The sequence below is a fragment of the Vibrio ziniensis genome (assembly GCF_011064285.1).
Lineage (GTDB): Bacteria > Pseudomonadota > Gammaproteobacteria > Enterobacterales > Vibrionaceae > Vibrio > Vibrio ziniensis.
The window spans coordinates 2,188,222-2,245,892 of sequence record NZ_CP049331.1; the positions used below are offsets into that span (position 1 = coordinate 2,188,222).

Annotated in this window: 58 protein-coding genes and 2 tRNA genes (2 of these 60 only partly in view); 25 read left to right on the forward strand and 35 right to left on the reverse strand. The window is 42.4% G+C overall.

Annotated features, from left to right (window positions below; all coding sequences use genetic code 11):
- The 6 genes from G5S32_RS09970 to G5S32_RS09995 all read right to left on the reverse strand — a co-directional run.
- Positions 1-632: the 5' portion of an alpha/beta fold hydrolase gene (locus tag G5S32_RS09970; RefSeq protein ID WP_165311877.1), read on the reverse strand. The gene continues 229 nt to the left of window position 1, outside the view; the window shows 632 of its 861 coding nt (coding positions 1-632); its start codon is at positions 630-632; its stop codon lies off the left edge, out of view.
- On the reverse strand, positions 629-1,192 hold the full coding sequence (locus G5S32_RS09975) for a Slp family lipoprotein (RefSeq protein ID WP_165311878.1): 564 nt from the start codon (positions 1,190-1,192) through the stop codon (positions 629-631). Before G5S32_RS09975 ends, G5S32_RS09970 begins: the two co-directional genes overlap by 4 nt.
- A 37-nt stretch (positions 1,193-1,229) precedes the next feature.
- The gene (locus tag G5S32_RS09980) at positions 1,230-1,526 is read right to left on the reverse strand and encodes a chromosome partitioning protein ParA (protein WP_165311879.1); all 297 of its coding nucleotides are present in this window, start codon (positions 1,524-1,526) and stop codon (positions 1,230-1,232) included.
- Between the two features lie 102 nt (positions 1,527-1,628).
- On the reverse strand, positions 1,629-2,330 hold the full coding sequence (tsaB, locus tag G5S32_RS09985; RefSeq protein ID WP_165311880.1) for a tRNA (adenosine(37)-N6)-threonylcarbamoyltransferase complex dimerization subunit type 1 TsaB: 702 nt from the start codon (positions 2,328-2,330) through the stop codon (positions 1,629-1,631).
- An 8-nt stretch (positions 2,331-2,338) separates the two neighbouring features.
- Positions 2,339-4,270, reverse strand: a complete 1,932-nt coding sequence (gene yoaA, locus G5S32_RS09990) for a DNA repair helicase YoaA (RefSeq protein ID WP_165312771.1) — start codon at positions 4,268-4,270, stop codon at positions 2,339-2,341.
- Positions 4,271-4,451: 181 nt separating this feature from the next.
- Positions 4,452-4,661 carry a hypothetical protein gene (locus G5S32_RS09995; RefSeq protein ID WP_165311881.1) on the reverse strand — a complete coding sequence of 70 codons (210 nt, stop codon included), beginning with the start codon at positions 4,659-4,661 and terminating at the stop codon, positions 4,452-4,454.
- 216 nt (positions 4,662-4,877) lie between these two features.
- On the opposite strand from G5S32_RS09995, the gene purU reads away from it, so the two are divergent.
- Positions 4,878-5,711, forward strand: a complete 834-nt coding sequence (purU, locus tag G5S32_RS10000) for a formyltetrahydrofolate deformylase (RefSeq protein ID WP_165311882.1) — start codon at positions 4,878-4,880, stop codon at positions 5,709-5,711.
- A gap of 73 nt (positions 5,712-5,784) precedes the next feature.
- On the opposite strand, the gene G5S32_RS10005 is transcribed toward purU, so the two are convergent.
- A complete protein-coding gene (locus tag G5S32_RS10005; RefSeq protein ID WP_165311883.1) occupies positions 5,785-7,788 on the reverse strand; it encodes an NADPH-dependent 2,4-dienoyl-CoA reductase in 2,004 nt (667 codons plus the stop codon).
- 207 nt (positions 7,789-7,995) lie between these two features.
- Between G5S32_RS10005 and sppA the strand changes: the two genes are divergently transcribed.
- Positions 7,996-9,843 (forward strand): signal peptide peptidase SppA, encoded by a 1,848-nt coding sequence (gene sppA, locus G5S32_RS10010; RefSeq protein WP_165311884.1) that lies wholly within the window; start codon positions 7,996-7,998, stop codon positions 9,841-9,843.
- A 120-nt stretch (positions 9,844-9,963) separates the two neighbouring features.
- Positions 9,964-10,977, forward strand: a complete 1,014-nt coding sequence (gene ansA / locus G5S32_RS10015; protein WP_165311885.1) for an asparaginase — start codon at positions 9,964-9,966, stop codon at positions 10,975-10,977.
- 77 nt (positions 10,978-11,054) lie between these two features.
- Here the strand turns inward: ansA and G5S32_RS10020 are convergent, their stop codons facing one another.
- Entirely contained in the window at positions 11,055-11,339 is a 285-nt protein-coding gene (locus tag G5S32_RS10020; RefSeq protein ID WP_165311886.1) for a YeaC family protein, read from the reverse strand.
- A 195-nt stretch (positions 11,340-11,534) separates the two neighbouring features.
- Here G5S32_RS10020 and G5S32_RS10025 point away from each other — a divergent pair, with 195 nt between their 5' ends.
- Positions 11,535-12,356: a DUF2989 domain-containing protein gene (locus tag G5S32_RS10025; RefSeq protein WP_165311887.1), complete on the forward strand. Its 822-nt coding sequence runs from the start codon at positions 11,535-11,537 to the stop codon at positions 12,354-12,356.
- 42 nt (positions 12,357-12,398) lie between these two features.
- Here G5S32_RS10025 and msrB read toward each other — a convergent pair whose 3' ends face one another.
- Complete coding sequence (msrB, locus tag G5S32_RS10030; RefSeq protein WP_165312772.1) at positions 12,399-12,782, reverse strand: peptide-methionine (R)-S-oxide reductase MsrB; 384 nt, start codon at positions 12,780-12,782, stop codon at positions 12,399-12,401.
- Positions 12,783-13,140: 358 nt separating this feature from the next.
- Here msrB and gap point away from each other — a divergent pair, with 358 nt between their 5' ends.
- Both gap and G5S32_RS10040 read left to right on the forward strand, forming a co-directional pair.
- The gene (gene gap, locus G5S32_RS10035) at positions 13,141-14,136 is read left to right on the forward strand and encodes a type I glyceraldehyde-3-phosphate dehydrogenase (RefSeq protein ID WP_165311888.1); all 996 of its coding nucleotides are present in this window, start codon (positions 13,141-13,143) and stop codon (positions 14,134-14,136) included.
- Between the two features lie 130 nt (positions 14,137-14,266).
- Positions 14,267-15,151 carry a D-hexose-6-phosphate mutarotase gene (locus G5S32_RS10040; protein WP_165311889.1) on the forward strand — a complete coding sequence of 295 codons (885 nt, stop codon included), beginning with the start codon at positions 14,267-14,269 and terminating at the stop codon, positions 15,149-15,151.
- Between the two features lie 275 nt (positions 15,152-15,426).
- Here G5S32_RS10040 and G5S32_RS10045 read toward each other — a convergent pair whose 3' ends face one another.
- Entirely contained in the window at positions 15,427-17,310 is a 1,884-nt protein-coding gene (locus G5S32_RS10045; protein WP_165311890.1) for a methyl-accepting chemotaxis protein, read from the reverse strand.
- Positions 17,311-17,526: 216 nt separating this feature from the next.
- Between G5S32_RS10045 and rlmA the strand changes: the two genes are divergently transcribed.
- Complete coding sequence (gene rlmA, locus G5S32_RS10050; protein WP_165311891.1) at positions 17,527-18,345, forward strand: 23S rRNA (guanine(745)-N(1))-methyltransferase; 819 nt, start codon at positions 17,527-17,529, stop codon at positions 18,343-18,345.
- 247 nt (positions 18,346-18,592) lie between these two features.
- Positions 18,593-18,946 (forward strand): hypothetical protein, encoded by a 354-nt coding sequence (locus G5S32_RS10055; protein WP_165311892.1) that lies wholly within the window; start codon positions 18,593-18,595, stop codon positions 18,944-18,946.
- 48 nt (positions 18,947-18,994) lie between these two features.
- Here the strand turns inward: G5S32_RS10055 and G5S32_RS10060 are convergent, their stop codons facing one another.
- On the reverse strand, positions 18,995-19,435 hold the full coding sequence (locus tag G5S32_RS10060; protein ID WP_165311893.1) for a YcgN family cysteine cluster protein: 441 nt from the start codon (positions 19,433-19,435) through the stop codon (positions 18,995-18,997).
- A gap of 159 nt (positions 19,436-19,594) precedes the next feature.
- On the opposite strand from G5S32_RS10060, the gene G5S32_RS10065 reads away from it, so the two are divergent.
- Positions 19,595-19,843 (forward strand): YkgJ family cysteine cluster protein, encoded by a 249-nt coding sequence (locus G5S32_RS10065; protein ID WP_165311894.1) that lies wholly within the window; start codon positions 19,595-19,597, stop codon positions 19,841-19,843.
- 122 nt (positions 19,844-19,965) lie between these two features.
- A complete protein-coding gene (gene aqpZ / locus G5S32_RS10070) occupies positions 19,966-20,664 on the forward strand; it encodes an aquaporin Z (protein WP_165311895.1) in 699 nt (232 codons plus the stop codon).
- Positions 20,665-20,729: 65 nt separating this feature from the next.
- Here the strand turns inward: aqpZ and recR are convergent, their stop codons facing one another.
- The 6 genes from recR to G5S32_RS10100 form a co-directional block, all read right to left on the reverse strand.
- The gene (recR, locus tag G5S32_RS10075; RefSeq protein ID WP_165311896.1) at positions 20,730-21,332 is read right to left on the reverse strand and encodes a recombination mediator RecR; all 603 of its coding nucleotides are present in this window, start codon (positions 21,330-21,332) and stop codon (positions 20,730-20,732) included.
- Positions 21,333-21,346: 14 nt separating this feature from the next.
- The gene (locus tag G5S32_RS10080) at positions 21,347-21,676 is read right to left on the reverse strand and encodes a YbaB/EbfC family nucleoid-associated protein (RefSeq protein WP_165311897.1); all 330 of its coding nucleotides are present in this window, start codon (positions 21,674-21,676) and stop codon (positions 21,347-21,349) included.
- A gap of 79 nt (positions 21,677-21,755) precedes the next feature.
- Complete coding sequence (gene dnaX / locus G5S32_RS10085; RefSeq protein WP_165311898.1) at positions 21,756-23,909, reverse strand: DNA polymerase III subunit gamma/tau; 2,154 nt, start codon at positions 23,907-23,909, stop codon at positions 21,756-21,758.
- Between the two features lie 90 nt (positions 23,910-23,999).
- Positions 24,000-24,545, reverse strand: coding sequence for an adenine phosphoribosyltransferase (gene apt / locus G5S32_RS10090; RefSeq protein WP_165311899.1), 546 nt, complete (start codon positions 24,543-24,545; stop codon positions 24,000-24,002).
- 136 nt (positions 24,546-24,681) lie between these two features.
- Positions 24,682-25,035, reverse strand: coding sequence for a YbaN family protein (locus tag G5S32_RS10095; RefSeq protein WP_425509197.1), 354 nt, complete (start codon positions 25,033-25,035; stop codon positions 24,682-24,684).
- A gap of 395 nt (positions 25,036-25,430) precedes the next feature.
- Entirely contained in the window at positions 25,431-26,534 is a 1,104-nt protein-coding gene (locus G5S32_RS10100; RefSeq protein WP_165311900.1) for a response regulator, read from the reverse strand.
- A gap of 237 nt (positions 26,535-26,771) precedes the next feature.
- Between G5S32_RS10100 and G5S32_RS10105 the strand changes: the two genes are divergently transcribed.
- Positions 26,772-27,650: a LysR family transcriptional regulator gene (locus G5S32_RS10105; protein WP_165311901.1), complete on the forward strand. Its 879-nt coding sequence runs from the start codon at positions 26,772-26,774 to the stop codon at positions 27,648-27,650.
- Between the two features lie 113 nt (positions 27,651-27,763).
- On the opposite strand, the gene yejK is transcribed toward G5S32_RS10105, so the two are convergent.
- Positions 27,764-28,765 (reverse strand): nucleoid-associated protein YejK, encoded by a 1,002-nt coding sequence (gene yejK / locus G5S32_RS10110; protein WP_165311902.1) that lies wholly within the window; start codon positions 28,763-28,765, stop codon positions 27,764-27,766.
- Between the two features lie 84 nt (positions 28,766-28,849).
- On the opposite strand from yejK, the gene G5S32_RS10115 reads away from it, so the two are divergent.
- The 8 genes from G5S32_RS10115 (at position 28,850) to G5S32_RS10150 (ending at position 35,999) form a co-directional block, all read left to right on the forward strand.
- Complete coding sequence (locus G5S32_RS10115) at positions 28,850-29,065, forward strand: YejL family protein (RefSeq protein ID WP_165311903.1); 216 nt, start codon at positions 28,850-28,852, stop codon at positions 29,063-29,065.
- Positions 29,066-29,099: 34 nt separating this feature from the next.
- Positions 29,100-30,905, forward strand: coding sequence for a DUF3413 domain-containing protein (locus tag G5S32_RS10120; protein WP_165311904.1), 1,806 nt, complete (start codon positions 29,100-29,102; stop codon positions 30,903-30,905).
- A 62-nt stretch (positions 30,906-30,967) separates the two neighbouring features.
- Positions 30,968-31,044: transfer RNA gene (locus G5S32_RS10125), tRNA-Pro, on the forward strand.
- Between the two features lie 149 nt (positions 31,045-31,193).
- On the forward strand, positions 31,194-32,999 hold the full coding sequence (locus tag G5S32_RS10130; RefSeq protein WP_246201008.1) for a polysaccharide lyase family 7 protein: 1,806 nt from the start codon (positions 31,194-31,196) through the stop codon (positions 32,997-32,999).
- Positions 33,000-33,255: 256 nt separating this feature from the next.
- Positions 33,256-33,346 (forward strand) — tRNA-Ser (locus tag G5S32_RS10135).
- Positions 33,347-33,430: 84 nt separating this feature from the next.
- Positions 33,431-34,144, forward strand: a complete 714-nt coding sequence (locus G5S32_RS10140) for a DUF6538 domain-containing protein (protein WP_165311905.1) — start codon at positions 33,431-33,433, stop codon at positions 34,142-34,144.
- A 25-nt stretch (positions 34,145-34,169) separates the two neighbouring features.
- Positions 34,170-34,802 (forward strand): hypothetical protein, encoded by a 633-nt coding sequence (locus tag G5S32_RS10145; protein WP_165311906.1) that lies wholly within the window; start codon positions 34,170-34,172, stop codon positions 34,800-34,802.
- 144 nt (positions 34,803-34,946) lie between these two features.
- A complete protein-coding gene (locus tag G5S32_RS10150) occupies positions 34,947-35,999 on the forward strand; it encodes a hypothetical protein (protein ID WP_165311907.1) in 1,053 nt (350 codons plus the stop codon).
- A 249-nt stretch (positions 36,000-36,248) separates the two neighbouring features.
- Here G5S32_RS10150 and tnpA read toward each other — a convergent pair whose 3' ends face one another.
- From tnpA to G5S32_RS10165, 3 genes are all read right to left on the reverse strand, one after another.
- A complete protein-coding gene (gene tnpA, locus G5S32_RS10155) occupies positions 36,249-36,635 on the reverse strand; it encodes an IS200/IS605 family transposase (protein ID WP_246201098.1) in 387 nt (128 codons plus the stop codon).
- A 192-nt stretch (positions 36,636-36,827) separates the two neighbouring features.
- The gene (locus tag G5S32_RS10160; protein WP_165311908.1) at positions 36,828-38,468 is read right to left on the reverse strand and encodes a response regulator; all 1,641 of its coding nucleotides are present in this window, start codon (positions 38,466-38,468) and stop codon (positions 36,828-36,830) included.
- Between the two features lie 295 nt (positions 38,469-38,763).
- Complete coding sequence (locus tag G5S32_RS10165) at positions 38,764-40,221, reverse strand: amino acid permease (RefSeq protein WP_246201009.1); 1,458 nt, start codon at positions 40,219-40,221, stop codon at positions 38,764-38,766.
- Here G5S32_RS10165 and G5S32_RS10170 point away from each other — a divergent pair.
- The 3 genes from G5S32_RS10170 to G5S32_RS10180 all read left to right on the forward strand — a co-directional run bounded on the left by G5S32_RS10170 (position 40,221) and on the right by G5S32_RS10180 (position 42,810).
- Entirely contained in the window at positions 40,221-40,811 is a 591-nt protein-coding gene (locus tag G5S32_RS10170) for an Lrp/AsnC family transcriptional regulator (RefSeq protein WP_246201010.1), read from the forward strand. The two genes, G5S32_RS10165 and G5S32_RS10170, sit on opposite strands and share 1 nt — an antisense overlap.
- 172 nt (positions 40,812-40,983) lie before the next feature.
- Complete coding sequence (locus G5S32_RS10175) at positions 40,984-41,601, forward strand: YitT family protein (protein ID WP_165311909.1); 618 nt, start codon at positions 40,984-40,986, stop codon at positions 41,599-41,601.
- Between the two features lie 15 nt (positions 41,602-41,616).
- The gene (locus G5S32_RS10180; protein ID WP_165311910.1) at positions 41,617-42,810 is read left to right on the forward strand and encodes an amino acid aminotransferase; all 1,194 of its coding nucleotides are present in this window, start codon (positions 41,617-41,619) and stop codon (positions 42,808-42,810) included.
- A gap of 57 nt (positions 42,811-42,867) precedes the next feature.
- Here the strand turns inward: G5S32_RS10180 and G5S32_RS10185 are convergent, their stop codons facing one another.
- From G5S32_RS10185 to G5S32_RS10200, 4 genes are all read right to left on the reverse strand, one after another.
- Entirely contained in the window at positions 42,868-43,788 is a 921-nt protein-coding gene (locus G5S32_RS10185; protein WP_165311911.1) for a histone deacetylase family protein, read from the reverse strand.
- 153 nt (positions 43,789-43,941) lie between these two features.
- On the reverse strand, positions 43,942-45,144 hold the full coding sequence (locus tag G5S32_RS10190) for a conjugal transfer protein TraF (protein ID WP_165311912.1): 1,203 nt from the start codon (positions 45,142-45,144) through the stop codon (positions 43,942-43,944).
- Positions 45,145-45,431: 287 nt separating this feature from the next.
- Positions 45,432-47,384, reverse strand: a complete 1,953-nt coding sequence (locus G5S32_RS10195; RefSeq protein WP_165311913.1) for a DNA topoisomerase III — start codon at positions 47,382-47,384, stop codon at positions 45,432-45,434.
- 87 nt (positions 47,385-47,471) lie between these two features.
- On the reverse strand, positions 47,472-47,807 hold the full coding sequence (locus G5S32_RS10200) for a Grx4 family monothiol glutaredoxin (protein WP_102940789.1): 336 nt from the start codon (positions 47,805-47,807) through the stop codon (positions 47,472-47,474).
- Positions 47,808-48,191: 384 nt separating this feature from the next.
- On the opposite strand from G5S32_RS10200, the gene sodB reads away from it, so the two are divergent.
- The 3 genes from sodB (at position 48,192) to G5S32_RS10215 (ending at position 50,284) form a co-directional block, all read left to right on the forward strand.
- On the forward strand, positions 48,192-48,776 hold the full coding sequence (gene sodB / locus G5S32_RS10205; protein ID WP_165311914.1) for a superoxide dismutase [Fe]: 585 nt from the start codon (positions 48,192-48,194) through the stop codon (positions 48,774-48,776).
- A gap of 141 nt (positions 48,777-48,917) precedes the next feature.
- Positions 48,918-49,421: a VC2046/SO_2500 family protein gene (locus G5S32_RS10210; protein ID WP_165311915.1), complete on the forward strand. Its 504-nt coding sequence runs from the start codon at positions 48,918-48,920 to the stop codon at positions 49,419-49,421.
- 194 nt (positions 49,422-49,615) lie between these two features.
- Positions 49,616-50,284: an SDR family oxidoreductase gene (locus tag G5S32_RS10215; RefSeq protein WP_165311916.1), complete on the forward strand. Its 669-nt coding sequence runs from the start codon at positions 49,616-49,618 to the stop codon at positions 50,282-50,284.
- A gap of 12 nt (positions 50,285-50,296) precedes the next feature.
- On the opposite strand, the gene G5S32_RS10220 is transcribed toward G5S32_RS10215, so the two are convergent.
- From G5S32_RS10220 to ccmA, 10 genes are all read right to left on the reverse strand, one after another.
- Positions 50,297-51,052 (reverse strand): MlaA family lipoprotein, encoded by a 756-nt coding sequence (locus G5S32_RS10220; RefSeq protein WP_165311917.1) that lies wholly within the window; start codon positions 51,050-51,052, stop codon positions 50,297-50,299.
- Positions 51,053-51,123: 71 nt separating this feature from the next.
- The gene (gene ccmI / locus G5S32_RS10225) at positions 51,124-52,341 is read right to left on the reverse strand and encodes a c-type cytochrome biogenesis protein CcmI (RefSeq protein ID WP_165311918.1); all 1,218 of its coding nucleotides are present in this window, start codon (positions 52,339-52,341) and stop codon (positions 51,124-51,126) included.
- Positions 52,338-52,817 (reverse strand): cytochrome c-type biogenesis protein, encoded by a 480-nt coding sequence (locus G5S32_RS10230; RefSeq protein ID WP_165311919.1) that lies wholly within the window; start codon positions 52,815-52,817, stop codon positions 52,338-52,340. The genes ccmI and G5S32_RS10230 overlap by 4 nt, the downstream gene beginning before the upstream one ends.
- A complete protein-coding gene (locus G5S32_RS10235) occupies positions 52,814-53,368 on the reverse strand; it encodes a DsbE family thiol:disulfide interchange protein (RefSeq protein ID WP_165311920.1) in 555 nt (184 codons plus the stop codon). The genes G5S32_RS10230 and G5S32_RS10235 overlap by 4 nt, the downstream gene beginning before the upstream one ends.
- The gene (locus G5S32_RS10240) at positions 53,369-55,324 is read right to left on the reverse strand and encodes a heme lyase CcmF/NrfE family subunit (protein WP_165311921.1); all 1,956 of its coding nucleotides are present in this window, start codon (positions 55,322-55,324) and stop codon (positions 53,369-53,371) included.
- Entirely contained in the window at positions 55,321-55,803 is a 483-nt protein-coding gene (gene ccmE, locus G5S32_RS10245; RefSeq protein ID WP_165311922.1) for a cytochrome c maturation protein CcmE, read from the reverse strand. Before ccmE ends, G5S32_RS10240 begins: the two co-directional genes overlap by 4 nt.
- Positions 55,800-56,006, reverse strand: coding sequence for a heme exporter protein CcmD (gene ccmD, locus G5S32_RS10250; RefSeq protein WP_165311923.1), 207 nt, complete (start codon positions 56,004-56,006; stop codon positions 55,800-55,802). The genes ccmE and ccmD overlap by 4 nt, the downstream gene beginning before the upstream one ends.
- A gap of 2 nt (positions 56,007-56,008) precedes the next feature.
- On the reverse strand, positions 56,009-56,755 hold the full coding sequence (locus tag G5S32_RS10255; RefSeq protein ID WP_165311924.1) for a heme ABC transporter permease: 747 nt from the start codon (positions 56,753-56,755) through the stop codon (positions 56,009-56,011).
- Positions 56,756-56,847: 92 nt separating this feature from the next.
- Complete coding sequence (gene ccmB / locus G5S32_RS10260) at positions 56,848-57,516, reverse strand: heme exporter protein CcmB (RefSeq protein WP_165311925.1); 669 nt, start codon at positions 57,514-57,516, stop codon at positions 56,848-56,850.
- Positions 57,516-57,671, reverse strand: partial view of a cytochrome c biogenesis heme-transporting ATPase CcmA gene (gene ccmA / locus G5S32_RS10265; protein ID WP_165311926.1) — the end only. It continues 465 nt past the right edge of the window; only the last 156 of its 621 coding nucleotides appear in the window; its start codon lies beyond the right edge, outside the window; it ends in the stop codon at positions 57,516-57,518. The genes ccmB and ccmA overlap by 1 nt, the downstream gene beginning before the upstream one ends.

Consider the following 57,671-nt stretch of genomic DNA (forward strand, 5'->3'; position numbering starts at 1 on the left):
TCACTTTTTAACTTCACATCATGGCGCCAATACCACTTGTCACCCACTCGCTTGATACCGCGTTCTACAACAGGGGATATCAATTCAGGTGCAAGATGATTGATCATTGACCTACGTTCTATCGCTTGCGAAACATCGTCATATCCACGCTCCGGCTTTTTACGTAAACGCTGCCGACTCATCACACCCTGACGTATTCTTGCAACACTTTCTGTGACAGGTTCAGCCAAAGGTGCATAACCTTCAATTTGAATTAATCCGGCCACATTTTCAGGAAAGGCGGCACTATAGCAACTTGCAACCAAAGCACCAAGAGAATGACCTACAATCACCCGTTTGTTTGCTGAAAAATTAAGCATCAGCTGACAAAAATCATCGATATAGTCATGAAAAGGGTAAAAATTGCTGCCATTTTTATGCTCCGACAACCCATGCCCAGGTAAATCGATTGCGCAAAGGTGTAACTGCGGCGCAAGCTTTGAGAGTTGTCGCATAACGGAGTGAAAACTCGCTGCGTTATCTAGCCAGCCATGAATAAAAACGACCGATATATCGGCCGCTTTTGAATCTCCAAATTCAACGGCGGCTACGCTACCGCTATGAATTGGGTATTGAGTCTGTTTGAACATCATTTGACTTCTTGTATTACTCTACCTTCGCGGTACATGTCATCTCTATCTCGGCAAAAATAACTTAGGCAGTGGTGATTTAGGTAAGGTCCGCTGTCTTGCATTATGATCCGCTCTTCAACCCGCCACAGGTGATAGCCTTTTACGGTCATTACTGGATACTGATGCTCAAAATCACCGACTTTACCTGTTTCTGGCTCAGCGGTATTTCCTAACAGCGTTACTAATCGACCTTCAGAGAACGTCACTGGATCCAAGAACTCATTCACATACCCGACAAAACGGCCTTGTGGCTCAACTTTTACACTTGGTCGACCCACACTATCAATCGGCACGTTGACCAATTCAATACGGGTTTTATCTTTTAAGTTGGTAATACTGGCAATGACTCCCCCCAATCTCACTTCACTGCCTTGCGCTGTGCTTGGGGCAAGCCATGTTTTGTAATCAGAAATGACAGTTTCTTCCGACGAAGCACTCAGCTCTGTGGGTAATGAGGTACAGGCAGAAAGAAAGATGACAGCCATAAAGGCAAATAAGTGACGTAGAGTGATTGGTTTCATGATGGGCTCTCAGGCTAGGCTTAAAGGTGCAAATGGTTCAAATATAAATATCGACCCCTAACAATTGGGCTAGTTCCTCTCTTTTAGCACGATTCATCACATCCATATAGGCTTCCATTGCTTTTCTGGAGCGACCTTCAGGCAAATCATACTCAACTTGAGCTCGATGGATTTCAGATTCATCAACAGGTCGAATAGAGTATGAGACTGCTTCAGCCACTTTCGTAGCTCTGGTCGCAACCTCATGACCTTTTTTAACTCCGTTGTTTTTCTTTGCCTTAGATGTTCGATTGGTATTAGAAACATTGCCGGGCAAACCATTAATTGAAACCATAAAGTTCCTACTGTAAACGGGTAAGGAGAGAGTCCTTACCCTGTCAATTTACTTTTCATTGCGAGTGGATTTTCAAACAACCCTTTTTCTCAAAATTATCCTTTATTCACGACCCGGAAGCTTTTTCCATGCCACGGTATCGCGCAAATACACAGGGCTTGATTCTTCAACAGGCGTTGTATTGCCTTTTGCCCATTCAAACTGAGCAAGGTAGACTATATCCTGCGAGTCCGGATAAAGCATATCTGTGTCCGTTAAAGTCAGTGACAAATTCGCCAAATCTTCAGCATACGCTTGCCAACCCGTTCCTACTTTTGCCCAAGTGTTGTCATCTTTTTGAACTTCTTCGACTAAAACAGCAGGTGGAATAACACATTCTGCATCGACTTCATTCCAACTGCCATCTTCTTGACGCTCAAAACGTCCCCAATACACTTCGCTCATTCGAGCATCAATGGCACTCGCTACATGAGTAGTACCGTGTAGACGGTAGGCACCTTGGGCCATTGCCGCTAAAGTCGAAACACCGATCATAGGTAAATCTGCACCGAATGCTAAACCTTGTGCAATTCCGATACCAATTCGAACACCAGTAAAGCTGCCGGGACCGCGTCCAAATGCTAAAGCATCTAAGTCGCTAAGCGTTAAGCCTGCTTCTTTTAAAACCTCATCCACCATAGGCAGAATTTTCTTTGTATGGTCGCGAGGAGCAAACTCACTACGGAAGTAAACTTTTTCACCAACCATTAGTGCTACTGAACACTGCTCGGTTGCTGTGTCTAAGGCAAGAATTTTTGCGCTCATGGATATCTCTAATTTATTTCTGTTTCTGATAATTGTGCAAGAAAGCCTTTTACTGCATCCAAATCTCGCGTACGAGGAATGGGAGGCAAACTGGCGAGGAAAATTCCGCCGTAGTCACGGGTCACTAATCGGTTGTCACAGATGATCAATGCACCTTTGTCTTTCTTGTCTCGAATAAGTCGTCCAACACCCTGCTTCAAAGTTATAACCGCTTCTGGCAGCTGTACTTGAGCAAACGGGTCTCCGCCTCGCAAACGGCAATCTTCAATACGCGCTTTTAATAGCGGATCATCTGGAGCGGTAAACGGAAGTTTGTCGATGATAACACAGCTTAATGTGTCACCTCTAACATCAATCCCTTCCCAGAAAGCTCCTGTCGCCACCAGCAACGCATTGCCTAACTCCATAAACTCTGCCAATGTTTTTTGCTTGCTGGTTTCCCCTTGCAGCAACACAGGTAGAGTTAATATCTCTCTAAATTTTTCGCCAAGTTCACGCATCATGCTGTGCGATGTGCACAAGAAGAAACAACGACCTTGGTTTTGTTCAATGACAGGCGCCAACATCCGCACCAACTTATCCGCAAGACCAGGGCTGTTTGGCTCAGGCAAATATCTTGGAACGCACAGTTTCGCTTGGTTTTGATAGTCAAAAGGACTTGGTAATGAAAACTGCTCACTAGGCTGTAAACCTAAACGATGTGTGAAATGACCAAAATCGTCATTCACTGCCAGTGTCGCAGAGGTAAATATCCAAGCACCCTGCTTCATCTCAATTTGTTCATGAAACTTATCCGCGACCGATAACGGCGTGATATGCAAGCTGAAATGGCGTTGCGTAGTATCAAACCAATACGAGTAACCAGTAATAGAGACATCACATACCCTTTCGATGCGACCTTTAATCAGGTTGGCTCGTTCAAATGCCGCATCCAACAACTGGCTACGACCTAACGCTATTTTGAGTACTTCTATCGCGAAGTTGAGGCTCTCTTTAACGCGCTCGATTTCACGGGCGATAGAAGGTGATGCCATCGCTTCTCGCCAGTTGCCTCTGTGACCAGAATCGCCAAGCACAATGCGTAAATCAGCGGAAGACTGTACTAACTTATCACCCACTTTTTGCAGCTGGCGCATATCTTTCGCTTCAGTGCGATAAGCAATTTCAATGTCTTTAGCCAGATCTTGGATCTGCCTACTGGACACTGACTGACCGAAATATTGGCTGGCAATGTCCGGCAGCTGATGAGCTTCATCAAAGATAAACACTTCAGCTTCTGGGATCAGCTCACCAAACCCTGTCTCTTTAATCGCTAAATCGGCCAAGAATAGATGGTGATTGACGACTACGATATCCGCATCCATTGCTTTGCGTCTTGCTTTGTTTACAAAGCACTCGGTATAACTCGGACACTCTTTACCCAGACAGTTGTCATTAGTAGACGTAATCATTGGGATAACCATGCTATCTTCAGGCAACGCATCACACTCGCCTAAGTCACCGCTTTTGGTCTCCGACGACCATGCCCTGACTTTTACAAGCTGAGTGAGCAGTTGCGGGTCTGCTGCGTCATTAGTGTGGCTTTCGACCATCTGTCTACTTAGTCTGTCTAGACACAAGTAGTTAGCACGGCCTTTGAGTAGTGCCACGTTGCCGCGGAAACCTAGAGCATCAACCATTAAAGGAAGATCGCGGTGAAACAGTTGCTCTTGCAGGTTTTTAGAACCCGTACTGATGATGGTTTTCTTTCCGCTCAAAAGTGCCGGAACGAGATACGCAAAGGTTTTGCCTGTTCCTGTTCCGGCTTCAACAACCAATTGTGATTCTCCAGCAATCGCTTTAGCAACTGCTTGGGCCATATCAATTTGAGCTTGTCGAGGCTGAAAGCCCGGAATGGCTTTACCTAAAGCGCCTTGTTGAGAGAAGGTTTTTGGGATCATCCACATCGAAGAAATAATAACTTTGGCGCGATTATGGCAGGTTTTTGAGTCAGGAGCGAATGTAGTGAAATATGAACAATATGATTCAAGAACGTTCTGTTTTAAGAAGACAGTGAACATAAAACAGATTGAGTCAGGCACGAAGCGAGTTCGCACCTGACGAACAAAACTATTAGCGAGTCTATTTCCTGTTCAAATAACGATTGACCCACTTAGACCCCACTTCTAACGAAGTGAGTTGAACTGGAGGCATCATGGCTTTTGCGGCCTCCTCCGGTGATGCTTTGCTCTCCCACATAAACTCTAAAATATCATCATCAATTGTGTGCTCACCCATTAGTGACATAACACGTTCAACATACAATTTACGTGCAAGTAATTCTTTGTCCATACACACCACCTTCACAAAAACAAGTACCAACAGAGGAGACGCTTTATCTAGCCGAGGTTTATTAGAGCCTAGTTATCCTGAGTTCAGGTTTTTTATTTGTTGAAACCAATTGGAGAATAGATTAATTATAGAAGCCATATTGAGGTTTGCCTTACCGTTCAGGCCAATCTACATCTACTAAGAATTAAAAATTTGCACGCCCGGAAGTCGTATTTAATGGAAAGAAAAACTCTCCTAACGCATTGTAGTGATGCACCAGGACTTATCTCGAAAATCACCAACATCTGTTACAAGCATCAGTTAAATATCATTCATAACAATGAGTTTGTTGATAACACCAGTGGTCACTTTTTTATGCGTACAGAGCTTGAAGGTTACTTTAATGACCACACTCTGTTGGCAGATTTAGACCAAGCGTTACCTACGGGAGCGAAGCGTAAATTAGTCGGTTCATCACGTAAGCGTATTGTGATTCTTGTCACCAAAGAAGCCCATTGCTTAGGTGATATTCTGATGAAAAACTACGATGGCAGCTTAGATGTTGATATTGCAGCGGTAGTGGGTAACTACGACAAACTGCAAACCCTAACTGAAAGATTCGATATTCCGTATCACTGTGTTTCTCACGAAGGTCTAGAACGTCAAGAGCACGAAAAAGAGCTTTTGGCTGTGATCGAGCAATATCAACCAGACTTCATCGTTCTTGCTAAATACATGCGTGTTCTAACTCCGGGCTTCGTTGAGAAATTTCACCATAAAATTATCAACATTCACCACAGCTTCTTGCCTGCTTTTATTGGTGCGAAACCTTATCAGCAAGCTTACGACCGTGGTGTAAAGATCATCGGTGCAACCGCCCACTTTGTGACTAACGATTTGGACGAAGGTCCAATCATCAAACAGGATGTTATCCCAGTTGACCATACCTTCAGCGCGCAAGATATGGCTCAAGCCGGACGTGATGTAGAAAAGAATGTGCTAAGTAAGGCTCTGAACAAAGTGATCAATGACCACGTGTTCGTATACGGTAATAAGACCGTTATTCTTTAAGTCTGAGAGAACAAAAAATGGCGCTGATTCAGCGCCATTTTATTTTAAGTAAACAACCGGATGAATAACCTCACTATAGAGATGCCGCCAGTGTCACGCCCTGGCGAATCGCTCGTACCGCATCTAATTCACCTGCATGTTCTGCTCCACCAATGACATGAAGCTTACCAGACAATTCTGCCCACTTATCTTCAAAAGGACGTACAGACACCTGCCCAGCACAGATAATCACTTTATCAACGTCTAACAGCTTTGATTCGCCATCGATATTGATGTGAAAACCTTCGCTATCAATACTTTCATAATGAACGCCACCCAACATATATACACCACGCTTTTCCAACGTTCGCTTATGAACCCAACCCGTGGTTTTGCCTGGGCCTTTACCTACGTTGCCTTTGCGACGCTGCAATAACCACACGTCTTTTTCACTACGCGAATCTGGGTATGGATATAAGCCACCAGGGTAGGCAATCTCTTTATCAATTCCCCACTCGTGCAGCCAGTTATCTAAGTCATTATCTTCAGGCTCTGTGATCATGCTTGCCACATCCACACCGATACCGCCTGCGCCAACGATAGCAACCTTTTGGCCTACGGGTGTCTTTTCGCGAATGAGCGTCTGATAATCCACCACTTTTTCGCTATTTTCTAATCCTGCGATATCGACTTTACGAGGCTCAACGCCTGATGCCATCACGACTTCGTCATACTCTGACAACATGTCAAAATTCACTTCCGCGCCCAAATGCAGATGTACACCAGTCTCATCGATACGGTTAGCAAAATAACGAATGGTTTCACGGAATTCTTCTTTACCAGGAATCTGCATCGCTAAGCGGAACTGACCACCAATACGGTCATAACGCTCGAACAGATCAACTTCATGACCACGTTCGGCTAATGTCGTTGCACAAGACAGTCCCGCAGGACCAGCACCAATAACGGCAACCTTTTTCTTAGTAGTGGCTGGTCGAACAATTAGCTCTGTTTCGTAGCAAGCGCGAGGGTTTACCATGCAAGAAGCGCGTTTGCCATTAAATACGTTGTCTAAGCAAGCTTGGTTACAACCAATGCAAGTATTGATAAACGCCGCTCTGCCTTGTTGGGCTTTGCTTACAAACTCAGGATCAGCCAAAAATGGACGAGCCATTGAAACCATATCCGCTTTACCAGATGCAATAATGCTCTCAGCTTCATCCGGCGTGTTGATACGGTTACAAGTAATCACTGGGATAGACAAATGTGGCTTAATCTTTTCAGTCACCCAGCTAAATGCGGCACGCGGAACTTGCGTGACTATGGTTGGGATTCGCGCCTCATGCCAACCGATACCCGTATTAATAATAGTTGCACCTGCTTTTTCCAGCTCTTTCGCCAGCATTAGCACTTCTTCAAATGTGCTGCCCTGTTCAACCAAATCAAGCATGGAAAGGCGGAAGATAATGATGAACTCGGCCCCTACGGCTTCGCGAATCGCTCTTACAACCTCAAGAGGGAATCGAATTCGATTAAGATAACTACCACCCCAATCGTCATAACGCATATTGGTACGTTTACAGATGAACTGGTTGAGTAAATAGCCTTCTGAACCCATCACTTCTACACCATCATAACCAGCAAGCTGAGCCAGCTCAGCGCTATTAGCGAAAGCTTGGATGGTTTTACGAATTTGACGCGGTGTCATTTCGCTAGGAACAAATTTGCTGATGGGCGATTTGATAGCAGAGGCACTCTGAGAGAAAGGATGCATCGCATAACGACCAGCATGGAGAAGTTGTAGCGCTATTTTACCGCCGTGACGATGTACCGCTTCGGTGACAATCTTATGCTCTTTAGCGTGCTTCACACTGCTGAACTCAGCACCGAATGGATGTAAGCGTCCACGCAGGTTCGGAGAATATCCACCAGTAACAATAAGACCTACGCCGCCCTTTGCTCGTTCTTCATAAAATGCGGCAAGCTTGTGTAAACCTTCTTTCTCGTCTTCTAATCCAGTGTGCATTGACCCCATCAACACTCGGTTTTTCAACTGGGTGAATCCTAGATCCAATGGCTGTAGCAGATGTGGGTACATGGAGAGTTAACCTTTATCGTTATTGTTTTCCAATCACACTATGCCTCACCAACACAAAAATCAAACAAGTGTTTACATTTTTGTAACACCGATCAATCTTGCGGTTGTTTGCATATACTAGATCACGTACGATGCAACTAAATTGATATTTCAAGCTAATGAAATTGAGATATTAACAAGCGTTTCGACGGTTTTTCTGGAGACACAATGAAAACAATATTCCGATTTATTGGGCTGCTTTTTAAAGGGATTTGGAAACTAATCACTTTCATTCGTATCGCTCTTACCAACCTAATTTTCCTACTCAGCATCGCGCTCGTTTATTTCCTATACGCTTATGAAACCCCGGCTCCCGCAGTGGAGAAAAAGTCTGCTTTGGTATTGAACCTCTCAGGTCCGATTGTTGAACAAAGCAGTTATTTGAGCCCGATGGATTCGGTAACGGGTTCGGTATTAGGTAAAGAATTACCAAAAGAGAACGTGCTGTTTGATATTGTGGATACGCTTCGTTACGCAAAAGATGACGACCAAATCACTGGCTTAGTCTTGGCACTGCGTGATATGCCAGAAACAAACCTAACTAAGTTACGCTATATCGCAAAAGCGATTAATGAATTCAAAGCTTCTGGCAAACCAGTTTTTGCCCTGAGCGATATGTACAATCAAAGTCAATATTATCTAGCCAGTTATGCAGACAAGGTATTCATGGCCCCAGACGGCGCAGTGTTATTACATGGCTACAGCGCTTACAACATGTACTATAAAACCCTGCTAGAGAAGCTTGACGTGAATACGCATGTATTCCGCGTAGGTACTTACAAATCAGCTATTGAGCCATTCATCCGCGACGATATGTCAGATGCAGCGCGTGAATCTGCTTCACGTTGGTTAACACAATTATGGGGAGCTTATATCGATGATGTGGCAACCAATAGAGGTATTACAGCTGAAACCTTAACACCGAATATGGATGAGTTTCTTACTCTTCTTGAACAGTCATCTGGAGATCTGGCGAAGCTATCACTTAAAGTTGGTTTAGTCGATGAGTTGGCAACGCGTCAACAAATTCGTCTTGAATTAGCAAAAACATTCGGTAGTGATGGCAAAGATAGCTACAACGCTGTTAGTTACTACAACTATGCTCCAACAGTGACACCAAAAGTCAGTTCTTCCAGCGATGATATCGCGATTGTTATCGCAAGCGGCACGATTATGGATGGAGCTCAACCACGTGGCAGCATTGGAGGTGACAGTACTGCGGCTCTTCTTCGTCAAGCTAGAAATGACAAGAACGTAAAAGCCGTTGTTTTGCGAGTGGATAGCCCGGGAGGTAGTGCATTTGCTTCCGAAGTGATTCGCAATGAAATTGACGCACTTAAAGCAGCCGGTAAACCCGTTGTCGTTTCGATGTCAAGTCTAGCGGCTTCTGGTGGTTACTGGATCTCAATGAGCGCCGATAAAATTGTTGCTCAACCAACAACCTTAACGGGTTCAATTGGTATATTCAGCGTGATTACCACCCTAGAGAAAGGACTCAACAAATTAGGTATTTATACCGATGGTGTTGGCACTACTCCATTCTCTGGAATTGGCATTACAACAGGCTTGAACGAAGGTGCACAAAAAGTGCTACAAATGGGCATTGAACATGGATATCACCGTTTTATCTCACTAGTAAGTGAAAATCGTGGCATGTCTCTAGAAGACGTCGATCAAGTAGCACAAGGCCGCGTTTGGACAGCTCAAGATGCACAAAAACTTGGCTTAGTCGACAAACTGGGAGACTTTGACGATGCTGTTAATCTCGCTGCAGAGCTGGCTAAGTTGGATGATTACAACCTATTTTGGGTAGCCAAGCCATTGAGCCCAGCACAACAGTTCCTACAAGACATCTTTGGTCAAATTAAAGTAAGCTTAGGTTTGGATGTTTCAAGTATGGTTCCAATGGCTCTACAGCCAGCAGCAAACCAACTGATTAACGATGCAAATCTGTTAAGTAGCTTCAACGATCCTAAAGGGCAATACGCTTTCTGCCTGACTTGCCAAGTTCAGTAGCCAGTTACTGTCAAATAAATTTCCGTTTAAGGGGCGCTAATAACAGAGCGCCTCTTTTTATTACAATCGTTTTCGTTATAATCGCCACACTATTTATCACGACCTTTAGTAGTTGTAATCATGGCAAGAAAACATATCTATATCGCCTACACTGGCGGCACTATCGGCATGAAGAAATCGTCACACGGATATGTTCCTGTGGCAGGGTTCATGGAAAAGCAACTGGCAAACATGCCTGAGTTTCATCGTGACGAAATGCCTGAGTTTACGGTTCACGAATACGAACCATTGATTGACTCTTCAGATATGACACCGGAAGACTGGCAAAAAATCGCTGATGACATCAACGACAACTACGAAAAATACGATGGTTTCGTAATTCTTCATGGTACTGATACCATGGCTTATACCGCCTCAGCCCTTTCATTCATGTTGGAAAACTTAGGTAAACCTGTGATTGTAACAGGTTCACAAATTCCTCTTGCTGAACTACGTTCTGACGGTCAGGCTAACTTACTTAACGCACTGCACATAGCGGCAAACTACCCGATTAATGAAGTTAGTTTGTTCTTCAACAATCATTTGATGCGTGGCAACCGCAGTACTAAATCTCACGCGGATGGTTTTAACGCCTTTACTTCGCCAAATATTCCACCGCTGCTTGAAGCTGGTATCAATATCCACGTAAGCAATGGTGTACAAATTGGCAAAGAGCCTGAAGGCAAGTTCCGTGTGCACCATATTACTCCACAGCCTATCGGCGTAATCACTATGTATCCGGGTATCTCACACGAAGTTATTCGCAATACGTTATTACAACCAGTCAATGCAATGATTCTGCTTACTTTTGGGGTTGGCAATGCACCACAAAATCCAGAATTACTTGCACAGTTGAAGGACGCTTCTGAACGCGGCGTGATTGTGGTGAACTTAACCCAATGTTTGGCTGGTAAAGTGAATATGGGGGGCTACGCTACAGGTTGTGCGCTTGCAGATGCGGGAGTGATTAGTGGTTATGATATGACCCCAGAAGCGGCTTTAGCAAAGCTGCACTATCTATTGAGCCAAAATCTTTCTTACGAGGAAGTAAAACAAAAAATGCAGCAAGTTTTACGTGGTGAAATGTCACTATAGTCTTAAGACTGATTGCCGTTTATTGAGTAAGAAAGCCCCGTATTCGCATGCGGGGTTTTCTTTTTCCGCCTTAATCACTACTCGTGATTAGGATTAATACGTACGATATCTTCTTGATTGTCTTGGAAACGTTTTTTTAATTCTGCTTTAGATTTAAAAACCATTTCACCACCAACACCAATACTCATATGGTCAGCGTTATTATTATGTTTTGATTGGTACAACATCACAGCTTGCATACAAGAGTCTCGCTGCTCTTGAGAAAGTAAAGTACCTTCAGGCCACTTACCTGTTTCAACAGCAAACAATAAACGCTCATAGGCTTCAGGTGTAATTGCAGCAACAAGTTGATTTGCGTCCACGGTGCATTCCTAATTTAACGGTTTGCGCCAACATAACTTGCTGGCACATTGAGTCAAGACAAGCTAAATAAATAAGTGTATTCGATCACAAGCTAAACATTTTTCTAACATAATGTGGCATAGACTCTGCATTATTTTAGCCTTAATCGGTACGACAAAAGATTTTCTATTCGTAAGGTCTACAGGCCAATATATATGAACATAACTAAAGCTATTATTGTTTTATCATTGCCTTTCGCATTGTCTGGATGCTTGGAAAGTAAAAAGAATACAGACCAACTTTGTAAAGATAACCCTGCTTTGCAATGTCAAAGACTCAACGTCGATGATGGGCAATGCCGTATTCCGAGAACGGATCTGATCTGGCATCGATTTGAAGTACTTAAAAACCCGACGCCAGTCAACAAAATTGAAGAGTACAACCTAACCAGTACCTACCGAAAATGTTTAGAACTCGCCTCTCAAATTCAGACCATTGATCAAGCGGAACTCAAGCAAAAACGAGTGAATGCGCTGGTCAATGCAGGAGAGGACCTAAAACGTTTAACAACCGAATTACGTAAAGAACGCACACCTGAGTCATTATACTTTTTATGGAGCCAAGAAGGTGACCATAAAGCTCGCCGTGAGTTTTTACAGTTGGAAGGTAAGCCTGAACTCGAAACTGCGGAATTACAGTACGCATTAGCGACGTTTTATACCACTCGGGATCGCGAAAAAACCATTACGTTACTTAATCGTGCGCTGGAACTGAGTAAGCCGGACAAGATCAACATTGAAATATTCAAATCACTTGCCAGTAATTATCACTCAGCCGGGGATAAAGAACATGCCTATATCTGGGCCATGGTGGGTAAAGAGTACAAAGTACCTGTCGCTAGCGAATCTGAACTCGTTTTACTTTATGGTTTCGATGAAGAGAAGTTCGATAAACTGGATGAAATTGCAGAAACAGTCGTTAAATCGATCAAACAGGGACAATACAAAAAGAATATCGTCCCTAACTCTTTGAAATAATGTAGCTATCAAACAAAAGTTGGTGATCTATCACCAACTTTTTTACTTTTTGTTGAAAATTAACGACACCGAGTTAACACAAAAACGTTCGCCTGTGGTCTGTGGACCATCTGGAAATACGTGACCTAAATGGCTGTCACAAGCAGAACAACGAATCTCCGTACGAATCATTCCGTGACTCAGATCTTCCAAATAACGGATAGCTTGGTCATTAATTGGCGCGTCAAAACTTGGCCAACCACAGCCTGAGTCATACTTGTTTTCAGAACTGAACAAAGGTGCATTACAACAAGTACAATGGTAGGCACCTGTCAATTTGTTATGCAGCAATTTACCTGTGAAAGGAGCTTCAGTTCCTCTCTGACGACATACGTAATATTCCTCTTCCGATAACTGGTCTTTCCAGTATTCGTCAGGCTTCTCCATCTTTTGGGCTTTTTCAACCACGCTTTACTTACTCCACTTTTCTAATAATTATTTTTTGACTTTTTTCTCTAAAAACTTGCGTACATATGAATTTGTAGCACATACTTTTTCACCATAGCAAGCAGGGTTATTTGAGCATTTATAACCTCATAGATTGATTATTTTACGTCAATTGGTAGCAATGAAAAGCAGTAGCACGTTTAAAAACTAATCACTTGTAAGTGATTGTGAAAAAAAGCGACAGTTTTTTTTGACTTTAAACAAGTTAAGTCGGATTATCTGTTGCAGATGTTTACTGGATTTTGTAATTTTACTACCAGTTATCTTTAAACAGAAATTAAGTTGTGGAGCAACTATAATGACTATCAAAGTAGGTATTAACGGTTTTGGCCGTATTGGCCGTTTCGTATTCCGTGCAGCACAAGAACGCAATGACATCGAAGTTGTTGGTATCAACGACCTTATCGACGTAGATTACATGGCTTACATGCTTAAGTACGACTCAACTCACGGCCGTTTCAACGGTACTGTTGAAGTTGAAGGTGGTAACCTAATCGTAAACGGTAAGACTGTACGTGTTACTGCAGAGCGTAACCCAGAAGATCTAAAATGGGATGCAATCGGTGTTGACGTTGTTGCTGAAGCAACTGGTCTATTCCTAGATGACGCAACTGCACGTAAGCACATCACTGCTGGTGCGAAAAAAGTTGTTATGACTGGTCCTTCTAAAGACGCAACTCCAATGTTCGTTAACGGCGTAAACTTCGACTCTTACGCTGGTCAAGACATCGTGTCTAACGCTTCTTGTACTACTAACTGTCTAGCGCCTATCGCTAAAGTTCTTAACGACAAGTTCGGTATCGAATCTGGTCTTATGACTACAGTTCACGCTACTACAGCAACTCAAAAAACTGTAGACGGTCCTTCTGCTAAAGACTGGCGCGGTGGTCGTGGTGCTTCTCAAAACATCATCCCATCTTCAACTGGTGCTGCTAAAGCAGTAGGCGTTGTACTTCCAGCAGTTAAAGGTCTTCTAACTGGTATGGCTTTCCGCGTACCAACTGCTAACGTTTCTGTTGTTGACTTGACTGTTAACCTGAAAAACGCTGCTTCTTACGAAGAAATCTGTAAAGCAATGAAAGAAGCTTCTGAAGGCGAAATGGCTGGTGTTCTAGGCTACACTGAAGATGCAGTAGTATCTCAAGACTTCATCGGCGAAAAATGTACTTCAGTATTCGATGCTAAAGCTGGTATCGCTCTAACTGACAAATTCGTTAAAGTTGTATCTTGGTACGACAACGAAATCGGTTACTCAAACAAAGTTCTAGACCTAATCGCTCACATCTCTAAGTAATGTAAGCATTAGCGAAGAAATTCGTTGAGAATGATGAAAAGGCGGCCGATGTGTCGCCTTTTTTAGTTTCTACCGCTTTGATTTTTAAATAACAATAAGTCAAACAGAAGCTGAACGAGGAATGATATTTATGGATTTAAAATCTCTCCCAACACTGACCTACCTTTCCGACAACGTGACCATCGTTGAAAAAGACAACGTAAAAATTGTTCGCGTTATCCACGACAAAGCTATAGCCGGCATCGCTTTACATGGCGCTCATGTCCTTTCCTTTATCCCTGCGGGTAAAGAAGACCTAATTTGGATGAGCAGCAACACACCTTTTGATGGCAAAGCAGCACTTCGTGGTGGTATCCCTGTTTGTTGGCCTTGGTTTGGCAAAATTGCTGAGCCTGGACACGGTTTTGCTCGTATCTGTGAATGGAAACTTGCAGAACACAGAGAAAATGAACATGGCGTTGTTATCGTACTGGAGCTAGAGGAAACCGCCGAGACATTAGCAATTTGGCCTTATAAATTTAAGACCCGCTTGTTCGTGGAAATAGGTGATGAATTGAAAGTCACTTTGGAAGTTAACAACACTGATGAAAAAGCGTGGACGTTCTCGAGTGCGCTTCACACCTATCTGAATGTTGGCGATGTGACTCAAATTTCCACATCGGGTATGGGTACTGAGTACATCGATAAATTGCAAGAGTCAAAGATCTGCCAAGGTGATACATCGCTGGTACTAACAGACACTATTGACAGAATCTATACCATGCCAGAGCAAATTATTAAGGTGTCCGATCCTGTGCTAAAACGAGCGCTATACGTTGAAAACAGTGGTCATAATTCAGCCGTACTTTGGAACCCTTGGTCACAAGGTTCTAAAGCGATGGCCGATATGCCAGATGATGGTTACAAAACCATGTTCTGTGTTGAGTCAACCATCCATTCTCCATGCATTTCAGCAGGTCAAACACTACAACCTGGTGAGCAACACTTACTGACGACAACCATTTCTGCGGACTAACTTCGCTCTAGTGATTTAAGTGAGTATAAATAGAAAAGCCCCGATAAACAGAGTTTTACAAGAAACTAGGTTATCGGGGCTTTTATTTACTCGCCTACAAGGTCTTATACCATTCTGGAAAATTTCCTGATCAGTGAATGGGCGTCGATAAGCAAACCCTCCGAGCCATGAATGGCTCGGCGGAGCTTCAGGGACGAATGAATGCGCGTTTGCGTTTGACGCCCATTCGCTGCTCGCCGATGCTCAATCTGATCATATTTTTATCTAGGATGGTATTAAACTTTAAAACGACGAATCTCAGATTCTAGCTCATGAGAAAGCGAAGACAATCTTGCAGCTTGCTCTGCGGCATCTTGCGCCTCAATTGAGAACTCGTTCGACACATCGCGAATTCCTTGTGTATTACGGGTAATTTCAGACGTTACTGACGCTTGTTCTTCAGCCGCTGTCGCAATATGAGTTGCCATATCACTGATAGCTGACACTACGCCTCTAATCTGTTCGAGTGATTGAGAAGCATTGATAGCATCAGTCACACTGGTTGCAGCGAGTGCACGGCTGTCATTCATGATTGACACCGCTTTACCCGTTGTACTTTGCAGGGTATCGATCATTTGCTGAATTTCTTTGGTTGAAGCATGCGTACGTTGGCTCAACACTCGAACTTCATCAGCTACCACAGCAAAACCTCGACCTTGTTCACCAGCTCGAGCCGCTTCAATAGCAGCGTTCAGTGCGAGAAGGTTCGTCTGCTCTGCGATACCTTGAATTGTCGATAAGATATTACTGATTTGATTGCTGTGACCTTCTAGCTCTGCAATAACGCCCGTTGCTACTTCAACTTCAGTTGCAAGGTTTTCAATCGAAACCTGCGTTTGAGAAACCTGACGAGCACCGGCGTCACAAGCGATAACCGCATCATTTGAATTGCTCGCTGTTTGCTCAGCATTACCGGCGATTTCATGTGTGGCTGCAGACATTTCATTAATGGCTGTAGCGACCATATTGATTTCGTCTTGTTGCTGTTGAATACGCACATTATTTTGATCAGATTGCTTTGCTGCATGCGCTGATTGCTCTAACAACTCAGCAGACACATTGCCCAAATTTGCTACCATTTGTTGCATATTGCCAACGAATTGGTTGAAGTTTTTCGCAAGTAGTCCCACTTCATCATCTGAATGAATAGCCAGACGTTGAGTCAGATCCGCGTCACCTGAAGCTATTTCTTCCAAAGCTTTATTCACTCGAGAAAGGTCTCTAATTAGGAAGTTAACTAGCCATGAAACAGCTATCAACACTAGCAAGGTGATTACGAACGCTGTAGAAATTAGCCCCCACAGCAGAGAGTCAGTTGAAGCAAGCTCGGTCTTCTTATCTAGCTCTACTGCAAAAATCCATTGTGTCCCTGGAACGGCTTTAAAGTAATACCATTTTGCTGCTCCATCCAGTTCGACAGGAATAAAAGTTTTATCTTTGGCAGCTTTGGTAATTGCTTCAATAGTGAATGCGTTAGAGACTGACGAAACAGGCTTTAGAGTTAGCTTCTTGTCAGGATGCGCCAACCAGTTACCGTCTTGAGTATCGATAAGCATGGTTCTTGCGTTATCACCAGCATCTGATGAAAGTACTTCCGAAACGAGTTGCTCAATCAATACATCTGCGCCGACAACACCTGAAAAGCGTCCATTAACTTTCACAGGTTCAGCAATAGTAATAAGCAGAGCATTGGTTACAGCGTCTTGATAAGCCGTTGTTACAATCATTTTTCCAGCTGCCGATGCATCAATGTACCAAGGGCGTTTGCGTGGGTCATAACCCGCTTTGTTTCGTTCCGGATAAGAACGATTCATTACCCCTTCGGTCGTACCATAATAAAGCTCATCGAAGCCACCTGAGGTTCGACCTTGCTGCAAAAATGGAATTGGATCTGAAGCATTCGCATAGTCTTTAAATGCTGACGCTATAGATTTTCTGTCGGCAACCCAATCAGAGATGCCCTTAGCGGTAGCTGTAGTCAAAGTTTCAACACGCTCTGACATAGCTTTTTGTGTTTGATCGTAGATACGGTCGATAGACAACCATGTTAATACACCAGCCATAACAACAACTGCGGTAAGGCTAGCCCCAATTAACTTTTGCTTAAGCGAAAATGACATTGTTCAACTGCTCTCAATATTATTGTTTTACGCGAGAGATACTAACCTCATACCCACACCCCGTACACTAAAAAGTAATTATTCCTACAATAAAAATGTCATTTTCTTACACAGCAAGACACAGTACGTTGATCGAAGTACTGAAAGAGCGAGTCCCTTTTTATTTCACTAACTTACCGCTACACTTACGCTTCCATTTACTACATTGAGAACACCATGGCTTATCAGTGCCCGCTTTGCCAGCTTCCCCTCACTCTTAATCAACGTACTTATTCTTGCGCAAACAATCATCAATTTGATTTGGCAAAAGAAGGTTATGTAAATTTGATGCCCGCTCACCATAAGCGTTCTAAAGATCCTGGTGACAATAAAGAGATGATGCAGGCAAGACGTCGTTTTCTCGATGGCGGTCATTACAATCCGATGCGTAAAAAAGTAGCCGAACTATGTAAGCGTTTCTTAGCAAACACAGACCATCAGCTTTTAGACATTGGCTGCGGTGAGGGCTACTACACCACTTACATTGCTGATTGCTTGAAAGAACAATACTCCGGCTCTAATACCTTTGGTCTGGATATATCCAAAGTCGCTATTCGGTATGCCGCAAAGCGCTACTCAAATTGTGAGTTTACCGTGGCCTCCAGCCACCGCTTACCTTTTGCAGACAACAAACTCGATGGCATCTTACGTATTTATGCCCCTTGCAAAGCTGATGAACTGAATCGTTGTGTTAAATCAGGTGGCGTGGTTATCACCGTTACACCAGCGGCAAGGCATTTGTTCGAGTTCAAACAAGGCATTTATAAGGATGTACGTTTGCATGAAGAGCAGCCAGAAGAGATTGAGAACTTTACCTTAGAACACGAAGAAAAAGTGAACTACTTGATGGCTTTAACTGGTAGTGAAGCATTTGATTTATTGCAAATGACACCTTTCGCATGGCGCGCTAGCGAAGCTTATAAGGCGGAGCTACAGCAATCAGCGAACGTGCAATGTGAAGCGGATTTTATGATTCGCGTGTATAAAAAGGCTTAATTGCAGTAGCTATCTCATCGTTAATCGTCAAAGGAGTTATAGATAAACTCTCACTGTTTCTATAACTCCAGCAACAGCACCTAAATAATTATAACTCGCCTAATCTGCCAAAAACGGTAATGCATGATCATCTTATGGAAAGATGCTCACTACTCAGTACTCTCCCACAAACAAAATGCTCAAAAATAACGCAAGTTTGACATAATTCAGTCGATACAGTGTTTGGTGTAGGAATTTGGAGAGCAGCATGAATCCCGTAGGTATTAACCCAATGAGCAATCCTACCTCTATAGTATTGATAAGTAGAGGAACTGCATCATTAGATTCAGAGTCACCAGCACCTTTGAAAGTAGAACAAAACACAGTAACCCTGTCCGATGAAGGGAAAAAATTACTCGCAGCCCTAAAAGACCTAGAACACGAGGGAACGAATAATACAAAAGATAAAACCGTCAGCGACAAGCTTGAAGCCTTTACCTATGGTGCACTAGGTATGGAGCATCCAGATAAGATTAAGCAAGAAGTAGACGCATCATATTCTGCAGGTCAATATCTCGCTGCTGCAGCCAGTGTGGGTAGCATGCTACTGCTGTTTGTTTAAGGTTCTAAAAAGATTCCAGACAGATATTTCCAGAACACTAGCTAGATTTTAGTTTCGATTTGGATGATTGATAATGTGATCTTCCCAATCGACCACATCGATTTCATACACCACTTTATTGCGAACACTCTCACCGGCTGCATGCATGGCGGCTTTTGAACCTGTAATGAGCGGGTGCCATTGTGGCAGAGAGTCTTCTTGCGACAGTAGACGATACGCGCAAGTATCTGGAAGCCAGTGAAACTCATCAATCTTATCGCGAGTCAGTTTTAGGCATTCTTCACCCGATTCAAAACGGTTTGGATAATCTTTACAAGCGCAGGTTTTACTATTTAGCCAGCTACAAGCCACGTTGGTGTAATACACTTCATCACTGTCTTCATCCATCAACTTATGCAGACAACACTTCCCACAGCCATCACACAGTGATTCCCACTCTGTTTCTGTCATTTGCTCTAGTGTTTTGCTTTCCCAAAATGGAGTAGTCATTGGTGGATTCTTTCTGTCAGTAACTGGGGGACGTGTTATACCCCCCCACTACACAAATTTCAAGGGTAAATATGCTGAAAAAATCAGCGCAAAAAGTCTGCAGAGGCTAATCTTTTCTGTTAACATCTGCGCCCTTCTTTTTGCTTTCGGTAGATCACGATGAATTGTCGACTTGGATGTGGTGCATGTTGTATCGCACCTAGCATATCTTCTCCAATTCCTGGCATGCCCAACGGTAAACCTGCAGGTATTCGATGCATTCAATTGAATGACGATAACTTATGTAAGTTATTTGGCAAACCAGAAAGACCAAACGTCTGTCATGACTTCAAACCCTGCCCTATCGTCTGCGGCTCAACCAATCAAGAAGCACTTCAAAATCTTACTGAACTCGAACAGTTGACCTAATTTCTACTGTTTTTGAACCCAAGTACCACTTTTGAAACAGATTAATTGTTCGATCTGCTAAGTGATTTGTCTTTTTCAACTACGCTTCTGATATGTCTTTCGTTACATATAGGAATGTGACAATGAAGAAATATCTTGCTGAAGTCGTAGGTACATTTTGGTTAGTTCTCGGTGGCTGTGGTAGTGCAGTGTTAGCCGCTGCATTTCCTGACGTTGGCATTGGTTTACTTGGAGTATCATTGGCGTTTGGTTTAACTGTTGTTACGATGGCATTTGCCATTGGTCATATATCAGGTTGTCATTTGAATCCCGCGGTGACTTTTGGCTTGTGGGCCGGAGGTCGATTTGAAAGCAAAGATATCCTTCCCTACGTACTCGCTCAGGTGATTGGTGGAGTCATCGCCGGTGGTGTTTTGTATGTCATCGCGACAGGTCAGGCAGGCTTTGATGTCGTTGCGTCAGGGTTTGCGAGTAACGGTTATGGAGAGCATTCACCAGGCGGATACTCGTTCATGGCAGCCTTAGTCTGTGAACTGGTTATGACCGCTGTATTCTTATTCGTCATTATGGGTGCCACCGACTCAAGAGCACCACAAGGTTTTGCTCCCATCGCTATTGGCCTATGTTTGACCTTAATCCACTTAATCAGTATTCCCGTGACTAATACTTCGGTTAACCCTGCACGAAGTACAGGTGTGGCAGTGTTTGTTGGTGACTGGGCCATTTCGCAGTTGTGGCTATTTTGGGTTGCACCTATTGTGGGGGGAATGATCGGGGCAATTATCTATAAAATTGTTGATGGCGAAATAAAAGAAATTTAGTTCTTTTATTGAAGATAAAACAAAGCCGCTGTGATAAGCAGCGGCTCTGGGTACTGAATCGTATTTTAGGAAAGTTTTTGGCGACCGAGTAGAGAGTGGGATAGCGTCGTGCCATCAACCAGTTCTAACTCACCACCAACTGGCACACCATGAGCAATACGGCTTGCTGAAACTTGGTGCTCTCTGCACAACTCAGCAATATAGTGAGCAGTAGCTTCGCCTTCCACAGTTGGGTTAGTCGCTAAAATGACTTCACTGATCCCGCCTCTTTGCAGACGAAAATCCAGAACATCTAAACCTATATCGCTCGGTCCTATACCATCCAATGGAGACAAGTGCCCCATCAGTACAAAGTAACGGCCTGAAAATTGTCCTGTAGCTTCTAAGGCAGCGATATCTGCTGGGCTTTCAACTACACACAGCTGGCCATTTTCTTGACGTTTAGGATTTTTACAGATGTGGCAGGTTTCTTCTTCGGTAAATGTTCGACATTCACTGCAATGACCAATATCGACCATCGCCTGACCAAGCGCCTCAGCGAGCAGCAACCCACCTTTTCTGTCGCGCTGTAACAAATGAAAGGCCATACGCTGAGCCGACTTGGGGCCAACCCCAGGTAGACAACGTAAGGCCTCCATCAAATGCTCCAGCATATGACTGGTACGCATCAATCACCTACTTTTTAGAAAGGCATCTTCATGCCTGGTGGTAATTGCATACCGCCAGTTACTGTAGCCATTTTCTCTTTTGAAGCTTCTTCGATACGACGTGCAGCATCGTTAAATGCAGCAGCAATCAAATCTTCTAGCATCTCTTTGTCGTCTTCCATCAAGCTTTCATCGATGTCAACGCGACGAACACTGTGGCTGCCAGTGATAGTAACTTTTACCAAACCTGCACCAGATTCACCGGTGATTTCCATGTTTGCGATTTCTTCTTGCATCTTCTGCATGCGATCTTGCATTTGTTGGGCTTGCTTCATTAAGTTGCCCATTCCGCCTTTACCAAACATCTTTATCTCTCTGGTTTATCTTTGATTGTTTCACATACAGTGGGGTTAAAATTCTGAAATCTCAACCCCTCCGTTTCGCTTAAATTGGTCTCACGCTATCTTTATCAAGTTCAGCGCTAAAGCGACGCTCAATAAATTGTACATTAGGATCCGACGATAGTTGGCTCATTGCATGAGAAAGTTTCTCTTGGTACAGCCTTTCACGCAGTTCAAGTGGCGTTTCACCATCCTCACCTAATGAGACAGAAAGCACACACTCTTCACCTAATTTTGTATTGATTGCCTGTAGTAGTTCGCTTTGAGCTTTATCGGTATTAAGGTGAGCGTGGCTAGAGCGTAATAAAAGCTCAACCACATTACCCTGTTTTTTATAGACCGAATTTAATGCCAACTGCTCTACGAGTTTTGCCGTTTCTAAACTTTGAATCAGATTTGCCCATTCACTTAGAGCACACGCTTCATCAATAAGTTTCGATGTCATCTCTGGTGTCTTTTCATGTTCCAAAGACTTTTTAATTTGAGTCGGTGTCAGTTCTTTTTTTACTTCAACGTCAGCAACCGGCTGAGTTGGACGCCATTGATAGGCTTCTTGTTCTTCAGGCTCATTGGTATCAAAAGAAGGCGACATCGGCGAAGCGTTCTGGGCACGCTGTGCCACGCGTTCTAACACCGAAGTAGGTTTTGCTGATGCCGCTTCAGACTTTTTTGGACTACTACCTTGTTGCCCCGAATTTCCTTGAACAGAGTTACCTTGCTGATTCAGACCTTCGCGCTGTGAGCGCAATTGGTGCCTTAACCCCGTCAAAGGTGATGCAGCTTTGCGATCTTGCGCAGGTGTTTCTGTCATTGCTGGTTGCATTGCAGGATTCGCCTGAACTGCTTGAGCTTGAGATGCAGGTTCAGAAGTTGGATGCGTCGACTGTTGATGAACAACTGGCTGATGAACTGACTCTTGTAAATACTGTGGAGCACTATATTGTTCAGGCACACCTGCAGAAGTTGCTGTCTGTGAAGGTTGAACCGAATCAACAGTTGGCTGCTGAACGCTGGGTACAGCCATCGTCATTGGTGCTGTATTTAATTGCGGAGTAACTGGTGCTTGCTCTACTGATGAGTATTGAGTCGATATCGCTGATGTCAACGACACTTGAGAAGGTCTGAATGCCATCATTCTCAAGGCAATCATTTCCATTCCGATGCGACCTGTCGGTGAAGCTGCAAGGTCAGCGCGACCTTTTAACGCAATCTGATAATACAGCTGTACATCCTGAGGAGTAAGGGACTGTGCTAACCACTGGATTTTTTCTGCATCAGGTGCCGATTTATCTAGGCTTGCAGGTAGCGCTTGAAACATAGCAACACGGTGCAACTGAGTTGCAAACTGTTGAAGTAGTCCATCCCATTCGACACCATTCTGCGCAAATACCTCAATAGACTCCATCACCTTCTGTGGCTGTTTGGAGCTGATTGATTGTAGCAAATGCAGTGCTTGGTCTGTATCAAGAGTCCCCAACATATGCGACACAATATTGTGATTCACATGGTTGTTACCCAGCGCAATAGCTTGATCGGTTAGACTCAGCGCATCACGCATACTGCCATCTGCAGCATGAGCAATAAGACCTAGTGCTTTATTCTCGAATGCGATCTTCTCTTCGCTCAACACATGTTCAAGCTGCTGTTGAATATTTTCGATACTGATCGGTTTTAAATGAAACTGCAGACAGCGCGACAATATCGTCATCGGTAGTTTCTGAGGGTCAGTGGTCGCGAGTAGGAATTTCACATACTCTGGCGGCTCTTCCAACGTCTTCAATAAGGCGTTGAAACTGTGACGCGATAGCATATGAACTTCATCTATCAGATAAACCTTAAAGCGACCACGAGCTGGCTTATACTGAACGTTATCGAGAAGCTCACGAGTATCTTCAACTTTAGTACGAGACGCAGCATCGATTTCTAATAAATCAACAAAACGCCCTTGATCAATTTCTTTACAGGTTGAACATTCACCACACGGTGTTGATGTAATACCTGTTTCGCAATTAAGCCCTTTCGCAAAAAGTCGTCCAATCGTAGTTTTACCAACACCACGAGTACCACTGAATAGGTACGCGTGATGAAGCTGATTGTGAGCCAAAGCATTTTCTAAAGCTGTTAATACATGGGCCTGCCCTACCACTTCTTTAAACTTAGTAGGACGCCATTTACGCGCTAAGGCAAGATAACTCATGAAACCTTCCGTTGTAGATGTTTACACCTAATTTGACTGTTCAGTCATTGGACAGGGAATAAACACAACTGTCCTGCAACTGAAAAGGTATTAGTGGCCTTCAAATTCACAGATGCTGTAAACGTTTAAGCCTAAACCTTCTAAACGCTTGTCACCACCAATTTCTGGTAGATTGATAACAAATGCTGCGTGTTCTACTTCACCGCCAAGTTGACGAATAAGCAGAGTCGTTGCTTCTATGGTACCACCTGTCGCTAACAGGTCATCAACGACAAGGACTTTGTCGCCAGATTCAATAGCATCAACATGAATTTCAAGCACGTCAGTGCCGTACTCCAACTCATAAGATTGAGCAATTGTTTGACGCGGCAATTTGCCCGGCTTACGCACTGGTACAAAACCCACGCCTAGTTCTAATGCTAATGGTGCTCCGAATAGGAAACCACGAGCTTCTGTACCCACAACCTTGGTAAATCCCATATCCTTATACTTATCAACCAGTAACTGAATAGTTGCTTGATAAGCTTTAGCATCTTCCAACAGACTCGTTACGTCACGGAACAAGATTCCTGGCTTTGGATAGTCTTGAATAGATTTGATGCTTGATTTGATCAGTGAAAGAGTTTCGGTTGTCATAACTAAATTAACTTCGGTTCGTTTAGTACATGAATCTATGTACTGGTATTAAAATTCCGGCACACCCTAAATTAATATTTCATCGTGCCGAAAAAACAAACGCCCACTCGAAGAGTGGGCACACTTCCCGCTAATGCTAGTGATTTTCTTGCTGCTTAGCAACCAACTCGTAGGTCGGGATTCGCTGAAACCCAGTGATCAATACCACAAGCCCAACAAACAGTAGAAGTTTTAGCCAAGTATGAGGTACAAACCAGATAGAAAATGAAAAACTCGCAATGATGAATACCGTCCCGCGAATTTTCACTTTCTTGGAGACGGCTCTGTTCTGATACCAGTTTTCTAGAATTGGACCAAACAATGAGTGCTGATGTAACCAACAGTGAAATCTAGGACTTCCCCGAACAAAGCAAGCGCTAGCAAGCAATATAAACGGTGTAGTTGGAAGTAAAGGAAGGATGATGCCCAGAACACCTAGGCATACACTCACAACACCAACAATATTATATGTGTAACGACGAATACTGATGGTGGAACCTCTAAATGACTAGAAGCCTTCGTATCCACTGAATACGCGAATCCAAGTCAAAGTTGCCGGAAGCGTAGGGATTAAAAGAGCTGCAATAAAACCTAAAAAATATAGAACGTTATATGGTTCTTTAAAATCTTTGTCTGCCATGGGTATACGTCTCTGAGCTGGTGTTGAGTCTTGTTTTTGCATCTCGTTACATACAAGTAAACAAAATGATGCATCATTGTTTTCGGCGCAGACTATACCTTAAACAAACAGACTCAAACACTGAGTAATTGTAGGGTTATTAATAACTAGATACTAGGCTCACACTATTAAGATATGTAAAAGCCTACAACCTAACCACCAAGGCCTTACGCACCTGCCCCACGATGTATATCAAGTGAAAAACTGCTCACACCTATTTTACCTAATGAGAGCTGACATCCACCATGAATCAGAAGATCTTTGGTAATAAAATTTTTCAGACAATTTTCACCAAGATTCACTCCCGCGGCAATGTGCTGAGTCATGTAGCCATTTGACCATTGGCTATCCAAGCCGGCAGGTAAAATAGAGAGGGTTCCATCCGTTAGATTGGCTACACCAAACAAAGCAGAGACTGGCTTAGCGCAAGGAGAACATTCGATTCCCTTTTCTAAAATATCAGCCAAGTCTTTAAGATCGGCACTGAAGCTACGCAAATTACGTAAATAATCATGAAATAGCGCTCTCACCAATAAGGTACTCGCCACGTTGTCTTGTTCATTAGTGGCGGAATCAACCAAATAGAAAGCAAATTGACCATTCATCAACCACGCGTAATCAAACACTAATGGCATCGTGTCAGTCGATTGTAACAGTCGATAACTGCACTTCCACACACCTTGAGAAGTATCGTTTTCCGGTAATAAAGCATGCAGCAAGTCACGAGCGGCATTTGGATTTGAACGCAAAAAGTCTAGGTGCCAATGCAACTCTTGTTCTTCTGGTATATCTCCTCCACCATCCACCCTGAACCATTGACTTGAAAAATCACGATGGTCGGCAATATGGTTATTGGTATCTTCTAACGTGCTTTGTATTGCACAACCTAGATGAGCGTGATTGCCGATCGGTTTAGCTAAGAAATCTTTTATACCGTATCGCAAAGCTTTCGCCACATCAGACATTTCATCTGTAGCAGAAACAACGATTAGTGGGAGAGATGGGTATTCTAGGCTGACTTCTTCGACGAACTCTATGCCATCTAACACAGGCATAGATAAATCACATAAAACCAAGTCTGGTTCAACCGTTCTTAACTTTCTTAGACCATCAAGACCGTTTTCGGCCTCCATAACTTCATAGCCTTGTGCAGACAAATAACCACTTGTGATACGTCTAAAAATAGGATCATCATCAACCAACATAATTAGTTTCTTTCGAACCGCTTCAGGTACCCGAGTCGGTTCCACTCGAGGATGAGTTTTGTACATAGCCTAACCTCACTATGCGCTTGTTGTTTGCGATGACATTAACTTCAAAGCAGGTGAATTCATTATTTAAAAAATAGTCAGTAATTAGCGTTTATACAAATATTCCACTCTAAAGCTTGGTTGAATACTACATGTACGCAATGTCATGAAATCGTCAAACAAGTTGACATGACTCAACCTTTGAATTTTGATATCCGTATAAGTTAAGCAAATTCGTAAAATAATGTGTCAGGAAAAATGAAACTAGACGATTTAAATCTCTTTCGACTTGTAGTTGAAAATGGAAGTTATACAGCAACTTCTCGTAAAACGATGATTCCGGTTGCAACAATCACTCGTCGCATTCAAGCATTAGAAGATTCATTAAACCTAAGGCTCCTAAACCGACACGCACGTAAACTCTCCCTTACAGAAGCGGGAGAACGTTTTTTCAAAGATTGCTCACCTTTATTGCATCGTTTAGCTTCGATGACCGAAGAGATCACCGATGAGTGTCGTGGTGCATCAGGCAAACTCAAAATTTCTTCGCCATCAAACCTTACTAAACGTTTAATGATGCCAATGTTTAATGAGTTCATGAAACTGTACCCCGAGATTAGTATTGAACTCACTACAAGCAATCAAGCTGATCAACTTGATCCAACGGAATGGGACGTAATTTTTAGAATTGGTCCACAGAGGGATTCAAGCTTAATTGCTCGTAAAATCAGCGAAGTGAAAGATATATTAGTGGCTAGCCCTATGTATTTAGCCAAGAACCCAGCTCCTAAGCATGCCGAGGAATTAAGCCGCCACTCGCTTCTCAAAGGCCACCCTTTGTTGAAATGGCAGCTAACTAATACCGAAGGTGAAACCATCACCAACCTAGATAAAGGGCGTTTCCAAGCAAACACTTTGGATGTAGTACGCATTGCTTGTTCTGAAGGGTTGGGAATTACATTAATGCCAAACGTGATGATCACAGAATACATCGCAGAAGGCAGTCTGGTTCGCGTGCTTGACCAATGGAGTGCGAACCCTCGTGATATCTATATGCTTTACAATCACAAAGATCATTTACCAGAGAAAGTGCGCTTGTTCATCGACTTTGTCATTGGTTACCACTTGCATTCATAATGCTTGGGTTCCAATTATCACTCCCAATAACACAATGATTTGTATATCGATAGTGTTGTTCAACATACAATAAGTAAAAAGCCAGTGAATTAATCCAACTGGCTTTTTCTATCTTAATTTTTGCGTGTAAGTTGATCACGTAAATTCGGTGGGGTGCCTTTGATGGTCAGAGTATCCGTTTCTGGATCGTAGAAAACGCGCTCGCCCATCAACAAACTGTCGAAACTGATGTTCAAACCGCCACCAGCACCCACATACTTTGTTAGTTTTCTCATTGTTGAGCGGTCACCAGGAAAACTTTCTTCTAACTCGTAGCCGTGCTCACGTGTAAAGTCCATAAAGCTAGTTCCATCCTGAGAAGGAGGAAGTTCACCTGACAACTCTTTAACTTGAACTTCTTCTCCGGCCTTTATTTGGTCATTACAGTAGTCGTAAACTTGCTTTTTATAGTTAATCGCTTCACTTTTCTCTAGCTTTGAATCACTACAAAAATCTTCAACGGCTTGCATCAACACTTTGTTCTGCACTTTTGCATCAAGGCCAACTTCTGCTTGAAGAAAATCCAAAAAGAAATCTGAAACTTTGCGCCCAACTCTGCCTTTAATGTAAGAAAGGTAGCGATTCGACTCTTTGTCTGTTTCAAAATTAGAAAGATCTATACGTGCAACAATATCCATTTTATTAATATCAAGATAGTCTGTTGCACTGATGTCTAACCCTTCCGTCACCTTCAGGCTTTGATTTAAAGGTAAAATCCCTACTAACAGGAAATCCGTCGCTAAGGACTGATATTCAGCCATCACTAAGATACCTTCATCCGCAAACGGGTACTTTGAAAGCTCATCTTTGAGACGTTGCGCACTTATTTGAGAAAAATCGTAAAATGAACGCTGACTTTGACGCATTTCTTGTAACCAGTTTTGAAAATCACTGTCAGACTTGAAAGAGCCAAAACCTTTGCCAGCTTTCGCGTTAAAAACGCGATGTAGTTCGGATACTAGGTTTTCTGTTGATGTATCATTATCAAGAGATTGAGCACGGAAGTTAACCGTCAACTCGTCGTTATTGTTTTTGCTTAATTGATGCAAAATGACATTAGAAAGGTGCAGACTCATAGTGAAATAATCATCGTTCTGGTTTCAGTTGTAAGGCATAGTAGGTTATCATAAGCCGTTTTTACTATCATCATTAGAGTATTTATGCCTATAACATCGAAATACAGCGACGAAAAAGTTGAAGCTATCCTGACTGAAATCGCTGCCGTTCTTGATAAACATAATGCGTCTCCTGAACTTTCGCTGATGATTGCGGGAAATGTTGCAACTAACGTTTTAAATCAAAATGTCGCGGCATCACAACGTAAAGCTATTGCGGAAAAGTTTTCTCAAGCATTAATGTCATCATTAGCAGACTGAATTTAAATATAAAAACGGATAATTAGAAAAGTACATGGTAGATAGCGGAAACACATACGGCGAACGCGTATCACGTCTTGTCGGTTGGGGGCATTGGTTTGCCTTCTTTAACATCATCGCAGCAATGCTGATTGGTACAAGATATATCGCACAATCGCCGTGGCCAGAAACTTTCCTAGGGCAGCTCTATCTCGCGCTTTCATGGGTGGGTCACTTTGGCTTTTTAGTGTTTGCTATCTATTTATTAACGCTTTTCCCGTTAACATTTTTGATCCCATCACGTTCACTGTTCCGTTTTGTGTCCGTCTGTTTCGCAACATTCGGTCTTACCGTCCTGCTTATTGATACTCAGGCATACCAGACTATCAACCTGCACTTAACACCCGTTGTTTGGGAGTTACTGTTCAGTGATGAAAGCAGTGCTGTACGTTCAGATCTTCAACATCTCTTCGTAATACTACCTCTGATTTTCTTACTGCAGTTGGGTTTATCTGAATGGGTATGGCGTAAGCAACGTAAACTGACACATAAACGTATTGGTCGCCCACTTGCCGCAGTATTCTTCATCAGTTTTATTGCCAGCCATCTTGTATACGTATGGTCCGATGCTTACTTCTATAGTCCAGTGACTAGCCAGAAAGCGAATTTCCCATTGTCATATCCAATGACAGCAAAATCGTTTATGGAAAAACATGGTTTATTAGACAGAGATGAATATCTTAAGCGCTTGGAAGAAACTCAGAACACGGTTGATTTAGTCAATTATCCAATTGAAGAAATCAAATTTGGACGTCGTGCTAATAACCTCAATATTCTATTAGTCAGCGTGAATAATTTACGTGCAGATGTCCTAACACCTGAGTTGATGCCTAATGCATCTAAGTTTGCAGCAGAAAACTTAAACTTTACTAACCACTACAGTTCTAGCAACGATATGTTTGGCTTATTTGGACTTTTTTATGGTCTGCCTAGTAGTTATGCAAGCAGTATCGAAGCACAAGGCGATGCACCTATTATGCTGGATGTACTTGCATCGCAAAAATACCAGTTTGGCCTTTTCAGTGGCGTAAATTTTGATGACTCACTTTACCAAGAAACCATTTTCCGTAACTTGGACATGTTTAAAGAGCCCTTCAGCTCCGAAGCGAGTAATGATGAGCAAACTATAGTTCGTTGGACTTCTTGGGTTGAACAGCAGAAAAAGCAACCATGGTTTAGCTATTTGGAGCTATCTACGGTCGATAACTTTGACCAGTATGATGGAATAGCCTCCAATGGTTCAGCGAGTGACAGATTACGTGAGGGATACAATCATTCGGTTACTTTAGCTGACAATGAACTTAACCGATTATTCACTAAACTGAATGAACTTGAACTCTTAGACAACACCGTTGTAGTTATCACGTCTAATCACGGTACAGAGTTTAATGAAACAAGAACAAATAGCTGGGGCGCAAACAGTAACTACAGTAGTTATCAGTTACATGTTCCAATGATCATTCACTGGCCAGGAAGAGTTGCTGGTATATATAAGCACAGATCTAGCCATTTAGATTTTTCTGTCACTATTATGCAAGATTTACTTGGGGTATCTTCGAATCCAAGTGATTTCAGCAGTGGTAGAAACCTATTTAATGAAACTAAACGAAAATGGATTCTAGCTGGTGATGCTCGCGAGCTTGCACTTATCACCGATGAACAAACGACTGTTATCGATAAGTTTGGTAACTTCAAACTTTACGATGACAACTACCAACGTTTGAAAGACGAAAATCCAACTCTGCCGGTATTAATGCAGGGCTTCACGGAACTGCAACGTTTTTACGCGAAAGATAATTAAATCAGCGGTTTAAAAGATTTTCGTATTGACTGATATACAAAAACTAATTAGATTACGCGAATCGGACTGTAGCGCAGCTTGGTAGCGCACCGTCATGGGGTGTCGGGGGTCGGAGGTTCAAATCCTCTCAGTCCGACCATACACCTAGAAAGAGAGCTTCGGCTCTCTTTTTTGTTTCTGAAAATACCACTCAAAATTCCCAAGCAGCGCACGATATCAAGACATAACATTACCGTGAAATGACAATCCCCACCATAATAAGCATCTTATCTGGACGGGAGATAAAACTTGAACTCTAATTGCTTACTGCCACTTCTAGCCGTAGCATTACTCGGCTGTGGGTCAAATACAAATTTATCGAACCTACAACAAGATACGCAAAATAAATTGCCAACAGATAATATGGTGACGGCAGCCGAATTCGCAAAATTCAATAACATTCTGTCTAATTCAAGTTTGCAACGTTCAAATCCCCACTTAAATGATGGTAATAAAAGTAATGTCGCGAATAGCCATCAACTTTTATCAGGCTACGTAGATGAATACTTCTACGTTGATAAAAGCAGCGAAAATCTAACCTTTACTATCAGTGGGCATAAAAACCGTTCTGAAATTCGCGTTAATCAAAACTTTGATACTGCTGAGCCAAACATTGAACGAACACTTAGCGCAAGTCTTCAACCAATCAATATACAGGCGACATTAGAGAAAGCAGTAAGTGGCGACGAAGTGACTTTCTTGCAAATACACAACAAAGGCACTGATTCCAGTGGTCATGGTTACATACCTCACCCTCTATTACGTATAACTTATGAAGCAGAACGCAATGGAAAATATGGCCATTATTGGGCCACGATAAAGTTAAATGCTTTAGATTGCCGCACTTCAGTAGAGTCGCTAGCATCAGAATGTAGCAATGCTTATAAAAAATTCGACTTAGGGGAAGCAAAATTAAAGCAAATGACAGATTTCGATATTACTGTGCATGAAAGTCAACTGACTATCAAAGTCAATAATGTCGAAAAAGTAAACCACAATATTCAATACTGGAGCCACTTACTTAGTTACTTCAAAGCTGGTGTCTATAACCAATATGACGATGGTGATGGCATCAATAGCTGGTCTCAAGTGCAATTTGCCAAACTAAACGTCGTAGAAAAAAACTTCTATGTCCAAAAACCATTAGAGTGGGATATTAATAAATGGAAGCTTTCCATTCCTGTCACTAAAAAAGACTGGAATACAAAGAATAACAGTACGACGGTTGCTGATTTTTCCCCCGAGCACTGTTTTAACTCCCCACAAAGTGAATCCTTTGTATTAACTAATCAAACCAATTTGGCATACCGTTACCCGACTGGATTGATCTCCTTTTTTAAGGTTGAAGATCAACGTTTGCATTTCTCAGCAGACATGGGGTATGGGGTAACGACAGCTAACTCTAATTATATCCGTTCAGAGTTAAGAGAGTTATTTAATACGGACAGTGTCAGCACATGTAGCACCAATACCAGTAACACGAGCTGGAAAGTCAATGATTCAGCTACACAGACTCACCGCCATACTCTCACATCAACGTTGCGAATCGATGAGTACCCTTCCGTTCTAGGTCAGTTACCTAAAGTCGTTGTTGGGCAAGTACATGGTTGGGAAATCAAGCAAGCGCTGATAAAGATACTTTGGGAAGGTGACGATAAGCCCGTTAGAGTACAACTTAATCAAAGTTTTTTTACAAATAACAAGGCATGTAAAAACAACGAGTCGAATTGCAACGCTTGGCCATTTAGTATTGAAATGGGCACATATGCCAGCAAAATCGACTGGCAGTATCAAATTGTGGTGGATGATAACGGATTACAAATTACGACCCAGCAAACAGACGGTAGCCAAAGAGTCCAACGTAACCTCTATTGGGGACAACCATTTTCAAAGACTAAAGAAGGTAAGAAGGTCACAATGGATTCAAAATGGGCCAATGACGATATAGCCTACTATTTCAAAGCTGGGATATATCCTCAGTTCAAGCCAACCCCTTCATATGCAAACCAGCGTTTCTCAGTGAGCTTTTCTCAAATTGAAGTTAGTCACGAGTAGGAGCTAGTTAACCCTATTTAACTATATTAAGTATACCAACAGCTACGCCGTCATCAGAGCAAAGCCCCCCTAAATATTACCTTGATATTTGGTTTGCTGGGCTGTTTTTATATGATAAATCAACCACTCATTAACATTAAATTAATCAAAAAGTCCTCCGACAAAAAAATATTGTAAAAACGTACATTATTAGAGCAAACAGTTCATTAAGGGGTTTACAAGCTTAGGTTTGGTCGTTAATATTCGCTTCAACAACGGAGAGATGGCTGAGTGGTTGAAAGCACCGGTCTTGAAAACCGGCGATGGTTAATAGCTATCCTAGGGTTCAAATCCCTATCTCTCCGCCACTTTTATGAACTAAGCTGTTGATTTTTCAACAGCTTTTTTCTTTTCTACGGTACAAAAGTCACTGATACATAAAGGTGATACATATGTACCTGTTCAAACATCCTTCTAGCGTCTACTATACTCGCGTAAACTTCCCTTCTTCGCTTCAGAAGAAAGGCTACCCTACTGAAAAACGCATCTCTCTTTTAACGAAAGAACGCAAACTTGCGATTATTCGAAATCTTGAGATGACTGCTCATTTAAAGAGTCTATTCATCGATCTGCTCAAAGATCCCGACATGGATTTCTACACCTGCTCAACTTCTATCGATACTGTTGTTGAAGCACTACGTAACAATTATCGTGAAGAAGACCAAAATCGTTACTACGCTTCACTTCCTGCTGTTCAAGATGATATTCAACTACCTCGTCATATCGATCTACAAGACGAACGTACCTACCTGCAAACCGTCTCTCCGTCGTATCATTTCCGCCGCTGGCTTGCTCAATTCATCCAATCTAAAAATACAGAAGGTGTTGTCGCTTTAACGACTCATCAACTTCAGCAACGAGTCAGTCATTTCCTAGACTATCTTGATAGAGAAGAGCTTTCAGAGCCAAGCACAGGCGATATGCTGAGCTATTTTGACCACCTGCGTTCCGAAGGTCGATCAGCTAAAACCAATAAAGACTATTTTGCTTCAACTAAGCAGTTTCTTTCTTGGTGCACGATTAAAGAGTTCATTCTTGTTAACCCTGCTCAGTCAACACTAAACATGCAAGCGATCAGCGCGAACGGTGGAGCATATCTGAACTAGTCTTCTCCCTTAAAGGAATGACATTATGCGGAAAATAAAAACGATCACGGTCAGTCATGCATACAAACCCAAGTTTGACCATTTAGTTGCGCACAGAGAGCAATGTGGCTGGAAAATAGTAAATCCAGTGACTGAGCACGACGTAGGACATTTTGTGGATATGGCAATCGAACAACGTCCGATACTCTATACGAGTATTTCCGGCATTCTCTATCCGCACGATGATAAGTATCAATCAGAGGCTGTTGATGCGTACCATGCGGGGAAATTTACTGATATTCAGTTTATATCTACCGCCGTCCAGAATTTGATAGCCCTACTGGATTCAACAGAAACTAAGCTAAAAGTTCATTCAATGTGGCGCTATCGGCTCTACGGTGAAACTGAACAAATGCGACAACTTTTTTTGAAAAATAGCTTTCAGCCACATCACCTACATCCAAAATTTTTTGTTCCGTTTAAGGGACGTGACGGATTCAAGGAGTTGGATATCAGCTTTTCAGTTAGTGATGATGCGTTGATTAATATAGTGCTTGATACCTGTCAGTTAGGGCTATCATCGCCATTTGTTAGCCACAAGGTTCAATCTGCATCTAAAGGGCTGTCTAGTGGTGATATAGATGTGATTCGAAGGCTAATTGAGGAGCTATTGATGTAGTAAGAAAAATAATCTACAGCGAGGCTTAGTATGATAAATATTACTTTAGCATATGATATTCTTCAAATTAATTGTCAAGTAAAGTTAGTATGATGACACACGTAAAAACAATTAACATAATTAAATGTAAAAAAGGGAATTTTTGTGCATAAAAACTCGAAACATCTAGCGACTTTAGTACTCATTTCATCCACGATACTTGCTGGTTGTGGTGGTGATGACAGTGGTAGTGGTAGTGGTCGTGGTCGTAATACAAGTTCAATCTCAGCATACAGCTACAGTGGCTCTATGCTAATTGGTAACTGTGTGGGCAACAGTGTGCTCGCTACAAATGACTTTCTTATTGGCACAACAAGCAACTCTGTGAGCGCTGAAAAGCTAGAGTCCATGATTAAGTCTGCTCAAGCTTCATTTGATATTCTGGTTGGTAGTAATAACTTCAATGTCAATGCTGCAACTGACCTCGGCATTGACTCACAGAATCGACTACAGATTTGCGTAGAAACTGAACTTGGCAGTAATGGCACAGCCAATTACGAAGGCATCATTATTGGTGCGGACAATTCGGGTTCAGCTCTGGATTTTATGTTTGACCATGAATTAACACATACAATATCAGCTAATATCGTTGGAAAGGTAATGCTTACTATATCTGCTGATCGTTGGTTTAATGAGGGTCTAGCAACTTTAATCGCAGATAATAAAATCCTTTCCAAATCCAAAATGCTTAACTTAATTAATCTTTCTAATGGAACACTACTTATTCCGACTAATGTGAGTGACCATGATGACGAAAGCATTTGGATTAATGATGGTAAAAAAATATCTAATTTCTACCCTGCCTACAATACAGCTATTCGATACGCCATGCATATGGGGGCTTCAAAATCAGACTTCGTAGATATGCTATTTAAAATACGTGATATAGAAAATTCATGCAAAGAACAGCAAGAAGCATATTACTATGACAGTTCTTATGCGCATGGTTCAATTTCAATCACAAATCAATCTAGTTACTGTGATGATACTGATGCTGGTTACGAAACCAAATATAATGATGAAATTATTTCTGGTGACGATGTGATGCAAGTTGCTTTTGATGAAATCATGTCTCGAAACGGTAGCGGATTAACCATGAACATGCTTAAAGATAATGATTACTTTGTAAACTATGTCGTAAATGGCTTTCTGAAATAAGAATCTTAACTGTTGATTCATATAGATGGACTCAATTTTGTTATTCGATGATCTAGTTTAGAATTTTGAGCTGCTGTAAGTTGTAAGTAATGCGTAATGATTCCTAGCGGCTGTTACAGTAGTTTCTGTGACTGTATCACAAAGAAAAAATGGCGTTTGATGAGGTTCAGGCGCCATTAAGATAAAAATCCGCCTTCTTAGAAGGCGGATTTGGTTTACAGCCCCCTGAAAGGGGGCATACTTGCGCTGTTAGTTCATCTTCAACTCTAACTGCGCCTCATATTCTTGGTCTTTCTTGTCTTGGTGCCTAACGTACCGCCTGATGATTTCTTCATTTACGCCCACCGTATCAACAAAGTATCCTCTTGCCCAAAAATGATTCCCCCACAGTTTCTTTCTTATACGTGGGAATTTGTTAAACAAGCGGATTGCTGAACGTCCTTTCAATACCCCCATCAACGTTGATATCGATACTTTTGGTGGAACTATCACAACCAAGTGAACGTGATCCGGCTGAATATTTAACTCCAAGACTTCACAATCTTTCATATCGCACAAAATATAGATTGAGCGATAAAGCTCCTTACCTGCATTCCCTTTCAAGATCTTAAATCTGTATTTCGGTGTCCAAACTATATGGTATTTACAACACCAATGGACATGTGATTAACTTCTGTAGTCGCCCATGTTTTTTGTTTCCTCTTACTTGTGGTGAATAAGAGGTTCACTTCTAACATGGGCATTCCTTCGGGCAATAGCCCCAAGATTCAATCACCACCGCCCAAGGCGGTGGTTTAGGGATGACAAAAAAAGAGCCAACTTGTGGCTCTATTTCTCAATCACTAACGTGATGTTCTTTTTAGCAATTTCGTATTGCGGTAGGTAATTCGCTTCCGCTAACTCTTCTTCTGTCATCAACTTAACGATGACTTCATGGCACTCTTTTATCTTGTCAAAAATCTTATAATTACCATTGTACTCAAAAGGATATTGCGCAATGAATCTGACAATAGCAATACACAGCCTTCTAGAGTTAGGGGACAATTCATGTAAGCGGAAATAGATATCAACATACTGAGTAATTGCCTTAGAATCACCCGCGTTTATCGTCGCTTCGGTAACTTGCTTACGCAGCGTTTCAACTTCTTCAATCGCACCTTGTAATCGTGATTCAAAACTCAATAGCATATGAGTTTGACTACGAAGGATACTTGGGTGTTGATTCTCATCCATCGCAATTCGACATTGAGGCAATATTTGCTTCACCTCATTAAAATAAGAACATCGCTCAAGTAAATAGCCCAGATGGTAAATATCGTAGAAATGCATATTTTTAATCTGCTGCATTACAGATTTGAGTTCATTAATAGCGGAGCTCAGGTCACCTCGAATAAGTGCAATATGAGAAATGATCATCCGATAAGCATGATCAAGACTTTCTCGCTTCCTAACTTCATCAATGAAAGGGTTGAGCATTTGCAGTTGGCGATCGAATAAGCTTTTATTTTTTATCCCCATCGCCTTATATAGGTGACAACGGACAAGATTGAGCTGGGTGTAGACATTACCCCTAAACGTGTTTTTGTTCTTGTCAAAATAGCGAGTCATGTAGGTCACTGCATCACCATAACTCTGGTTCGCTAACGATAAATTAGCGATTACCAACTCACGCTCGGCACCCGAATCTAACAACATTGCAGATTGCTTCAGGTGATTGATAGCCTGCGGAAGGTCATTGTTCAACACAGCGATATTTGACATTTCGTCATGATAATAAGGATTCTCATCCTTATTATTCACTGTATCCAGAATCTCCTTCGCTCGATTAACTTCGTCAGTTTCAATGAAGGTGTTAGCAAGTGCAGTTTTAATCCAGTCAAAATTGTCTTCGCTAAGCATCTCTTCGTACTCCGTTCGTGCACTTCGATATTCCTTACAACGGACTAATGCGTTAGCCTTAAATTTGCGAATTAACTTAGAATACTCCGGACGTGTTTCCAGACACTCTTTACACGCTTCGATAACCCCATAATAATCATGTTTAGTGAGCTGTTCATATATAGGCAGTAAAGCCAATTTTCGCCTAATAGCGTTCGTTAAACGGTCTACGAAAAATTGATTCTTAAAAGGCTTCAGCAAATAGTCGTCAGGTTCGGCATCAATAATAGAACGAACAATACGTAAATCATTCTCTCCAGTAAGAAACATGAAAACCGTACGTGCTGGTAGGAGGTTTAAGTGGTTAAGCTCTTCTAACAGCTGGAACCCATTAATCTGACTCTGAAAGTTGTAATCGCAGATAATAAAGTCAAACTGGTTCTGCCTGCATTTTGCAAGTACTTCTAACGGCTTGTACGCACAATGAATTTGCTCGCAACCAAGCTGTTTTAGCAAAGCTGTTATACTACTGGTCACCAACCTAGAATCATCAGCAACAAGTACAGTGTAATTTTTAAAGCTTAAAGACATATGAACCCCTCCAAACCTCATAGTATCAGACGGTATCACTGCGTAAGATCAGGTCTTGCAAAACAGGAAAATACTTACATCGAAAGGATTATTCCTCCATTCATAACTTCTCAAACACTGACTAATAATCCATCAGTCATTCGTTTGCTATGCTTATGTGGTAAAAAAATCGCTCGCGATTAAGAAAAACACCTTGTTCTTTTTGCCAACTGAAGAAGTTTATGTAAGAAAAAGCCGCAGCTTTCCTTTTCGATAACTGCGGCTAGATTGGGTTTTATGAGATTAAAACAGCAAACTAAATCGATGATTCAGCCGTGACTAAAGTGTTTTCATCTTTCGCTGTGTAGCGTTTCTTAAATTGATAAGCAACCGCCATCACAACCATCCAAATAGGTAAAAGGTAAACAGACAAACGCATGCCCGGTATCAAGAACATCACAACCAGAATACCACACAAAAATACTAGACAAACCCAGTTAGTTATTGGGTGACCCCAAGAAGGAAATAGTGTTTTTTGGCGTTGCTTAATCTTGCTCAATTTAAATTTCATATGAGTAATTGAAATGATCACCCAGTTAAGAACGAGCGCTGCTACAACCAATGCCATCAGGAAACCAAATGCTTCATGAGGCATAAAATAGTTCACCACTACCGTCATTCCTGTAGATATTGCCGAAACCGCAAGAGCAATGAACGGAACACCTCGTTTGTTTACCTTCAATAGCGCTTGTGGCGCGTTTTTCTGCTTTGCTAAACCAAATAGCATGCGACTATTTGAATAAACACAGCTGTTATAAACAGACAGAGCCGCTGTCAAAATGATGATATTAAGGATGTTCGCCACCCATTCGCTGTTTAGCGCATGGAAGATCATCACAAACGGACTACCACCTTCCGCCACTTTCTGCCAAGGGTAAAGCGATAACAAAACAACCAATGAACCGATATAAAAAATAAGAATTCGGTAGATCACTTGGTTCGTTGCTTTGGGGATGCTTTTCTCAGGATTCTCAGCTTCAGCCGCTGTAATACCAATAAGCTCTAACCCACCAAAAGAGAACATGATTGCAGCCATTGCCATCGTCAAACCTGAAAGTCCATTTGGCATAAAACCGCCTTGTGTCCAGAGGTTTGAAATTGAAGACTCCGGATTTCCACTATCAGTAGTGAGTAGATAGACACCAAATACAATCATACAAACAATGGCCGCTACTTTGATAATAGAGAACCAGAATTCAACTTCACCGAACATTTTTACGTTGGTTAAGTTAATTGCATTAATTAAAACGAAGAACACCAATGCCGATACCCAGCTTGGGATTTCTGGCCACCAATACTGAACATAAATACCAACTGCAGTAAGCTCAGCCATACCAACCAGTATGTAAAGAACCCAATAGTTCCAGCCAGACATAAAGCCGGCAAAATCACCCCAGTATCGTTTCGCAAAATGACTGAATGTACCAGCAACCGGTTCATCCACAACCATTTCGCCAAGTTGGCGCATAATCAAGAAGGCAATAAAACCAGCTACCGCATATCCCAACAATACCGAAGGTCCAGCACTTTGAATTGTTTGAGCTATCCCTAAAAATAAACCTGTACCAATAGCACCACCGAGAGCAATCAACTGAATATGTCGGTTTTTCAAACCTCGGTGTAAATTGTCAGGTTGAGAGTGTCCTTTCATAGAATCTTCCAAAATAGTGATGATGATGTTGAAACCAAACAGCCAAAGCCAATCGAATTTCAATGCAGACCATCAGCCCTAAGGCAATTCCTATGCCAGCAAAATTTCAAGATATAGAAATGAAGTATGGTGTGGTCAAAACGGAGTTGTTACACTCGTTGACCTATCAAAAAGGAGAATCGCTTTACATGACCAATCAATTGGACGATTACGACGTAAAGATACTGCAACTTCTGCAAGACAATGGACGTCTTACAAATCAAGAGCTTAGCGAAATTATTGGGTTATCACCCTCGCAATGCTCGCGCCGTAGAATTACTTTAGAAAATAACAAGCTAATATTGGGCTATCACGCACGACTTTCACCGAAGGCTTTACATCAGGAAGTTATCGCGATCATCGAGGTAAAACTGCTTAACCACGAAACCGTAAAAACACATAACTTTCTGAATTTTATCAATAATGAAGCTTCAATTATTGATGTGTTTAAAACGACTGGAGAGTCTGATTATTTAATCAAATGCCTTGTATCTGATTTGGATATGCTAAATGACCTCATAAATCGCATATTTACCACTCAACTTATCTCCCACATTAAAACTTCTGTTGTTCTGGAACGAGTAAAAGAACACGGCAGTATCTTCGATTACTAACAACTTATTGCACCAAATTAGAGATTTTAACTTACACATTTGGTGCAATAATTTAAATAAATACGCACATAAAATTCATATTTAAGTTTTTAATTGCACATATTTTTCACTGTGATATTAATTACGCACATTTTGTGTATTTGCTTAACATTTTTATTTTAGGGATAGAGAGATGTCTGAGGCAGCAGTAGCAAACACAAACCATAAATGGTTTGAAGACGCGTTTGCGCTATTGATGGGAACAAGCCTAGTATCATTTGGCGTACTTTTTTTAAAACAAGTGGGTATGGTAACTGGGGGAACTGCGGGGTTATCGCTTTTTCTAAGCTACAACTTCCATATTGAATTCGGCACGATTTTCTTTTTGGTAAACCTTCCGTTTTATTACCTGGCGATTCGCCGCATGGGATGGCTTTTTTGCTTGAAAACCTTTACCGCAGTGGCTTTAGTTTCGTTCTTTACCAATACGCAAGCACAGTTTATTCAGATCAGCAACGTTAACCCATTTTACGCTGCCATCTTCGGAGGCTTCCTATTTGGTACCGGATTTATCATTCTATTTCGCCATAAAGCGAGCCTTGGCGGCTTCAACATTCTAGCTTTATATCTCCAAGACAAAATTGGTTTGAGAGCGGGTTGGTTTTTGATGGCTGTCGACGTCACAATTATGTTAGTGTCGCTATCCGTTGTCGGATACTTCGAACTTGCATTGTCCATTCTATGCGGGCTCGTGCTCAACCTAATCATCGGATTAAACCATCGCTCAGATCGTTATCAAGTAACAAATTAATTAAGGAGAATTTCTGTGCTTAACCATGTAACCGCTTATGCTGGAGATCCTATTCTGTCCCTTATGGAACAGTTTATGGCTGATGACAGATCTGAAAAAGTAAACCTAAGTATTGGTCTTTATTATGATGAAAACGGCAAAATTCCCACGTTAGATTCTGTTGCTCAGTCACAGGCACAGTTAGCGAAAGCAGAAAGCCAACCTTGTATTTACCTTCCTATGGATGGTCTAGTTCAATACCGCTCTGCAGTGCAACAATTGGTCTTTGGCGAAAACCATCCTGCAATTGAAGAAAAGCGTGTCGCAACCATTCAATCTTTAGGTGGTTCAGGCGCGTTAATGATCGGTGCGGATTTTCTTCACCATTACTTCCCAAAATCAAAAGTTTGGGTAAGCAATCCAACATGGGAAAACCACAATGCTATTTTTGCGGGTGCAGGTTTCGAGGTAAACACTTACCCTTACTTCAACCCACAAACCAAAATGCTTGATTTTGGTGGCATGCTATCAACCATTGGTACTTTGCCTGAGCAAAGTATTGTTCTGCTGCATCCATGTTGCCACAACCCAACAGGTGTCGATTTAACCAACGCACAATGGGACCAAGTGATTGAAGTGCTCAAGAACAACAAGCTGATCCCTTTCTTCGATATGGCATACCAAGGTTATGGCGAAGGCATCGGCGAGGATGCGTACGTAATACGTAAAATTGCGCTAGAAAAAGATGTAGTGAGCTTTGTCAGCAACTCTTTCTCGAAAACATTCTCTCTTTACGGCGAACGAGTTGGTGGTCTTTCAGTAGTTTGTGGTAATGACGAAGAAGCTTCTCGCGTTTTAGGTCAGCTAAAAGCAACCGTTCGTCGTAACTACTCTAGCCCTGCAAAGCATGGTGCTGTGGTTGTATCAAACGTATTGAATACCGAAGCACTTAAAAACATGTGGTTTGGTGAAGTGGAAGGTATGCGTACTCGCATTGAAACAATGCGTAAAACACTACACGACCAGCTAACTGTGCTACGTCCAGAATCAGACTTCAGCTTCTTGATTAAACAGAAAGGCATGTTCAGCTACACTGGTTTTACCCAACAGCAGGTAGAAACGCTACGCAACGAACACGCGATTTACCTCATCAACAGTGGTCGTATGTGTCTTGCCGGTCTTAACGAACAAAACGTTGAACGCGTTGCCAAAGCGTTTGCTGCTTTGTAAAAAACAATCAATTTTATGAATGATAAAAAGCCACTGTTCCAAGTGGCTTTTTTTCTGCTACGGTGTTGTACTTAACGCTGCTTCAAATAATTGCATGTGGATAGGTACTAAGGTTTGATGATCGCTTCTGTAGCCACCACCGACCACACAAGCGATAGGTATCGCTTTGCTTTGCGTAAACTGCATTATGAAGCAATCACGTTGATAAATAGCATTAGTTGACACATTAAAGTATCCCAACTCGTCATCACAATGGATATCGATACCCGCATCATAGATGACAAGATCTGGTTGGTAGAGGTTGACCGCCATCTCAACCACGGATTTGAAATGACTGAGAAATTCCTCGTCTCCAGTTTCTCTGGGAAGCGATACATCTAGGTTTGATTCTGGTTTACGTGCTGGGAAGTTCTTATCGCAATGAAAGGAAAGAGTAATGACGTCATTGCGCTCAGAGCAGAGAGTTGCAGTTCCATCGCCATGGTGTACATCACTATCAATGATCAACACTTTATCTATGTCAAAACGATCTAAAGCATACTGAGCCGCTAACACCAAATCATTGAACAGACAAAAACCACTGCCAAAGTCTCTATGCGCATGGTGATAACCTCCGCTTAGATGTAAAGCTCGCCCATGTTTTAGTGCCAGTTCAGCAGTTAAGCATGTACCACCCGCGGATAACAATGTTCTTTCTATCAGGGCCTCACTCCAAGGAAACCCAATGCGGCGCATCTTGGCAGCAGGAAGTGTCCCTGAAGAGAGAGCGTTAACATAATCAGCATCGTGAACCTGCTTTACCTCAAACAAGGTAAGAGGTATTGGTTCGAAAAACTGAAATGCTGATTTCCAGTCAGCATTGTTACTTTGCTTCTCAATAATTGCTTCATATAACAATCGATATTTGTTAATTGGATAACGATGGCCTTCTGGTAACGGCAGTTGAGAGTAAATTGAGTGGTACACCAATGGGATCATAACAGCGACTTAATTAATCCAGATGAACGCATGTTATCAATCTATTACAAATAGGCAATTGTTGCAGTGTGTCAAACGATCCGATTAGTCCACAAAAAACAAAGCCCCTCAAATATGAGGGGCTCAATCTTATGCTCTGTTGATGCAGAAAGATTAGAACGTGAATGCTAAGTTCGCTGCAGCACCAAATTGGTTTTCACCAGCATAAGAACCAGCAATGTCTAGGCTAACAACATCGAATGGACTAATACCGATACCTGCTGTGATTGAGTTTTGTAGGTTATCTTTTAGGTCCATCTCATAACCAGCACGCAATTGCGCCCAACCCCAAGCATTAGCTTCAACACCAACGCGTACGAATTGTGAGTCGTCTGTATCAAACTCTTTGAAACGTTTTTGCGTCGTTAAATCAGCATCTAGGCTAAGCGCGAAGAAATCACCTGCATAGCCTAAACCAAGTGTTGCTTTTGGTGACAATTCGTAAGTATAACCACCAATTTCGGTTTCAATTTCTTGCTTGAATACATCTTTTACAGATAGACCAACGCGGAAAGCGTCTTTATACCAAACAGCACCTAAATCCATGTTAAACGCCGTTTTCGATATTTCGCTTTGGTCGTAATCGTCAAGTTCGAAATCTTCCAATGTAACAAGCTGTGAATAAGTTACTAGGTATTGGTATTTTGGTGCGAAACCGAATGAAAAATTCTGTTCAAAAATTTGGAATTGACGCGCAAATGAAATACCGAATTCAGTAACACCAAATGCCACTAAGTGAACTTGAGAGTTATCATATGCACTTAAAACATCAGCTGCTTCTTCAACCGTTGATGGCTCACCTTCAACGACATCAATCTCAGGCCTGACGAGAGCTTCAACATAACCCGTGGTAAACAGGTTCACTGATATGTAGCTAGTTGGGATGGCAATTACAGCGCTTAAACCAGCATTTACTGTCATTGGGGCATTATCAGCCAATGAATTCAAACCAGATTGCAATTTGCGCGCATTTGCAATCGCATCGCTTTCACTTTGGCTATTTGGACTGTTGGTATAGTCATTAATGTTATTTTCTAGATCACTGTATGTGCTATCTAGATCATCAATCAAAGTGAATGAGTCGTCTTGGTCATTAATATTCGCTCCAATCGCAGGTAGCAAAATACCAAAGTCGTCATTGTCTTTGTACATAGCCCCAAGCGCCGGGTTATGTAATGGAGCCGTTAAGTAATCTGCAGATACTACGCCGGTGTTACCCATCGCTTGGCTACGAGCATCAGCCACATAAGGAGCTGCAATAGAGGAGGTAGAAACAACTGTTAACGCACCAACTGCTAATAAACTATTTCTTTTCATTTTATATCCAAAGTGATTTTGACATTCCACGACAAAGCAAGCGCATTGCGGTGACAACTAGACCACACATATCAATGTTAATGATTCGAAACTTAGCAGCACTCGAAAAATTACAACTAAACAGTGATAGAGCTTCTGACTAGCGAGTATAAAAACGAAATTTTATTATATTACCTAACAAAACCATGACAAAGCTCTGACCAAAAACAAACGTAACACTAAAGCTAAAATGTGAAATAAATCACACCAAAGTGCTGGTTTTTATATACGCAAAATCAATCATTGGTCTATTTACCATTACTTTTTGTACTTGGAGCAGACTTTGTGAACTTTCGCTTACCACGTTTATAAGCAGGGCGCTCTACAGGAGGTAAAGTTTGAAGAGAGGCAGGGACAGGCCCTGTCTTGACCTGAATCATGAGTTCATTGATCCGCATCTGAAGTGCATGCATAAAAGGCTGGTAGGCTTGGCCTTTCTCTGCCATAGCTTGCAATTGGTGCTCCCAATGAGCGGTCATGTCTGGGTAGGTAGAATCACTAGGCAAGGCATGAATCAAGCCTCTTCCTGCGGGTGTACTACAAATAATCTTGCCCTCTCGCTTCAGTAGCTGACGCTTGAACAAGGTATCTAATATCCCTGCGCGGGTAGCTTCAGTTCCTAGACCATCAGTTTCACGCAGTATTTTTTTCAACTCTTTATCTTCGACAAATCGGGCAATACCGGTCATCGCTTGCAATAGAGTTGCTTCTGTAAAATGTTTTGGTGGCTCTGTTTTTCTATCCTTAATTTCACCTTCTCGGCAAATCAGCTCTGTACCAACAGGCAGCGGTGGTACGGTATCAACACCTTCATCTTGATCATCAGATTTACCGGTTAGAACTCTCCAACCCGCAGACATAAGTTGACGACCAGAGGCAACAAAAATACCACCAGCAATATCGAACACTAGCTTAGCTTCGGCATAGATTGCATGGGGGTAGAATTGCATCAGATATTGGCGCGCAATCAGCTGATATACATTCATCTCATAGCTTGAAAGTGCGTTCACAGTAGCTTTTTTAGGTGTAGGGATGATCGCATGGTGAGCATCGACCTTCGAATCATTCCAAGCTTTCGATTTCAAAGACAAGTTTGTGCCAGAGACAGCTAAAACAAGCTCTTTCGCGTTATTAGCAATTGCATCGACGACGGAGCTGGCCTGAGCCAAATGTTCTTTCGGCAAATAGCGGCAATCAGAACGGGGATAGGTAATCAGCTTATGCTTTTCATATAAGCTTTGGCATGTATCAAGCACCTGCTGCGCACTCATGTTATAGCGTTTGGCTGCATCAATCTGCAAAGCAGAAAGTGAATAAGGCAATGGCGGTGATTGTTTGATTTGATTCTGCTCGGACTCAACTACTTTAGCTGGCTGTCCTGCAATACGCCGGGCCACATTTTCAACCAGTTTACGATTGAGAACTCTTCCCTCTTCATCTTGCCACGGCTGACAAGCCTCACTCGGCTTCCAACGAGCACGAATATCAAATACGCCGTTACTATCTTGATAAGGAATTAGCGCATGCAAGGTGAAATAATCGCGCGGAATAAAGTTTTTAATTTCTTCGTCACGACGAACGACTAACCCAAGAATCGGCGTTTGTACTCTTCCTACCGACAACACGCCCTGATAACCGGCTTTTTGTCCAAGCAAAGTGTACGCACGTGACATATTCATGCCATACAGCCAGTCAGCACGTGAGCGTGCTAATGCGGAGACTGAAAGTGGGATAAACTCACGGTTACTGCGCATACTGGAAAGAGCGCGTTTTACCGCAGGTAAGTTGAGGTCACTGATCAAAAGGCGTTGAATTAATGCTTTTTTATTACTCGCGACTTTACAGTAATCAATCACTTCATCCACCAGCAGTTGCCCTTCTCTATCAGGGTCACCAGCGTGAATGATTTCACTGTGCTCTTTAATCAGTTTTTTGACAACGCTAAGCTGCTTACTGGCTGTTTTACGAGGTCTTAATTGCCACTGCTCAGGTATGATAGGCAGATCAGCTAAGTTCCATTTTTTGTAGCGCTCATCGTAAGCATCTGGCTCTACTTGTTCAAGCAAGTGTCCGATACACCAAGTCACCACATCGCCATTTGCACATCGAATAAAACCTTGATCTTTTTTATGCGGCTTTGGCAATGCATCGGCAATTGCTCGACCTAGACTCGGTTTCTCTGCGATGAATAATCGGCTCATAGTATTGTTATAAGTAGCGGAAAAATTAAGGCCACATTATCGAATGTGGCCTTAATAAATCAAGAAAAACTGTAAATTTAAACAGTATTACTCTTCGTTACTTGCAGAACGTGCTGCTGCTTCTTTGATTAGAGGTTGAAGTTCACCTTTTTGGAACATTTCCAAAATGATGTCACAACCGCCGATCAACTCACCTTCAACCCAAAGTTGTGGGAAAGTTGGCCATTGAGCATAAACAGGTAGTTCAGCACGAATGTCTGGGTTTTGTAGAATGTCTACATACGCAAATTTTTCACCACAAGCCATTAGAGCTTGTGCAGCTTGAGAAGAGAAACCACAGCTTGGCAGCTTAGGTGAGCCTTTCATGTACAGAAGGATCGCGTTTTCTTCAATTTGCTGTTTGATCTTATCGATGGTTTCCATTGCTTCCTCTTAATGGGGTTCGTACTTGATGACCCTCATTCTAAATCATTAAATAAGAATAAAAAGCACAATATAAGTATGGACTTTAAACTTACTCATCACCATATCATTCGAAATTATTAAAAGCTTAGCCTACTATTTTTGTGAGCTATCAGCCCAATGAGCTATGACGAATCTAGGCTCTGCGTTTAGTTCGTCTTAGTACATCTTGTTCGGATATAAAACACTTTTATTATGAATTGGGGTTTTAATAAAGTAAAAAGTTGCTAAAATACATATACCAATTTACTTGGGTAAATCAGTCAGTCGTACCGACGAAAACAAAAACGACATTGGAAGCAATCGAGAGAGTTCTCTCTCTTCACCTATATGGAGAATCGAGCAATGGCATTTGAACTACCAGCTCTTCCTTACGCAAAAGACGCACTAGAACCACATATCTCTGCAGAAACTCTTGAGTACCACTACGGTAAGCACCACAACACTTACGTTGTTAAGCTAAACGGCCTAGTACCAGGAACTGAATTCGAAGGCAAAACTCTAGAAGAGATCATCAAAACTTCTACTGGCGGTGTTTTCAACAACGCAGCTCAAGTTTGGAACCACACTTTCTACTGGCACTGTCTAGCGCCAAACGCAGGTGGCGAACCAACAGGCGCTGTTGCTGAAGCAATCAATGCAGCATTCGGTTCTTTCGCAGATTTCAAAGCAAAATTCACTGATTCATCAATCAACAACTTCGGTTCTTCTTGGACTTGGTTAGTGAAGAAAGCTGACGGTTCTCTAGCTATCGTTAACACTTCTAACGCAGCGACTCCAATCACAGAAGAAGGTGTAACTCCACTTCTAACTGTTGACCTATGGGAACACGCGTACTACATCGACTACCGTAACCTACGTCCAGACTACATGAACGGTTTCTGGGCTCTAGTTAACTGGGAATTCGTAGCCGCTAACCTAGCTAAATAATGGTTAATTGCCCTAACGGCGATTACAAAACACACAATCCTAAGCCTGCAGATTTGCAGGCTTTTTTTGTTTTTTTAGTTAAGTTAATAACTAAAGATTTTGCGTCCGTTGCCGTTATAAGTGCATCAAGCGGAGAGCAAAATGCAAGTACACACTTTAGATAAGGCAGGAATCATCAATGAACTGAACATAGGTTCAGGGATTTGTCACGCCGTCCATCAAGGACGACGTGCCGATTTTTCTTTGCTTGTTGCTCTCTTCTCAAACGATGTCAGGGATAACACGCCCGTTGAGCTTATTGAGCAACCTCAAACGACTGATGAACTTCTGAGGGAGCGTTTTGAGCTTGCTGCGCCACAATCTCTGCGCAATGACCAAAGCTCTTATGCTGTGTCCGCCCGGCAAGCTGAGCTCTTTCATCATGGTGGGCTGGCGAGTGCCAAACTCTGTCACTACCTGACTCCTGAAGTGCTGACCTACTTACCAGAAGATACTCAAGATCTGCCAGAAGATGTTTATCTCAACTTATCTGGGCATGAGCGACGGCATCTGGCGGTTAAGTCGCCGCCTAAGACACTGCCTTATGATCTCTACAATAAGCTCACTACCGCTTATCGTCACGATCAGCTACGTGCACAAACTTAGCTCTGAACTCAAATTTAGTGCGACGATTCTCATGGGATTACCACATTGTGTGAAACACAGCCCAAATTGGTAACGCGCAATCAAATCTAGACCTTTTATTTGAGTTCTTTCACACAAAGTGTCACATCCTTCGCCCATTCTTAATGTTCGAAAGTTGAGCAGAATAACTAAAGACACAGCAGAAGGTGCGCATTATGGAAATCAAAAGCGCCATTGTTTTAATTACATCAGCAAGCTCACAGTTAGGACGTACGCTAGCCACACATTTCACCTGCCTTGGTGCAACCGTCATTTTATGTGACAGTGATAAACAAGGTCTGTACGAAACTTATAGTCGCTGCAAAGAGCTGTCAAATCACGTTGATTGCTATCATCTTCGCGATTACTCGCCAGAGAGTTTGAATGGCATGTTCGATAATATTGAGTCGAGTTATCACACTGTGCCGGACGTTCTGATTAACAACTGGCCCTCATCCCCTATGCCTTCTTTAATTGACGAAAAGCCAACCGAGTTATTTATTCAAAACCTAGCTTTAATGGCTTCATCACTTTTTTCCTTTGGTCAGGCATGTACTGAGCGTATGCGCTACCACAATGTTAAAGGTGTTATTGTGAATGTTATTTCAATCAATGACAGCCACGACTTTTCCGGTATAGAAAATGCGACTTGTATGGTATCTGGATTTACCCAAAGTTGGGCAAAGGAACTCGTTCCGTTCAATATTAGAGTGGGAGGTGTGGTACCTATGATTTCTACAAGCAAACAAAAAGATCATTGGGCCGAGGTACAAGATGATCTCATTCGCAACACAGAATATATTGTCGCGAATGAGTATTTCAGTGGACGAGTGATGTCCGCATAATCACTAAAGAACCTAAAAGCCTTCTTCCAGATACGAGTCTAGATAATCTTCTTCGGCTTCATCAACTTTATCTGTGTTCTCAACTTCAGCGGTAAAGTCCCGACGCTGCAAATAAGCTGCTCGGCTAAATAAATAAGCATCTGGTGAACTTTCAAGCAAGGCTTCCTGATTAACTAAAGCTGCCCGTTTTTCCATCCCTTCAAGTGCCCATTTCCCCATCGAAGCCCAGAAATTTAAATAAGTAAGTGGAGCATATAACCCATCAACACTATCTCCGACTTCTCGGACAACATACGGACCATATCCTGGAATCATCAAATAAGGCCCTTTACCAACACCATAATGCCCTATTGCATCTCCGAAAGACTTTTCATCATGTTTAGTAATGCCCGCTTCAGAAGCAATATCAAATAAACCTAATAAGCCGAACGTCGAGTTTATCCAGAAGCGGTTAAAATGATCGACTGCTTTTGCACCATTTCCCATTAATATGTTATTCACCATACTTGACGGTTCGTCTAAATTTGATAAGACATTCGCAACACCGCGCCTTACAACAGTTGGGGTATATTGCACATAGGTGAGAGAAATAGGACGAGCAATATATGGGTCTAAATAATCATAATTTAGAGCCCACATAGCACGGTTAAAGCTTTCCAAAGGGTCATTAACATCATCTTGTGATACTTGATCATCAGGAACTGAACCACACCCACTCAAGGCAAGCAGTAGCCCTAAACTGACTACTAATGCAAATCGGTTCATCATTATAGTTTCCTTAATCAACTCACCGCAGGCTCACGTGTCGTAAGCCTGCATAATAATTATAAGGGAGCACACTAAAACTGCTGATTTATTTCAACTTTTATGCCACTGCCAAGCTCAGCGATATCACTTTCTCCGAACCAATCTCCCTCACGAGTTGCAACATTACCATCAGAATCTATCCGAACTCGTACTATCAGTGATTGTAAATCAGACAACTTGCGTCCCTGCATCATACTGTTTGAATCATCCAAAATAACCGTAAATGGGAAACTGCCTAATGGGTATCTTGCTGCTGCAATTGGCATCGGAGCGCCATCAGCAGAATGCACTGAGACAATCACAACACCTTGCTGAGGAAGTACTACCTCGTTACCTAGCGAAATGGTGACTGAAACAGCATGATCATCCAATGTTGCAGGTTCCATCTTGGCTTTCGCACTAGCAATACTACGTGACAACATTTCATAGCGAGCATCATTTGGTCCTACCATCTCTTGCATTGATTGCCAGTGTTCAATGGCCGTTGCAAAATCTTGGCGCTCAAAAGCATCAAAGGCTAGAAGCGAATACACTCGTAAATCAACATAGTCACCTTTCAACATTTTGTTGAGCAGTGAACGAGCACTTTGCTGATCCATCTGGTCATTAGAAAGCATCAAAGCCTGTGCATAGCCTAATTTTATGTCACCATCTTGAGGTTCAAGAGCGTAGGCTTTCTTCATTGAACCAATCGCCGTTTCCATATCACGATTAGCCAAACCAATACGACCTAACAATAACCAACCTGTCGAATCTTGCGGCTCATAATGCAAGCGTGTTCTTAGCGCTAGCGTTAAGTCTTCCATTTCTTTATCAGTCAGCTCAACGCCTTGAGGATTCATCAGCTTTTTTGACAATTCTGGAAGATTCTGGCTGATGTCTTGCCAGTGCTTCACTTTCTGATAGTTGCCAAACGTCGCATACAAACCGTAGCTCAACGCCACTACCAGAACCACTGAAGGTACGAGCACCATCATTGTCGATAAAGAACGCTCTTCCCCCTTACGAGGCACGTTTGGAATATCATCCAACAGAGATTGCTTAAGATCAGCGACTAACTCGTGCTGATCTTCGACTAAACCTTCATCCGCTTCGACAGCAAGTTCTGCTAAACGGTCTTTATAGAAAGCTTTATTGAGTTCATCACGTAACGCAGCATCGTTGTTAACTTTTGGTTTTAGTAAGGGAATAGCAACAAAGACACATGCAATGACGACAAGAATTAGCGTTAACACCCAAAATAAAGTCATTCTTGCTTGTCTCCATCTTTATCTTCTTCTAGTAAGGCTTTTAAACGTTGTTCTTTGCTCTCATCCCAATCAATCGCTTGAACATTTCTACTACGACGCTTGGTGCGGAAAATAATCATCGCTAAGCCAACAACCAGTACAGATATCGGTGCTAACCACAATATTGCCGTACTTGGGGTTAAGGGCGGGTTATAAGTAACAAAATTTCCATATCGAGCAATCATGTAATCAACGATTTCATCTTTCGATTTACCTTGCTTAGTCATCTCATAGACTTTTTGGCGTAAATCCTGAGCAAGTGCTGCGTTGGAATCAGCAATAGAGTTATTTTGGCACTTTGGACAACGCAGAGTGTTACTCAATTCGTGAAACTGAGCTTCCTGGGCTTGGGTATCAAAATCATAAACATCAATCGCAGCAATCACCGAAAAAGACAGTAAAACAGATGAAACTAAAGCGAATAACTTAGCTCTCATTTCTTCGACTCCTGCAATAGTTGCTGATATATCGGTGCCAGTGTTTGTTTCCAGTTTGTTGGATTTACATCCCCAACATGGCGGTAACGAATTACACCATTAGCATCAATCAAAAAAGTTTCAGGAGCACCATAAACACCGAGATCGAGACCTAACATACCATTGCCGTCAAATAGGCTGATCAGATAGGGATTACCTAACTCGTTTAGCCATTGCACAGCTTTATCGCGTTGGTCTTTGTAGTTTAAGCCGATGATTTTCACATCTTGTTTTGCAAGCTCATTTAAGTATTGATGCTCGGCATAACAAGTTGGGCACCAAGTTGCCCACACATTAAGAAGCAGAGGCTCGCCACGAAATATTGCCTGGTCATAAAGTTTGCCTGGTTCTGCGAGATCTTCTAGGCGAAACTCAGGTACGGCTTTGCCAACCAGAACAGACTCCAGTTTTGTTGGGTCATCACCACCCGCATTCCTCACAAGTTGCGTAGTGAAAATCGCAACAAGACCAAGAAAAACAATCAAAGGAATAAATAATATTTTTTTGTTCATTTAAGCCTCCTTCACTGCTGTTTTTCTAAAACGGTATCGCTTATCACTGATTGCAAGAATGCCACCAATAACCATCAATAAACCACCCGCCCAGATCCAGCGAACAAACGGTTTGTAGTACAAACGCACCGCCCATGCATTGCTGTCATCCAAACGCTCGCCCATTGCGATGTAGAGATCTCTTGTTAATCCACGATCAATCGCAGCTTCAGTCATCATTGACTTCGCTGTATTGTAGAAACGCTTCTCTGCATTCAATGTATTAATGTATTTACCGTTCTTGGTTACTTCAAACTGAGCAATATAACCATCATAGTTCGGACCGCCTCGGTCAAGTAACCCTTTGAAATAAAAGTCGTATTCATTAAGTTGGAAATGTTCACCCGGTGCCAAACGCACGTCACGTTCAATACTGTAATTTTGCACCATAGCGATACCAATGATGGTTACTGCCAAACCGATATGGCCTAACACCATTGACCAATGACTACGATGAACCTGCTTCACGCCGACCATAAAGGTATGTCTGTGGGTAGCGCGTTGGTAAATTTCGAAACCATGCAGCAGAATAATCCACCAAGCCATTACCCAGCCCATAAATGCCAGACCAGTAAAATGCTCAGCCGTCGCGAAAACAAAGGCTGCCGCCAAAACTAAAGAGGCTATCGCGCAGATAATTAAAGGTTTGATTACGCCAGATAGATTATCTCGCTTCCAACGCACCAGAGGACCAATACCAAGTAATAAGGCAAATGGGATCATAAGCCAGCTAAACAAGCTATTGAAGAATGGCGCACCAATCGATACAGAGCCCAGACCTAACTGTTTATGAACCAATGGCAGCAACGTACCAATAAGAACCACAACCAGCGCAGTGATGAGTAATACGTTGTTTGCTAGCAGCGCGTTTTCTCGTGATACCAGCTCATAATTACCCCGAGCTCTTACTGACGCACCTTTCACCGCAAACAGCAGTAAAGAACCACCGATAACAAAGACAAGGAAGCCTAGAATGAACATACCGCGAGCAGGGTCTGAAGCAAACGCGTGCACTGAAACCAAAATGCCTGAACGAACTAAGAATGTACCCAGAAGGCTTAACGAAAACGCAGAGATAGCCAGAAGCACGGTCCAAGCCTTAAACGTACCGCGTTTTTCTGTCACCGCAAGTGAGTGAATGAGCGCAGTACCTGCAAGCCAAGGCATGAACGAAGCATTTTCAACGGGATCCCAGAACCACCAACCACCCCAACCGAGTTCGTAATAAGCCCACCAAGAGCCAAGCACGATACCCAGTGTCAGAAATAGCCAAGCAGCGGTCGTCCAAGGACGAGACCAGCGAGCCCATGCAGTATCAAGACGACCGGTCATCAGTGACGCTATCGCAAAAGAGAACGCAACTGAAAAGCCAACATACCCCATGTATAACATCGGTGGATGAATGATTAAACCTGGATCTTGTAGCAATGGGTTCAAATCACGACCATCAATAGGGAAATAGGGCAGAGTGCGTAGGAATGGGTTTGATGTGACTATGATAAACAGCAGGAAACCCACTGAAATCATACCCATAACAGCTAATACGCGCGCGACGGACTCTTGTGGCATACCGCGACTAAAGCTTGCCACAGCCACTGTCCAAGCGGCCTGAATTAATACCCAAAGTAACAGAGAACCTTCATGTGCTCCCCAAACCGCAGTTAAACGGTAATACCAAGGAAGAAGGCTATTCGAGTTACTTGCTACGTATTTCACCGTGAAGTCATTGGTATAGAAAGCCCAAAGCAAAATACCAAATGACAATAGCAGAAACGAGAACATACCCCATGCTAATGGGCGAGCAGAGTTCATCAGCAAGGTGTTGTTGCGAGAAGCCCCAACCAGAGGTAAAAGGCTTAGCAGTACCGCTAAACCTAAAGAGACAATAAGGGCAAAATGACCAATTTCTGCAATCATTGACCACTTCCTTGTTTTTGTTCTGACGTGTAAGTCAGCGGTGCATGGTTCTTCTCCATAGCATCTGCAATTTCGGGTGGCATATACTCTTCGTCATGCTTCGCTAATACTTCGAAAGCTTCGACTGTCGTTGCATCGACTAATACACCTTGAGCAACAATGCCCTGCCCTTCGCGAAACAGATCTGGAAGGATACCGTCATACACCACCGTTACCGATGGACCAACATCATGCAGTAAAAAGCTAACTTTTAGAGAATTAGGATCACGCTTGACAGAACCCATAGTAACCATGCCGCCAATTCTTAAACGCTGGCCAACTTCAGGCTTTTTACCATCCTTACCATTCACGAGTTCAGTCGGAGTATAAAACAGATCCATATTTTGGCTTAATGCATAAAGAATCAAACCTGTCGTGGTGCCTAAACCAATAAGAATAGCGAGGACGATACTGAGCCTCTTTTTACGTCTTGGGTTCACAGTGTGTTCTCCATATGTTTAGCCGCTTCGATACGCTCTTGACGTTTAATTTTATTTCTTACTTCTTTCATTAGCGCTTTACTGCGATTGATGCTCATAAACCATAAAACGGCCATTGATAAATAGGTAATACCAAAACCGCCCCACACATAACTGGCGTAGCCACCCATTGCAAAAAAGTCAGACCAAGTTTCAAAATGCATGGTTAATCCCCTTTCTCAGATTGGGCAAGTTCGATCACCCAAGGACGGTGGCTCTCTTTACTGATGATTTCGTTTCTCAAACGAGCAACAGTCAAAGCTCCAAAGAAGAAGGCAAAGCCGAATATATTTAGAAGCAACGGCCATAACATACTTGCAGAGATAGAAGGCTTCTCAAATTTAGTAATCGTCGCGCCCTGATGAAGCGTGTTCCACCATTCCACAGAGAAATGGATAATTGGCAGGTTAATCACTCCCACAATAGCAAGAATACCAGCCGCTTTCGCGGCGGTTTTCTGATCGTCAAAGGCATGATAAAGAGCAATGACACCCAGATAGAGGAAAAGCAGTATCAACTCTGAAGTTAAACGAGCATCCCAAACCCACCAAGCACCCCACATGGGTTTGCCCCATACAGCACCAGTGATTAGCGCTATAAAAGTGTAAACCGCACCAATGGGTGCCATGGCTAGAGCTGCCATGTTAGATAGTCTTACCTGCCAGACAATACCGATAAATGCAGCAATTGCCATCGACATATAAGCTCCCATCGACCAAATTGCTGATGGCACATGGATATAGATAAGTCGAAAGCTATCACCTTGTTGGTAATCTGATGGGGCAAAGGCAAGACCCCAGACAGTACCGGAGGTCAAACAGGCGAAAGCTAAAACAGCGAACCACGGAAATATCTTTCCACATAACTGATACGCAGATTCTGGCTTAGCGTAGGGATGGAGCCATTTCCACATTATTTATCCTCACTTTGCTTCTAACACTTAACTTATTGCTGTTAAGTTTTTTATGTACATTTAGGCTAAAAATACAAATCTAATAATATAAGTTAGTTAACACTTACTCGTAGCGCAGCACTAATGGCAAAAGGTGTTAACGTCATTGCACCTACCAGCATAGCGGCTAATATGGCGAGTTGGCCGTTATAAGCCATGCCTAAAGAAGCGGCATCTATCGCTGATGTGGCAAAAATTAAAATAGGTATATACAACGGCAAAACAACCAGACTAAGCAATACACCACCTTTTTGCAGGCCAACGGTTAATGCTACGCCAATTGCACCAATAAAACTAAGTGTTGGGGTACCTAGTAATAGAGTGCCCACGACTCCCAGCCAAGTGTCGAGATTTAATGACAGCAAAATAGCTAGAAGCGGACTAATCAATATGAGAGGAACACCTGTCAGTAACCAATGAGCAAACACTTTAGACAAGGCAACTACAGATAATGGCACTGGCATAATCATCATTTGCTCAAGGGCACCATCTTGGAAATCATCGCGAAACAGACGCTCTAGTGAGAGCAATGCGGAAAGCAGAGCAGCTACCCATACAATTCCCGGCGCAATACGTGATAAAAGACCCGGCTCAGGGCCAATACTCAGAGGGAAAAGGGTAATGACGATAATAAAGAACCACAATGGGTTAAAAATATCTGCCTGACGTCGGAATGCGATAAGGAGTTCACGCTTAATGATCATCGCCATAGTTGAAAACATTAGGCGTCTCCTAGTTTGATTTTGCGTAACTTGTCATGGTCGGCAAACATATCTTGATGAGTGGTTAAGATAACGATACCGCCGTTTTCAGCATGCTTTAGAAACAGCGCTTCCAGTACTTTCACACCTTGTTTATCAATGGCTGTTAAGGGTTC

Excerpts from the sequence above, each read along its gene's own strand:
- G5S32_RS10115 (WP_165311903.1), top strand. The coding sequence starts at position 28,850 with ATGCCTATAACATCGAAATACAGCGACGAAAAAGTTGAAGCTATCCTG.
- G5S32_RS10195 (WP_165311913.1), bottom strand. The coding sequence starts at position 47,384 with ATGAGCCGATTATTCATCGCAGAGAAACCGAGTCTAGGTCGAGCAATT.
- G5S32_RS09975 (WP_165311878.1), bottom strand. The coding sequence starts at position 1,192 with ATGAAACCAATCACTCTACGTCACTTATTTGCCTTTATGGCTGTCATC.
- G5S32_RS10145 (WP_165311906.1), top strand. The coding sequence starts at position 34,170 with ATGCGGAAAATAAAAACGATCACGGTCAGTCATGCATACAAACCCAAG.
- G5S32_RS10200 (WP_102940789.1), bottom strand. The coding sequence starts at position 47,807 with ATGGAAACCATCGATAAGATCAAACAGCAAATTGAAGAAAACGCGATC.
- G5S32_RS10140 (WP_165311905.1), top strand. The coding sequence starts at position 33,431 with ATGTACCTGTTCAAACATCCTTCTAGCGTCTACTATACTCGCGTAAAC.
- G5S32_RS10210 (WP_165311915.1), top strand. The coding sequence starts at position 48,918 with ATGCAAGTACACACTTTAGATAAGGCAGGAATCATCAATGAACTGAAC.
- G5S32_RS10160 (WP_165311908.1), bottom strand. The coding sequence starts at position 38,468 with ATGTCTTTAAGCTTTAAAAATTACACTGTACTTGTTGCTGATGATTCT.
- G5S32_RS10040 (WP_165311889.1), top strand. The coding sequence starts at position 14,267 with ATGGATTTAAAATCTCTCCCAACACTGACCTACCTTTCCGACAACGTG.
- rlmA (WP_165311891.1), top strand. The coding sequence starts at position 17,527 with ATGGCTTATCAGTGCCCGCTTTGCCAGCTTCCCCTCACTCTTAATCAA.
- G5S32_RS10065 (WP_165311894.1), top strand. The coding sequence starts at position 19,595 with ATGAATTGTCGACTTGGATGTGGTGCATGTTGTATCGCACCTAGCATA.
- ccmD (WP_165311923.1), bottom strand. The coding sequence starts at position 56,006 with ATGCATTTTGAAACTTGGTCTGACTTTTTTGCAATGGGTGGCTACGCC.
- G5S32_RS10190 (WP_165311912.1), bottom strand. The coding sequence starts at position 45,144 with ATGAAAAGAAATAGTTTATTAGCAGTTGGTGCGTTAACAGTTGTTTCT.
- ansA (WP_165311885.1), top strand. The coding sequence starts at position 9,964 with ATGGCAAGAAAACATATCTATATCGCCTACACTGGCGGCACTATCGGC.
- G5S32_RS10235 (WP_165311920.1), bottom strand. The coding sequence starts at position 53,368 with ATGAACAAAAAAATATTATTTATTCCTTTGATTGTTTTTCTTGGTCTT.
- G5S32_RS10255 (WP_165311924.1), bottom strand. The coding sequence starts at position 56,755 with ATGTGGAAATGGCTCCATCCCTACGCTAAGCCAGAATCTGCGTATCAG.
- dnaX (WP_165311898.1), bottom strand. The coding sequence starts at position 23,909 with ATGAGTTATCTTGCCTTAGCGCGTAAATGGCGTCCTACTAAGTTTAAA.
- yoaA (WP_165312771.1), bottom strand. The coding sequence starts at position 4,270 with ATGATCCCAAAAACCTTCTCTCAACAAGGCGCTTTAGGTAAAGCCATT.
- G5S32_RS10240 (WP_165311921.1), bottom strand. The coding sequence starts at position 55,324 with ATGATTGCAGAAATTGGTCATTTTGCCCTTATTGTCTCTTTAGGTTTA.
- G5S32_RS10170 (WP_246201010.1), top strand. The coding sequence starts at position 40,221 with ATGCAGACCATCAGCCCTAAGGCAATTCCTATGCCAGCAAAATTTCAA.
- apt (WP_165311899.1), bottom strand. The coding sequence starts at position 24,545 with ATGACAACCGAAACTCTTTCACTGATCAAATCAAGCATCAAATCTATT.
- sodB (WP_165311914.1), top strand. The coding sequence starts at position 48,192 with ATGGCATTTGAACTACCAGCTCTTCCTTACGCAAAAGACGCACTAGAA.
- tsaB (WP_165311880.1), bottom strand. The coding sequence starts at position 2,330 with ATGAGCGCAAAAATTCTTGCCTTAGACACAGCAACCGAGCAGTGTTCA.
- G5S32_RS10060 (WP_165311893.1), bottom strand. The coding sequence starts at position 19,435 with ATGACTACTCCATTTTGGGAAAGCAAAACACTAGAGCAAATGACAGAA.
- G5S32_RS10175 (WP_165311909.1), top strand. The coding sequence starts at position 40,984 with ATGTCTGAGGCAGCAGTAGCAAACACAAACCATAAATGGTTTGAAGAC.
- G5S32_RS10185 (WP_165311911.1), bottom strand. The coding sequence starts at position 43,788 with ATGATCCCATTGGTGTACCACTCAATTTACTCTCAACTGCCGTTACCA.
- G5S32_RS10100 (WP_165311900.1), bottom strand. The coding sequence starts at position 26,534 with ATGTACAAAACTCATCCTCGAGTGGAACCGACTCGGGTACCTGAAGCG.
- ccmB (WP_165311925.1), bottom strand. The coding sequence starts at position 57,516 with ATGTTTTCAACTATGGCGATGATCATTAAGCGTGAACTCCTTATCGCA.
- recR (WP_165311896.1), bottom strand. The coding sequence starts at position 21,332 with ATGCGTACCAGTCATATGCTGGAGCATTTGATGGAGGCCTTACGTTGT.
- G5S32_RS10055 (WP_165311892.1), top strand. The coding sequence starts at position 18,593 with ATGAATCCCGTAGGTATTAACCCAATGAGCAATCCTACCTCTATAGTA.
- G5S32_RS10080 (WP_165311897.1), bottom strand. The coding sequence starts at position 21,676 with ATGTTTGGTAAAGGCGGAATGGGCAACTTAATGAAGCAAGCCCAACAA.
- yejK (WP_165311902.1), bottom strand. The coding sequence starts at position 28,765 with ATGAGTCTGCACCTTTCTAATGTCATTTTGCATCAATTAAGCAAAAAC.
- ccmI (WP_165311918.1), bottom strand. The coding sequence starts at position 52,341 with ATGACTTTATTTTGGGTGTTAACGCTAATTCTTGTCGTCATTGCATGT.
- G5S32_RS10215 (WP_165311916.1), top strand. The coding sequence starts at position 49,616 with ATGGAAATCAAAAGCGCCATTGTTTTAATTACATCAGCAAGCTCACAG.
- G5S32_RS10220 (WP_165311917.1), bottom strand. The coding sequence starts at position 51,052 with ATGATGAACCGATTTGCATTAGTAGTCAGTTTAGGGCTACTGCTTGCC.
- G5S32_RS10230 (WP_165311919.1), bottom strand. The coding sequence starts at position 52,817 with ATGAGAGCTAAGTTATTCGCTTTAGTTTCATCTGTTTTACTGTCTTTT.
- G5S32_RS10045 (WP_165311890.1), bottom strand. The coding sequence starts at position 17,310 with ATGTCATTTTCGCTTAAGCAAAAGTTAATTGGGGCTAGCCTTACCGCA.
- G5S32_RS10005 (WP_165311883.1), bottom strand. The coding sequence starts at position 7,788 with ATGTACCCACATCTGCTACAGCCATTGGATCTAGGATTCACCCAGTTG.
- G5S32_RS10025 (WP_165311887.1), top strand. The coding sequence starts at position 11,535 with ATGAACATAACTAAAGCTATTATTGTTTTATCATTGCCTTTCGCATTG.
- msrB (WP_165312772.1), bottom strand. The coding sequence starts at position 12,782 with ATGGAGAAGCCTGACGAATACTGGAAAGACCAGTTATCGGAAGAGGAA.
- aqpZ (WP_165311895.1), top strand. The coding sequence starts at position 19,966 with ATGAAGAAATATCTTGCTGAAGTCGTAGGTACATTTTGGTTAGTTCTC.
- G5S32_RS09995 (WP_165311881.1), bottom strand. The coding sequence starts at position 4,661 with ATGGACAAAGAATTACTTGCACGTAAATTGTATGTTGAACGTGTTATG.
- G5S32_RS09980 (WP_165311879.1), bottom strand. The coding sequence starts at position 1,526 with ATGGTTTCAATTAATGGTTTGCCCGGCAATGTTTCTAATACCAATCGA.
- G5S32_RS10105 (WP_165311901.1), top strand. The coding sequence starts at position 26,772 with ATGAAACTAGACGATTTAAATCTCTTTCGACTTGTAGTTGAAAATGGA.
- gap (WP_165311888.1), top strand. The coding sequence starts at position 13,141 with ATGACTATCAAAGTAGGTATTAACGGTTTTGGCCGTATTGGCCGTTTC.
- G5S32_RS10120 (WP_165311904.1), top strand. The coding sequence starts at position 29,100 with ATGGTAGATAGCGGAAACACATACGGCGAACGCGTATCACGTCTTGTC.
- purU (WP_165311882.1), top strand. The coding sequence starts at position 4,878 with ATGGAAAGAAAAACTCTCCTAACGCATTGTAGTGATGCACCAGGACTT.
- sppA (WP_165311884.1), top strand. The coding sequence starts at position 7,996 with ATGAAAACAATATTCCGATTTATTGGGCTGCTTTTTAAAGGGATTTGG.